At 65.2% G+C, this 56,773-nt stretch carries 52 protein-coding genes (1 of these 52 cut by a window edge); 37 read left to right on the top strand and 15 right to left on the bottom strand.

The annotated features are described in order from the left end of the window. The 14 genes from M9H71_RS08595 to M9H71_RS08530 all read left to right on the top strand — a co-directional run. Positions 1 to 689, top strand: the 3' end of a protein-coding gene (locus M9H71_RS08595; protein ID WP_455404626.1) for a flagellin. Its footprint begins 916 nt before the window's first position; the window shows 689 of its 1,605 coding nt (coding positions 917–1,605); its start codon lies beyond the left edge, outside the window; the stop codon is at positions 687 to 689. A 308-nt stretch (positions 690 to 997) separates the two neighbouring features. After that, positions 998 to 3,664 carry a DUF1522 domain-containing protein gene (locus M9H71_RS08590; RefSeq protein WP_455404625.1) on the top strand — a complete coding sequence of 889 codons (2,667 nt, stop codon included), beginning with the start codon at positions 998 to 1,000 and terminating at the stop codon, positions 3,662 to 3,664. A 153-nt stretch (positions 3,665 to 3,817) separates the two neighbouring features. After that, on the top strand, positions 3,818 to 4,750 hold the full coding sequence (locus M9H71_RS08585; RefSeq protein WP_455404624.1) for an FkbM family methyltransferase: 933 nt from the start codon (positions 3,818 to 3,820) through the stop codon (positions 4,748 to 4,750). Between the two features lie 123 nt (positions 4,751 to 4,873). Continuing rightward, a complete protein-coding gene (locus M9H71_RS08580; RefSeq protein WP_455404623.1) occupies positions 4,874 to 5,542 on the top strand; it encodes an SIS domain-containing protein in 669 nt (222 codons plus the stop codon). Positions 5,543 to 5,683: 141 nt separating this feature from the next. Further along, complete coding sequence (locus M9H71_RS08575) at positions 5,684 to 6,622, top strand: NAD-dependent epimerase/dehydratase family protein (protein WP_455404622.1); 939 nt, start codon at positions 5,684 to 5,686, stop codon at positions 6,620 to 6,622. Then, on the top strand, positions 6,619 to 7,656 hold the full coding sequence (locus tag M9H71_RS08570) for a GDP-mannose 4,6-dehydratase (RefSeq protein WP_455404621.1): 1,038 nt from the start codon (positions 6,619 to 6,621) through the stop codon (positions 7,654 to 7,656). Before M9H71_RS08575 ends, M9H71_RS08570 begins: the two co-directional genes overlap by 4 nt. A gap of 8 nt (positions 7,657 to 7,664) precedes the next feature. Beyond that, positions 7,665 to 8,324 carry a class I SAM-dependent methyltransferase gene (locus tag M9H71_RS08565; RefSeq protein ID WP_455404620.1) on the top strand — a complete coding sequence of 220 codons (660 nt, stop codon included), beginning with the start codon at positions 7,665 to 7,667 and terminating at the stop codon, positions 8,322 to 8,324. 13 nt (positions 8,325 to 8,337) lie between these two features. Beyond that, on the top strand, positions 8,338 to 9,312 hold the full coding sequence (locus M9H71_RS08560; RefSeq protein WP_455404619.1) for a thiamine pyrophosphate-dependent dehydrogenase E1 component subunit alpha: 975 nt from the start codon (positions 8,338 to 8,340) through the stop codon (positions 9,310 to 9,312). A 9-nt stretch (positions 9,313 to 9,321) separates the two neighbouring features. Next, complete coding sequence (locus tag M9H71_RS08555) at positions 9,322 to 10,374, top strand: alpha-ketoacid dehydrogenase subunit beta (RefSeq protein WP_455404618.1); 1,053 nt, start codon at positions 9,322 to 9,324, stop codon at positions 10,372 to 10,374. A 150-nt stretch (positions 10,375 to 10,524) separates the two neighbouring features. After that, positions 10,525 to 11,580 (top strand): zinc-binding dehydrogenase, encoded by a 1,056-nt coding sequence (locus M9H71_RS08550; RefSeq protein WP_455404617.1) that lies wholly within the window; start codon positions 10,525 to 10,527, stop codon positions 11,578 to 11,580. Positions 11,581 to 11,585: 5 nt separating this feature from the next. Further along, a complete protein-coding gene (locus M9H71_RS08545) occupies positions 11,586 to 13,070 on the top strand; it encodes a PfkB family carbohydrate kinase (RefSeq protein WP_455404736.1) in 1,485 nt (494 codons plus the stop codon). After that, the gene (locus tag M9H71_RS08540; RefSeq protein ID WP_455404616.1) at positions 13,067 to 14,044 is read left to right on the top strand and encodes a nucleotidyltransferase family protein; all 978 of its coding nucleotides are present in this window, start codon (positions 13,067 to 13,069) and stop codon (positions 14,042 to 14,044) included. Before M9H71_RS08545 ends, M9H71_RS08540 begins: the two co-directional genes overlap by 4 nt. Further along, a complete protein-coding gene (locus M9H71_RS08535) occupies positions 14,038 to 14,916 on the top strand; it encodes an NAD-dependent epimerase/dehydratase family protein (protein WP_455404615.1) in 879 nt (292 codons plus the stop codon). Before M9H71_RS08540 ends, M9H71_RS08535 begins: the two co-directional genes overlap by 7 nt. Before the next feature lie 12 nt (positions 14,917 to 14,928). Next, entirely contained in the window at positions 14,929 to 15,636 is a 708-nt protein-coding gene (locus M9H71_RS08530; RefSeq protein ID WP_455404614.1) for a class I SAM-dependent methyltransferase, read from the top strand. Between the two features lie 16 nt (positions 15,637 to 15,652). Here M9H71_RS08530 and M9H71_RS08525 read toward each other — a convergent pair whose 3' ends face one another. Then, on the bottom strand, positions 15,653 to 17,785 hold the full coding sequence (locus tag M9H71_RS08525) for an O-linked N-acetylglucosamine transferase, SPINDLY family protein (RefSeq protein ID WP_455404613.1): 2,133 nt from the start codon (positions 17,783 to 17,785) through the stop codon (positions 15,653 to 15,655). Positions 17,786 to 18,320: 535 nt separating this feature from the next. Here M9H71_RS08525 and M9H71_RS08520 point away from each other — a divergent pair. The 3 genes from M9H71_RS08520 to flaF all read left to right on the top strand — a co-directional run bounded on the left by M9H71_RS08520 (position 18,321) and on the right by flaF (position 21,951). After that, the gene (locus tag M9H71_RS08520) at positions 18,321 to 20,984 is read left to right on the top strand and encodes a DUF1522 domain-containing protein (RefSeq protein WP_455404612.1); all 2,664 of its coding nucleotides are present in this window, start codon (positions 18,321 to 18,323) and stop codon (positions 20,982 to 20,984) included. Between the two features lie 214 nt (positions 20,985 to 21,198). Then, positions 21,199 to 21,579 carry a flagellar biosynthesis repressor FlbT gene (gene flbT / locus M9H71_RS08515; RefSeq protein WP_164601618.1) on the top strand — a complete coding sequence of 127 codons (381 nt, stop codon included), beginning with the start codon at positions 21,199 to 21,201 and terminating at the stop codon, positions 21,577 to 21,579. A 3-nt stretch (positions 21,580 to 21,582) separates the two neighbouring features. Continuing rightward, positions 21,583 to 21,951, top strand: a complete 369-nt coding sequence (gene flaF, locus M9H71_RS08510) for a flagellar biosynthesis regulator FlaF (RefSeq protein WP_164601619.1) — start codon at positions 21,583 to 21,585, stop codon at positions 21,949 to 21,951. A 117-nt stretch (positions 21,952 to 22,068) separates the two neighbouring features. Here the strand turns inward: flaF and M9H71_RS08505 are convergent, their stop codons facing one another. The 4 genes from M9H71_RS08505 to M9H71_RS08490 form a co-directional block, all read right to left on the bottom strand. Beyond that, positions 22,069 to 22,437, bottom strand: a complete 369-nt coding sequence (locus M9H71_RS08505) for a hypothetical protein (RefSeq protein WP_455404611.1) — start codon at positions 22,435 to 22,437, stop codon at positions 22,069 to 22,071. A 183-nt stretch (positions 22,438 to 22,620) separates the two neighbouring features. Beyond that, positions 22,621 to 23,112, bottom strand: coding sequence for a hypothetical protein (locus M9H71_RS08500; protein ID WP_455404610.1), 492 nt, complete (start codon positions 23,110 to 23,112; stop codon positions 22,621 to 22,623). 19 nt (positions 23,113 to 23,131) lie between these two features. Continuing rightward, entirely contained in the window at positions 23,132 to 23,467 is a 336-nt protein-coding gene (flgJ, locus tag M9H71_RS08495; RefSeq protein ID WP_455404609.1) for a flagellar assembly peptidoglycan hydrolase FlgJ, read from the bottom strand. Next, entirely contained in the window at positions 23,467 to 24,588 is a 1,122-nt protein-coding gene (locus M9H71_RS08490; protein WP_455404608.1) for a flagellar basal body P-ring protein FlgI, read from the bottom strand. Before M9H71_RS08490 ends, flgJ begins: the two co-directional genes overlap by 1 nt. A gap of 299 nt (positions 24,589 to 24,887) precedes the next feature. Here M9H71_RS08490 and M9H71_RS08485 point away from each other — a divergent pair, with 299 nt between their 5' ends. Both M9H71_RS08485 and dksA read left to right on the top strand, forming a co-directional pair. Continuing rightward, positions 24,888 to 25,298 (top strand): flagellar assembly protein FliX, encoded by a 411-nt coding sequence (locus tag M9H71_RS08485; RefSeq protein WP_455404607.1) that lies wholly within the window; start codon positions 24,888 to 24,890, stop codon positions 25,296 to 25,298. A 139-nt stretch (positions 25,299 to 25,437) separates the two neighbouring features. Beyond that, positions 25,438 to 25,848 carry an RNA polymerase-binding protein DksA gene (dksA, locus tag M9H71_RS08480; protein WP_164601631.1) on the top strand — a complete coding sequence of 137 codons (411 nt, stop codon included), beginning with the start codon at positions 25,438 to 25,440 and terminating at the stop codon, positions 25,846 to 25,848. Between the two features lie 122 nt (positions 25,849 to 25,970). Here dksA and M9H71_RS08475 read toward each other — a convergent pair whose 3' ends face one another. Next, complete coding sequence (locus tag M9H71_RS08475; protein ID WP_164601633.1) at positions 25,971 to 26,252, bottom strand: DUF3551 domain-containing protein; 282 nt, start codon at positions 26,250 to 26,252, stop codon at positions 25,971 to 25,973. A gap of 196 nt (positions 26,253 to 26,448) precedes the next feature. Further along, positions 26,449 to 27,012, bottom strand: a complete 564-nt coding sequence (locus tag M9H71_RS08470) for a TetR family transcriptional regulator (protein WP_455404606.1) — start codon at positions 27,010 to 27,012, stop codon at positions 26,449 to 26,451. A gap of 141 nt (positions 27,013 to 27,153) precedes the next feature. Between M9H71_RS08470 and M9H71_RS08465 the strand changes: the two genes are divergently transcribed. After that, positions 27,154 to 28,350, top strand: a complete 1,197-nt coding sequence (locus M9H71_RS08465; RefSeq protein ID WP_455404605.1) for an efflux RND transporter periplasmic adaptor subunit — start codon at positions 27,154 to 27,156, stop codon at positions 28,348 to 28,350. Positions 28,351 to 28,362: 12 nt separating this feature from the next. Continuing rightward, complete coding sequence (locus M9H71_RS08460) at positions 28,363 to 31,458, top strand: multidrug efflux RND transporter permease subunit (protein WP_455404604.1); 3,096 nt, start codon at positions 28,363 to 28,365, stop codon at positions 31,456 to 31,458. A gap of 90 nt (positions 31,459 to 31,548) precedes the next feature. Here M9H71_RS08460 and M9H71_RS08455 read toward each other — a convergent pair whose 3' ends face one another. Further along, positions 31,549 to 32,358: an amidohydrolase family protein gene (locus M9H71_RS08455; protein WP_455404603.1), complete on the bottom strand. Its 810-nt coding sequence runs from the start codon at positions 32,356 to 32,358 to the stop codon at positions 31,549 to 31,551. Between the two features lie 128 nt (positions 32,359 to 32,486). On the opposite strand from M9H71_RS08455, the gene M9H71_RS08450 reads away from it, so the two are divergent. Next, the gene (locus M9H71_RS08450) at positions 32,487 to 32,873 is read left to right on the top strand and encodes a MarR family winged helix-turn-helix transcriptional regulator (RefSeq protein WP_455404602.1); all 387 of its coding nucleotides are present in this window, start codon (positions 32,487 to 32,489) and stop codon (positions 32,871 to 32,873) included. Between the two features lie 170 nt (positions 32,874 to 33,043). Here M9H71_RS08450 and flgH read toward each other — a convergent pair whose 3' ends face one another. From flgH to flgF, 4 genes are read right to left on the bottom strand one after another with little or no spacing between them, the layout of a single operon-like run. Continuing rightward, positions 33,044 to 33,802, bottom strand: coding sequence for a flagellar basal body L-ring protein FlgH (gene flgH, locus M9H71_RS08445; RefSeq protein WP_455404601.1), 759 nt, complete (start codon positions 33,800 to 33,802; stop codon positions 33,044 to 33,046). A 5-nt stretch (positions 33,803 to 33,807) separates the two neighbouring features. Further along, entirely contained in the window at positions 33,808 to 34,839 is a 1,032-nt protein-coding gene (flgA, locus tag M9H71_RS08440; RefSeq protein WP_455404600.1) for a flagellar basal body P-ring formation chaperone FlgA, read from the bottom strand. A gap of 12 nt (positions 34,840 to 34,851) precedes the next feature. Further along, complete coding sequence (gene flgG / locus M9H71_RS08435; RefSeq protein ID WP_110788611.1) at positions 34,852 to 35,640, bottom strand: flagellar basal-body rod protein FlgG; 789 nt, start codon at positions 35,638 to 35,640, stop codon at positions 34,852 to 34,854. 12 nt (positions 35,641 to 35,652) lie between these two features. After that, on the bottom strand, positions 35,653 to 36,414 hold the full coding sequence (flgF, locus tag M9H71_RS08430; protein ID WP_455404599.1) for a flagellar basal-body rod protein FlgF: 762 nt from the start codon (positions 36,412 to 36,414) through the stop codon (positions 35,653 to 35,655). A gap of 364 nt (positions 36,415 to 36,778) precedes the next feature. Between flgF and fliL the strand changes: the two genes are divergently transcribed. Genes fliL through M9H71_RS08410 form a run of 4 tightly spaced genes read left to right on the top strand, consistent with a single transcriptional unit; the run spans position 36,779 to position 39,672 of the window. Beyond that, positions 36,779 to 37,282 carry a flagellar basal body-associated protein FliL gene (gene fliL, locus M9H71_RS08425; RefSeq protein ID WP_455404598.1) on the top strand — a complete coding sequence of 168 codons (504 nt, stop codon included), beginning with the start codon at positions 36,779 to 36,781 and terminating at the stop codon, positions 37,280 to 37,282. Between the two features lie 7 nt (positions 37,283 to 37,289). Next, positions 37,290 to 38,492, top strand: coding sequence for a flagellar motor switch protein FliM (fliM, locus tag M9H71_RS08420; protein ID WP_110788609.1), 1,203 nt, complete (start codon positions 37,290 to 37,292; stop codon positions 38,490 to 38,492). Then, entirely contained in the window at positions 38,489 to 38,914 is a 426-nt protein-coding gene (locus M9H71_RS08415; protein WP_455404597.1) for a DUF6468 domain-containing protein, read from the top strand. The genes fliM and M9H71_RS08415 overlap by 4 nt, the downstream gene beginning before the upstream one ends. Next, complete coding sequence (locus M9H71_RS08410) at positions 38,911 to 39,672, top strand: MotE family protein (protein WP_455404596.1); 762 nt, start codon at positions 38,911 to 38,913, stop codon at positions 39,670 to 39,672. The genes M9H71_RS08415 and M9H71_RS08410 overlap by 4 nt, the downstream gene beginning before the upstream one ends. Positions 39,673 to 39,978: 306 nt before the next feature. Here the strand turns inward: M9H71_RS08410 and M9H71_RS08405 are convergent, their stop codons facing one another. After that, positions 39,979 to 40,308: a GrlR family regulatory protein gene (locus M9H71_RS08405; RefSeq protein WP_455404595.1), complete on the bottom strand. Its 330-nt coding sequence runs from the start codon at positions 40,306 to 40,308 to the stop codon at positions 39,979 to 39,981. Between the two features lie 470 nt (positions 40,309 to 40,778). Here M9H71_RS08405 and M9H71_RS08400 point away from each other — a divergent pair, with 470 nt between their 5' ends. Further along, positions 40,779 to 44,498, top strand: coding sequence for a tetratricopeptide repeat protein (locus M9H71_RS08400; protein WP_455404594.1), 3,720 nt, complete (start codon positions 40,779 to 40,781; stop codon positions 44,496 to 44,498). A 214-nt stretch (positions 44,499 to 44,712) separates the two neighbouring features. Here M9H71_RS08400 and fliP read toward each other — a convergent pair whose 3' ends face one another. Both fliP and M9H71_RS08390 read right to left on the bottom strand, forming a co-directional pair. Beyond that, on the bottom strand, positions 44,713 to 45,477 hold the full coding sequence (gene fliP, locus M9H71_RS08395) for a flagellar type III secretion system pore protein FliP (protein WP_455404593.1): 765 nt from the start codon (positions 45,475 to 45,477) through the stop codon (positions 44,713 to 44,715). Next, positions 45,474 to 46,589, bottom strand: a complete 1,116-nt coding sequence (locus M9H71_RS08390; RefSeq protein ID WP_455404592.1) for a flagellar biosynthetic protein FliO — start codon at positions 46,587 to 46,589, stop codon at positions 45,474 to 45,476. Before M9H71_RS08390 ends, fliP begins: the two co-directional genes overlap by 4 nt. Before the next feature lie 319 nt (positions 46,590 to 46,908). On the opposite strand from M9H71_RS08390, the gene flgB reads away from it, so the two are divergent. The 10 genes from flgB to M9H71_RS08340 all read left to right on the top strand — a co-directional run bounded on the left by flgB (position 46,909) and on the right by M9H71_RS08340 (position 56,711). Then, positions 46,909 to 47,316, top strand: a complete 408-nt coding sequence (flgB, locus tag M9H71_RS08385; protein ID WP_455404591.1) for a flagellar basal body rod protein FlgB — start codon at positions 46,909 to 46,911, stop codon at positions 47,314 to 47,316. Between the two features lie 23 nt (positions 47,317 to 47,339). Further along, the gene (gene flgC, locus M9H71_RS08380) at positions 47,340 to 47,765 is read left to right on the top strand and encodes a flagellar basal body rod protein FlgC (RefSeq protein ID WP_455404590.1); all 426 of its coding nucleotides are present in this window, start codon (positions 47,340 to 47,342) and stop codon (positions 47,763 to 47,765) included. Positions 47,766 to 47,801: 36 nt separating this feature from the next. After that, a complete protein-coding gene (fliE, locus tag M9H71_RS08375; RefSeq protein WP_455404589.1) occupies positions 47,802 to 48,107 on the top strand; it encodes a flagellar hook-basal body complex protein FliE in 306 nt (101 codons plus the stop codon). 163 nt (positions 48,108 to 48,270) lie between these two features. After that, entirely contained in the window at positions 48,271 to 48,534 is a 264-nt protein-coding gene (gene fliQ / locus M9H71_RS08370) for a flagellar biosynthesis protein FliQ (RefSeq protein WP_110788599.1), read from the top strand. A 100-nt stretch (positions 48,535 to 48,634) separates the two neighbouring features. Beyond that, entirely contained in the window at positions 48,635 to 49,402 is a 768-nt protein-coding gene (fliR, locus tag M9H71_RS08365; protein WP_455404588.1) for a flagellar biosynthetic protein FliR, read from the top strand. A gap of 26 nt (positions 49,403 to 49,428) precedes the next feature. Then, entirely contained in the window at positions 49,429 to 50,502 is a 1,074-nt protein-coding gene (flhB, locus tag M9H71_RS08360) for a flagellar biosynthesis protein FlhB (RefSeq protein WP_455404587.1), read from the top strand. 154 nt (positions 50,503 to 50,656) lie between these two features. Continuing rightward, the gene (cckA, locus tag M9H71_RS08355) at positions 50,657 to 53,227 is read left to right on the top strand and encodes a cell cycle histidine kinase CckA (protein ID WP_455404735.1); all 2,571 of its coding nucleotides are present in this window, start codon (positions 50,657 to 50,659) and stop codon (positions 53,225 to 53,227) included. A 181-nt stretch (positions 53,228 to 53,408) separates the two neighbouring features. Further along, on the top strand, positions 53,409 to 54,626 hold the full coding sequence (locus tag M9H71_RS08350; protein WP_455404586.1) for an alpha/beta hydrolase family protein: 1,218 nt from the start codon (positions 53,409 to 53,411) through the stop codon (positions 54,624 to 54,626). A gap of 225 nt (positions 54,627 to 54,851) precedes the next feature. After that, positions 54,852 to 55,874 carry a Tim44 domain-containing protein gene (locus M9H71_RS08345; RefSeq protein WP_455404585.1) on the top strand — a complete coding sequence of 341 codons (1,023 nt, stop codon included), beginning with the start codon at positions 54,852 to 54,854 and terminating at the stop codon, positions 55,872 to 55,874. Between the two features lie 126 nt (positions 55,875 to 56,000). Further along, complete coding sequence (locus tag M9H71_RS08340; RefSeq protein ID WP_455404584.1) at positions 56,001 to 56,711, top strand: glutathione S-transferase; 711 nt, start codon at positions 56,001 to 56,003, stop codon at positions 56,709 to 56,711. The last annotated feature ends 62 nt before the right edge of the window (positions 56,712 to 56,773 follow it).

Here is a 56,773-nt window from a genome sequence, read left to right as displayed (position 1 = left end):
CTGTGGCGCCGTCGTCGTCCGTCACTGCGGCCAACCTGCAGACCACGCTGACGGCCGCGGTGAAGAAACTGGCCAATGGCCCGCTGGCCGCGGCTTCGGCAATCAAGGCTGGCGACGACTTCTTCAACAACACGCCGCCGCTGCGGGTCGCCGGCTCGGCTCCGTTCGGCGCCGCCACCGCACAGGTGGCGGGCACCAAGGCCAATACGGTCTTCTGGTACAACGGCGAGCCGGACTCGGCGAGCGACCCGGCACGCGGCACTGCGGTCGCCAAGATCGACGACAACATCACCGTGCAATACGGCGCCCGCGCCGATGAACAGGCGCTGCGCAAGCAGTTGCAGACCGTAGCGGTGTTTGCTGCGGTAACGACCTCGGCCACGGATCCCTACGCGTCGGGCAAGATCGCCGGGCTGAACCAGCGCGTGGCCGCCAATCTGGCGGTAGTGCCGGGGGAGCAATCGATCCAGACCATCCAGGCCGACCTCGCCGGTGCTCAGGCGTCGATCAAGGCGACCACTAATCGTCAGGTGCAGGGCAAGGCATTGGCACAGACCATGCTGAGCTCGATCGAGGGCATCAACAACGACGAGGTGGCGACCAAGATCCTGGCGCTGCAGACGTCACTGCAGGCGTCGTATCAGACGACGGCAAAACTGTATCAGCTGAGCCTCGTCAAGTTTCTCTAGTTAATTATCTCTGAACGACGGGTCGCCGCTCCGGCGGCCCCGCGGCCTTGAAACTTGCGCCGCTTTGCCGCCCTTGATGCGGCCCAAGCCCTCCTAAACACTCACTGATCTTCACGAAACACGTAGTCTTGCGAGGCTGCGTGCGTCGTCACGTCGCTTGTCTCGTCTTGAACAAGGGCGTGATTTTACGGGCATTTCCTTCCGTTAAACCCGCTGAACTGGTTTTACGTATTTTTAGAGTCTGGCGGTCAAGGTTCCGCGGCCGATCAAGAAGATCGCGTTTTGCACACCAGGAAGGTAGCAACACAATGTCCGGTATCGTTCTATCCAACGCCGTTCGTCAGAACCTCTCGTCGCTCCAGGCCACGGCTGATCTGCTCGCCACCACCCAAAGCCGTCTGTCGTCCGGCAAGAAGGTGAACTCGGCGCTCGACAATCCGACCAACTTCTTCACTGCCACAGCGCTCGACAGCCGCGCCAGCGACATCAACAATCTGCTCGATGGCATCGGCAACGGCGTGCAGATCCTGCAGGCCGCCAACACCGGTATCACCTCGCTGAGCAAGCTGGTCGATAGCGCCAAGTCGATCGCCAACCAGGCTCTGCAGACCACGTCGGGTTATTCCACCAAGTCGAACGTGTCGGCGACCATCGCCGGTGCAACCGCGGACGACCTGCGCGGCACCCAGAGCTATTCGAATGGTGTTGCCACCGGCAACGTGATCTTCGACGGCACTGCCGGCGGCACCACTGCTGCGTCGGGCACCGATACGCTCGGCGGCGCAATCGTCAGCATCGCGGCTTCTGCGGCCGTCACCGTCGTCGGTGCCGCTGACAACACGGCGCTCGGCAGCGTCCTCAGCGTCGGCACCGCCGCCGCCACTGCGGCCGGTACCAACCTGATCAGCGAACTGACCAACGGTTCGACTACCACGGCGACCGGTCCTGCCGCGGGTGACTCGATCACTGTCAACGGCAAGACCATCACCTTCACCACCGCTGGAACCGCCAGCAAGGACAGCTCCGGCAACTACACGATCGGTCTCGACCAGACCATCAACTCGCTGCTCGACACCATCGACACCATCAACGGCAACACCGGCCTGTCGTCGGCCGTGACCGCCGGCAAGCTCGAGCTGCATTCGGGCACCAACAGCCCGCTGACGATCGCGGACAATGCCGGCGGCGCCGTTCTGGCCAAGCTCGGCCTGACCGCGCAGACCGTCGATACTGTCGCTGCGACGGCCTCGGCGAACATCTCGGCCAGCACCCAGTTGTTCAACACCAACGGGGGCCTGACCACCACGGCGATCGCCGACGGCACCACCCTGTCGGTGAACGGCAAGTCGATCACGTTCAAGACCTCCGACGCTCCGCAGGGGAACAACATCCCGTCGGGCACCGGCGTTCTGGGGCGTATCGGCACCGACGGCAATGGCAATTCGACGATCTATCTCGGCGACCAGAGCAAGTTCACCAACGCGACCGTCGGTGACCTGCTGACCGCGATCGATCTCGCCAACGGTGTCAAGGCTGCGTCGATCTCCAACGGCGTTGCCACGATCAGCACCAATTCCGGCCAGACTGCTTCGGACGTCTCCGGTGGTATCACCACTATCCGCAGCTCGACGGGTGCCGATCTCAACGTCACGGCCTTCACCGATCTGTTCAAGAACCTCGGCCTGACCACCTCGTCCGGCACCGGTCCGCTGACGCTGACAAAGCAGCGCACCACCAGCGGCACCACCATGGGCACGCTGATCGCCGACGGCTCGACGCTGAACGTGAACGGCAAGACCATCACCTTCAAGAACGCCGCGGTGCCGACCGCGTCGGCGAGCCATCAGGGCATCTCCGGCAACGTCGAAACCGACGGCCAGGGCAACTCGACCGTGTACCTGCAGAAGGGCACGATCGACGACGTCCTGAAGGCGGTCGACCTCGCCACCGGTGTCCGCACCGCTGCGCTCGGCGTCTCGGGAGCGACGATCTCGACCGCCAACGGGACCGCCAACTCGTCGATCACGAGCGGCTCGCTGAAGCTGTCGACCGGCCTTGCGTCGGACCTCAGCATCACCGGCACCGGCAATGCGCTGGCTGCCCTCGGCCTCACCGGCCCGAGCGGCAACTCCAGCTCGTTCACCGCGGCTCGCGGTGTTGCGGCCGGCAGCCTGAACGGCAAGACGTTGACCTTCTCGTCGTTCAACGGCGGCGCGGCGACCAACGTCACCTTCGGCGATGGCAGCAACGGCACGGTCAAGTCGCTGGCCCAGCTCAATGTCGCGCTGGCTGCCAACAACCTGACGGCCTCGATCGACAACGCTTCGGGCAAGCTGACGATCTCGGCGTCGAACGACTACGCTTCCCACACTCTGGGCGGCGCGGACGGCGGCGCGATCGGCGGCACCCTGGCTTCGACCCTCACCTTCTCGGTGCCGAACGCGCCGGTGGCTGACGTCAACGCCCAGAACACCCGTGCGGGCCTGGTCAAGCAGTTCAACGACGTGCTGAACCAGATCGCGACGACGGCTCAGGACTCCTCGTTCAACGGTGTCAACCTGCTGAACGGCGACAACCTGAAGCTGGTGTTCAACGAGACCGGCAAGTCGACGATCTCGATCCAGGGTGTCACCTTCAATCCGACCGGCCTCGGTCTGTCGAACCTGTCGTCGGGCGTCGACTTCATCGACAACAAGGCCACCAACGCGGTCCTCGACAAGCTGAGCGCCGCCTCGACGACGCTGCGCTCGCAGGCCTCCTCGTTTGGTTCGAACCTGTCGATCGTGCAGGCCCGTCAGGACTTCTCGAAGAGCCTGATCAACGTGCTGCAGACCGGCTCGTCGAACCTGACGCTGGCCGACACCAACGAGGAAGCGGCGAACAGCCAGGCGCTGACCACCCGCCAGTCGATCGCGGTGTCCGCGCTGTCGCTGGCCAACCAGTCGCAGCAGAGCGTGCTGCAGCTCCTCCGCTAATCGCGGCGTAGCTGATCGAACAATCGAGGGCGGCGGGGGTGACTCCGCCGCCTTCTCTTTTGCACCCACTGCTCCCGTCCCGAGGTTCGTGTTGCGCGCGGGGATGCAGTAAGGTGCAGGTGATTCGGGTTATCCTAGAAACGGCGCCGTTGCATGACCGATATCGCCCCGACGGCAGATTCCAGCCCTGCATTCTCTGGTGCGCCGATGCCGCATGCGCCGGGGCCCGACCGGATCCTTGCCGACATCATCGCTGCGCTGCCCGAGCTGGCGCGGCATCACGCGCCGGGCGGGGCCGCCTACACGGCGCTGGCATCGGCCGCGCGCAGCGCCGTGGTGGCGTTGTTTGCTCGCGGCGGCAGCGACGTGCCGTTCGGCCCGTTCGGGTCGATCAGCTTTCCCTATCACCGGATGGGGGCGGTGGACTCGCTCGACCTGTTCGGTCTCGACGAACTGATCCTGTTTTCGTTCTATTGGCAGAACCGCGGTCGCTACCGGCGGGTCGCCGATATCGGCGGCAATATCGGTCTGCACAGTCTGGTGATGGCGCGCTGCGGCTTCACGGTCGAAACCTACGAGCCGGACCCCGAGCATGTCGCGCTGTTTCAGGCCAACATGCGGGCCAACGGCGTTACCTCGGTTCACGTCAACGAAGCGGCCGTGTCGGCGCAAGCGGGAGAGGCGGAGTTCCTGCGGCTGCGCGGTAACACGACCGGCAGCCACATCGCCGGCGCGAAACTCGATCCCTATGGCGAGATCGATCGCTTCAAAGTGCGGCTCGCTGCCTTCGACGACATCGCCGCAAACGCCGACTTCGCCAAAATAGATGCCGAAGGCCATGAGGCGGTGATCATCACATCGCTGCCGCGCGAGCGCTGGGCCACGATCGACGTCATGCTCGAGATCGGCAGCGAAGCCAACGCCGCGGCGATCTTCGATTATGCGCGCGGCGCCGGCGTGCGTCTGTTCACCCAGAAGACCGGATGGCGCCGTGCGGAGACGCTGGCCGACCTGCCGACTTCCTACAAGCAGGGGAGCGCGTTCCTCACCGCCAAGGACGCGATTCCGGGGCTGCCGCCGTCATGATCCTTGGTGCCTGCCAGGTAATATCCCGAGGCGCTGGGCGCCGCGCGGCGGTCGCCGCTCATGATTTACACATTGCTAACGAATCACGCGCAACCGTGATGGCTCGGAATGCCGAGGACGCCGATGACGCAATCGCGTAACAGCACCGCCCCCGTGCCCGACGACGTTTCGGATGAAGTCGTCGCGACGCCGTTGCTGTCGAAGCGGCAGATGTTCGGCTATTACGATCATCTGCGCGCCACCCTCACCAACGCCGAAGTGTCGGATTGCGACGGCCGGCCGTTCGCGCAGGAGGTCGCTGCCTCGCTGGTGATCGCCTGGGCCCGCGAGGTCCATTCCGATGGCCGCAAGCTGATGTTCATCGGCAATGGCGGCAGCGCTGCGATCGCCAGCCACATGGCCACCGACTACTCCAAGAACGGTGGCATGCGGGCGCTGTGCCTCAACGACGGCGCGATGCTGACCTGCCTCGGCAACGATTACGGCTACGAGCAGGTGTTCGCCAAACAGATCGAGCTGTTTGCGCAGGAAGGCGACCTGTTGATCGCGATCTCCTCGTCCGGTCGCTCCGCGAACATTCTCAATGCGGTGGCGGTGGCGCGCGAGCGCGGCTGTCGTGTGATCACCTTGAGCGGATTTTCCGCGGACAATCCGCTGCGGCGCGAAGGTGACATCAATTTCTATCTGGCCTCCGACCAGTATGGTTTCGTTGAACTCGGCCATCTGACGATTTGTCATGCGATCCTCGACTTCGCCTGCGGTCAGAGCGTGCCGCTGTCGGCGGCGGGCTGACGGCTGGCCGCGACCGGCGGCCCGCGCAGTGCTATTCGGGGATGCGGGAATGCGTGTATCTCTTGCATTCAGAGTTGCAATTGATTCGCCGGGGCCGCGATGCGTCGTGCCGGGGGCGGGCTTATCTGTGGGAATCGCACGATGAAGATCCTGGTGACCGGCGCCTGCGGCTACGTCGGAACCACGCTCGTCCCGAAATTGCTGGCACGCGGTGACGACGTGGTGGCATTCGACATCATGTGGTTCGGCAACGATCTGCCGCCGCACCCCAGGCTGACGGTGGTGCGCGGCGATGTCCGCGATGCCAAGTCGATCGATCTTTCCGGCATCGACGCGATCGTGCACCTGGCTTCGGTCGCCAACGATCCGTGCGGCGATCTCGATCCAAAACTGACCTGGGAGATCAGCGCGCTCGCCACTATGCAGCTTGCTGATCGTGCCGCGCGCGCCGGGATCCAGCGCTTCATCTATGCGTCGTCCGGCAGCGTCTATGGCATCAAGGACGAAGAGCAGGTCACTGAAGACCTGACGCTGGAGCCGATCTCCGAATACAACAAGACCAAGATGGTCGCCGAGCGGGTGATGCTCAGCTACGGCAGCGACATGGCGGTGCAGATCGTGCGGCCGGCCACGGTGTGCGGGCCGTCGCCGCGGATGCGGCTCGACGTCTCGGTCAACATGCTGACGATGCAGGCGCTGACCAACGGCGAGATCACCGTGTTCGGCGGCAATCAGGTTCGTCCCAACATCCACATCGACGACATCACCGATCTGTATCTGATGCTGCTGGACCGCCCGGAGCTGCGCGGCATCTACAACGCCGGCTTCGAGAACATCTCGATCCTGGACATCGCCAAGATGGTCGACGCCCAGGTGCCGACCAAGATCACAGTGACCGCGTCGAACGATCCGCGCTCGTACAGGATCAATTCCGACAAGCTGCTGGCGACCGGCTTCAAACCGAAGAAGACGGTGAACGACGCGATCCGCGAGATCATCGTCAAGTTCCAGCGCGGCGAACTGAAGAACGAAGATCGTCATTACAATCTGCGCTGGATGCAGCGGAGCCTCCAGGCGTGACCGGGATCGTTCCCGCGTCCGCGCCGTGTGCGATGACCCGCGCGGGCTTCGACAAATATCTGGTGATCGGCTCCAATTCGTTCACCGGCGCCTCGATGGTCAGCTATCTGCTCGACCAGGGTGCCGAGGTCGTCGGCATCAGCCGTTCCGATGAGCCGCACCCGGCATTCCTGCCGTATCGCTGGAAGAAGGCCGACCGCTTCCGGTTTCAGAAGCTCGACCTCAACCACGATCTCGATGCGATCATGCAGTTGGTGACCGCCGAGCGGTTTCCCTGCATCATCAATTTTGCAGCCCAAAGCATGGTCGGCGAGAGCTGGGCCAATCCCGACCACTGGTTCATGACCAACGTGGTGTCGACGGTGCGGCTGCACGACCGACTGCGGACTTGCGATTTTCTCGAACGCTACGTTCACGTCACCACGCCGGAGGTCTACGGCAACGCCACCGGCTCGCTGACCGAGGATGCGGTGTTCGATCCGTCGACGCCCTATGCGGTGTCGCGAGCTGCGGGCGACATGAGCCTGCGTTCGTATTTCCGCGCCTACGGGTTTCCGGTGCTGTTCACTCGCGCCGCCAACGTCTACGGCCCGGGGCAGCGGCTGTACCGGATCGTGCCGCGCACCATTCTGTTCATCAAGCTCGGCCGCAAGTTGCAACTGCACGGCGGCGGAACCTCCGAACGCTCCTTCATCCACGCCGCCGACGTCGCCGATGCGACACGGCGGATCGCCTGCAATGGCAGGCTCGGTGACAGCTATCACATCTCCACCGATCGCATCGTCACCATCCGCGCCCTGGTCGAGATGATCTGCGCGACGATGGGCGTGCGGTTCGAGGACCACGTCGAGATCGTCGGCGAGCGGCTGGGCAAGGACGCCGCCTACAAGCTCGACAGCAGCAAGCTGCGCAGCGAACTCGGCTGGAGCGATCAGATCACGCTGGAGCAGGGCATCGAGCAGACGATCGCCTGGATCGATCGGTGGTTCGAGGAGCTGAAGAGCCAGCCATTCGACTACGCGCACAAGCCTTGAGGACCGCGATGGGGCAGGAAATCGATCTTCTCGTCAACTATCCGCGGACCAAGCGTAATGTCGACGAGCGCGGCCAGACCAAATCCGAAGAAGATCGCGCCATCGCGCGAAAGTTCGGCAAGGAATTTTTCGACGGCGACCGTCGCCACGGCTACGGCGGTTTCGGCTACATGCCGCGGTTCTGGCAGCCGGTGATCCCGACGTTCGCGCAGCATTTCGGCCTCGATGCCTCGTCGTCGGTGCTCGACGTCGGCTGCGCCAAGGGCTTCATGCTGCACGACATGGCCGAGCTGATCCCCGGTATCACCGTGAAGGGCGTCGATGTTTCGGACTACGCCATCGCGCATGCGATCGACGACATGAAGCCGCATGTCAGCGTCGCTAGCGCGACGAAGCTGCCGTTCGCCGACAAGTCGTTCGACGTAGTGATCTCGATCAACACCGTGCACAACCTCGTCCGTGACGACTGCGCAGAAGCGCTGCGCGAGATCGAGCGGGTGGCGCGCAAAGGTGCCTTCATCACCGTCGACGCCTATCGCGACGACGAGGAGAAGCGTCGGATGATGGCGTGGAATCTGACCGCGCAGACCATCATGCACGTCGACGAGTGGAAGGCGTTCTTCGCGCAAGTCGGCTACACCGGCGACTATTACTGGTTCATCCCATGACGTGGTTCGCTCCATGACTGCCGAGACGTCGCGCCGGCTGCTGTTCGACATGCTGCGGATCCGCAGCGTGGAAGAGACCATCGCGGCGCGCTACGGCGAGCAGAAGATGCGCTGCCCGACGCATCTGTCGGTCGGGCAGGAGGCGGTCGCCGCGGCGGCCGGCGCGGTGCTGAACAAGACCGATCTTGCGGTGAGCGGCCATCGCGCCCACGCGCATTATCTCGCCAAGGGCGGCAGCCTGAACGCGATGATCGCCGAGATCTACGGCAAGGTCACCGGCTGCGCCCGCGGCAAGGGCGGCTCGATGCATCTGGTCGATGAGAGCGTCGGCTTCATGGGCTCGACCGCGATCGTCGGCGGCACGGTGCCGGTCGGCGTCGGGTTGTCCTATCCGATGAAGCTGAACGGCACCGGGCAAATCGCCTGCGTGTTCCTCGGCGACGCGGTGCCTGAAACCGGTGTGTTCTTCGAGTCGGTGAACTTCGCGGTGGTGAAGCAACTCCCGGTGTTGTTCCTCTGCGAGAACAACGGCTACTCCGTGTATTCGCCGCTGAGCGTGCGGCAGCCGCCGGGCCGTAAGCTGTATGAACTGGTCGCCGGCTTCGGCCTCGAGACCCATCACGGCGACGGCAACGATGCCCGTGCGGTGGTTGCGGCGCTCAGCGAAGGCGTCGCGGCGATCCGGGCCGGCGAAGGCCCGCGGTTCTACGAGTTCGAGACCTATCGCTGGCGTGAGCATTGCGGCCCGATGTACGACAACGATCTCGGCTATCGTGCCGTCGCGGAGTTCGAGGCGTGGAAGCAGCGCGATCCAGTGCTGGCGTTGCAGCGCGCGTTGATCGCAGAAGCCATCGTGACCGAATCCGACATCGCCGAGATGCAGGCGGCGATCGATGCCGAGATCGACGCGGCGTTCGCCTTTGCCGAAGCCTCGCCGTTTCCGCCGGCCGAAGACGCCTTCACCGACGTCTATGCGTCGGCAGGCTGAGGAGCGCGCATGGCCACCAGCTTCGCTGCCGCCGTTCGGGATGGGCTCGCCACAGCGCTCGCTGCCGATCGGCGCGTGATCTGCTTCGGCCTCGGCACGGACGATCCCAAGGGCGTGTTCGGCACCACGCTCGATCTGCACAAGCAGTTCGGCCCGGATCGCGTGTTCGATATGCCGACGTCGGAAGCGGCGATGACCGGTTTTGCGATCGGCGCGGCGCTGAACGGGATGCGGCCGGTGATGACGCATCAGCGGCTGGACTTCGCGCTGCTGTCGCTCGATCAGCTCGTCAACAATGCCGCCAAATGGCGCTTCATGTTCGGCGGCAAACGGGGCGTGCCGATCACCATCCGGATGATCATCGGCCGCGGCTGGGGCCAGGGCCCGACGCATTCGCAGAGCCTGCAATCCTGGTTCGCGCATATTCCCGGGCTGAAGGTGGTGATGCCGACCACGGCGGAAGATGCCAAGGGCTTGCTGCTCGGAGCTATCTTCGACGACGACCCGGTGATCTTTCTCGAGCATCGCTGGCTGCACAACATGCAGGGCGAAGTGCCCGCTGGCGATGTCCGTACCCCGCTCGGCAAGGCCCGTATCGTGCGCCAGGGCGATGCGGTGACGATCGTGGCGATGAGCTACATGACGGTGGAGGCGCTGCACGCAGTCGACCATCTCGCCGCGCAGGGCATCGCCTGTGATCTGATCGACCTGCGCAGCCTCCGTCCGCTCGATTGGCCCACCGTGATCGCCTCGGTGCAGAAGACCGGCCGGCTGCTGGCGCTCGACAGCGGGCATCTGACCGGCGGCGTCGCCGGCGAGATCGTGGCGCGGATCGCGACCGATCACTTCGCAAGCTTGAAGGCTGCGCCGCAGCGCCTCGCCGCGCCGGACGTGCCGGAGGCGACCAGCCCGGCGCTGACGAAGAACTATCACGTCCGCGCCGAACATATCGCGCAAGCGGTCGGCCGCATGCTCGGCCGCGAGGTCGAAACCGCCTCGCTGGTCGCCCAGCGCACCTTCCCGCACGACGTGCCGGGCACCTGGTTCTCAGGACCGTTTTGAGGGCGCGATGATGGCATACCATTTCCACGTCATTGCGAGGAGGCGAAGCCGACGAGGCAATCCAGGGGCTCGGTGCACGGGGCTCCTGGATTGCTTCGCTTTGCTGGCAATGACGAGGAGAGTTTGGGACTTGAACACGCGGAGGCCGTCATGCCCGTGACTTTCCGCGCCGCGGTGCTGCACGGGCTCAATCAGCCGCTCTCGATCGAAACGGTCGAGGCGCCGCCGCTCGCTGCGGGGCAGGTGCTGGTCAAGCTGGCGTATTCCGGCGTCTGCCACAGCCAGGTGATGGAGGCCCGCGGCGGGCGCGGGGCCGATCGCTATCTGCCGCACATGCTCGGCCACGAAGGCTCGGGCGTCGTCGTCGAGATCGGCGCCGGCGTCAGCAAGGTCCGCAAGGGCGACCGAGTCATTCTCGGCTGGATCAAAGGCCAGGGCGCCGATACGCAGGGTGTGCGCTACGCGAGCGGCGAGCGGTTCATCAACGCCGGCGCCGTCACCACGTTCAACGAATATGCGGTGGTCGCCGAGAACCGGGTTACGCCGCTGCCGGCAGGGTTGCCGATGGACGTCGCGGTGCTGTTCGGCTGCGCGCTGCCGGTCGGCGCGGGCATCGTCATCAATATCGCCAAGCCGCAGGCCGGCAGCACGCTGGCGATCTTCGGCCTCGGCGGCATCGGTCTCGCCGCGCTGATGGCCTGCAAGCTGTTCGCCTGCAAGCAGGTGATCGCTGTCGACGTCGAAGCAGCCAAGCTTAAAATGGCGACCGACCTCGGCGCCACGACCGTGATCGATGCCTCGCAAGTCGATCCAGTCGAGGAGATCAGAAAGCTCACCGGAGGGCTCGGCGTCGATATCGCGATCGAATCCGCCGGCCTCACGCGCGTGATCGAGCAGGCGTTCGACGCCACACGGCGGTTCGGCGGGCTGTGCGTGTTCGCCTCGCACCCGAGAAGCGGCGAAAAGATCGCGCTCGATCCATTCGAACTGATCTGCGGCAAACGGATCCTCGGCACTTGGGGCGGCGATGCCAAGCCGGAGCGCGACATCGATTTGCTGGCCGGGCTTTATCGCGACGGCAAGCTGCCGCTCGATGCGATGTTCACCCGCCGCTACGCGCTCGACGACATCAACGAGGCGCTGGACGACCTCGCGCATCGCCGCAGTGTGCGCCCGCTGATCGAAATCGATTCGTCGCTGAGGTGACGATGATGCTGCATCCCGAGACCAGCACCACGCTCGCGGAGATCCGGAAAAAAGCCGGGCGCCGGCGCAGCATTGTGTTCGTCGCCGGCAATTTCAACATCGTCCATCCCGGCCATCTGCGGCTTTTGAAATTTGCCGCCGATTGCGGCGACTATCTGGTGGTCGGCGTCACCGCCGATACCGGTTACGACTGGATGCTGCCGGCCGAACTGCGGCTCGAAGGCGTGCGCGCGATCGGCGTGGTCGATCACGCCTTCCTGCTGCACGATGCGCCGGAGGACTTCGTCGCCGAGTTGCGGCCCGCCGTCGTGGTCAAGGGCAAGGAACACGAGGGCGCCGACAATCCGGAGAAGGCGGTGCTCGACGGCTATGGCGGCCGGCTGGTGTTCTCCTCCGGCGAAGTCGCGTTCTCGTCGCTCGATCTGATCAAGCGCGAGTTCCGCGAGTTCAATCCGTCGTCGATCGTCAAGCCGCTCGACTATCCGCGGCGGCATCGCTTCGAACCGCTCGACCTGAAGAACGTGCTGGCGGGCTTTCCCAAGCTGCGCGTGCTGGTGATCGGCGATCTGATCGTCGACGAATACATCGCCTGCGATCCGCTCGGCCTGTCGCAGGAAGATCCGACGATCGTCGTGACGCCGGTGCTCCGCGAGCTGTTCGTCGGCGGGGCCGGCATTGTCGCCGGCCATGCAGCCGGCATGGGGGCGCAAGTCGGCCTGCTCACGGTCGGTGGCGGTGACGCGATGACCGACTTCGCCAGCGAGCGGCTCGCGTCGTACAATGTCGACGCCACGATCCTCACCGACGAGAGCCGGCCGACCACTACCAAGCAGCGCTTCCGCGCCGGCAACAAGACGCTGCTGCGCGTCAGCCACCTCAAGCAGCACGATGTCGATGCCGATCTGCAGACGCGGATGCTGGAGACGATCGAGCATCGGCTCCCGAGCACTGACCTCGTGGTGTTCTCGGATTTCAACTATGGCTGCCTGCCGACCCGGCTGGTCGAGGCGGTCGGGCAGGCGTGCCGCGCCCGCGGCGTGCCGATGGTGGCCGACAGCCAGTCGTCGTCGCAGGTCGGCGATATCTCGCGCTTCACCGAGATGCTGCTGATCAAGCCGACCGAACGCGAAGCGCGGCTGGCGATGCGCGATTTCGACTCCGGTCTCGTCGTGCTGGTCGAAGCTCTGCGCGAGAAGGCGCGGGCGGAGAACGTCATTCTGACGCTCGCTGCCGAAGGACTGCTGATTCATGCCGCCAGCGATCCGGCCGACACGGTGCTGACCGATCGGTTGCCGGCATTCAACGTTGCGCCGAAAGACGCAGCGGGCGCCGGCGACTCGTTCTTCGTCTGCGCCGCGCTGGCGCTGGCAATCGGCACCGACATCTGGCGCAGTGCTTATCTGGCCTCGATCGCCGCCGCCTGTCAGGTCGGTCGGATCGGCAACATCCCGGTCACCGCGCGCGACATCATCCGGGAGCTCGAGACGTGAGCGGCGGCGCCAAGGCACTCTTGGTCGCGGCTGGTTTCGGTACGCGGCTTGCGCCGCTCACCGACGTGCTGCCGAAGTGCCTGATGCCGATCGCGGGGCGCCCGCTGCTCGGGTTGTGGTTACAGATGTTGAGCGAGGCTGGCTTCTCGGAGATCGTCGTCAATCTGCATCACCACGCCGAGCTGGTGAGCGAGTACATCCGCCGCAGTCCGTGGGCGGACGAGGTCGTGCTTGCACCGGAGGCCACACTGCTCGGCACCGCCGGCACCCTGCTGCGGCATCGCGAGCGCCTCATGGACGGCCCGACGCTGTTCGCCCATGCCGATAATCTCAGCCTGTTCGATCCGCGTGCCTTCCTCGCCGCTCATGCAACGCGACCACCGGCCACGGCGCTGACGATGATGAGCTTCGTCACCGATCATCCGCAGAGCTGCGGCATCCTCGCGCTCGATTCCGCAGGCCGCGTTCTGGAGATGGACGAAAAGCCGCAAGCGCCGAAGGGCAATCTCGCTAATGCTGCGGTCTATGTGGTCGAGCCAGGGGTGATCGAGTTCATCGCCTCGCTCGGCAAGCCGGTGGTCGATTTTTCGACGGAAGTGCTGCCGGTGTTCATGGGGCGGATCTTCTCGTTTCACAACAGCAATTATCACCGCGACATCGGCAATCCCGCCAGCCTGGCGCTGGCGCAGCTCGATTTTCCTCTGGCGGTCGCTTCGTGCGAAACGGCGCAACGTCATTGCGAGGTCCCGCCCGAGTCGACACTCTTTTGCTGTCCGGACCCGGGCTCCACGCCGAAGCAATCCAATCCATCGGTGCGTAGAGCCCCGGGATTGCGTCGCCTTCGGCTTACAATGACGGAAGAGGATCCCTGGTACGGGCTGATGAGGGAGAACGGAGGGGCGCTAGCGCACGCGTTTGCGCTGGCGGCGGCGAAGGCCTACCCTGCAGCACCGGCGGGACTGACACGGTGCTGACACATCACACCAGCGCATCGGAGAGGCCGGCACGCGTCGTCGTGCTTGGCGCCGGCGGGGTGATCGGCACGGCGCTGACCGCGCGGCTGCAAAGGGACAGCATTGCGACGCTGGCTCTGGGCTCGGCCGACGTCGATCTGCAGGCGGCGGGCGCAGCGGAGGCGCTGTCGTCGCGGCTGCGCGGCGACGACGCGCTGGTGTTTCTGGCCGCGCTGCCCCCGGACAAGCGCCACGATCTGGCGACGCTAATGGCTAATCTGCGCATGGCCCAGGCAGTCGCCTGCGCCGTTGCTTCCGCTGGCTGCCGGCATCTGTTGTATCTGAGTTCGGACGCGGTGTATCCGCTTGACGACGGGGTGATCGACGAGACCACCCCCGCGGATCCGGTTGACCTCTACGGCGTGATGCACAGGACTCGCGAGGTGATGTTGGCGCGGGCGCTCCCGGCGGTGCCGTTAGCAGTTCTGCGCGCGACGATGGTGTGCGCAGCCGGCGATACCCACCTGGCTTATGGGCCGAACCGTTTTCGCCGCGAGGCCGCGCGGAGCGGCACAATCACGCTGTTCGGCGAGGGTGACGAGACCCGCGACTATGTTTGCGCGGACGATGTCGCCGGGCTGATCATGCGTGTGCTGCTGCATCGCTCGACCGGGCTGCTCAACCTGGTTTCGGGCCGCTCCTATCGTTTCGAGTACGTGGCGCGGCGGGTTGCTGCGTGTTTCGCCCCGCCGCCGCGGATCGTGAACGCCGCGCCCGGCGGCCCCGTCACGCACCGGCGGTTCGACGCCTCGGCGGTGACGCACGCCTTCCCGGAGTTCCGGCTCCGGCCGCTCGAAGAGTTCATCGGCGAGATCGCCGCTCCTGGCCCGTGAGAGGAGACGTTGATGTCCAAGGATGCGATGCAGCCCGCTGACGCTGCGCAGCCCCGCGAGGAGCAGTACACGCGGCTTGGCGACGTTGCCGCGCGCTTCGGCCGCACCGAACTCGGGCTGATGATGAACCAGACTTGGCATGACGATCCGAAGCGGATGACCTTCACCTTCGCGCGCTACAAGTTCGCGGCGCGGATGCTGTCGGGGCGGCAGAACGTGCTGGAGATCGGCTGCGGCGACGCGTTCCCGAGCCGCATCGTGCAGCAGGAGGTCGAGCGGCTGACGGTGACCGATTTCGATCCAATCTTTATCGCTGAGGTGACGCGGCGTCCGGTGCCAGGCTGGGAGTTCGCCGGTGCATTCGTCCATGACATGATGTCTGGCCCACCGCCAGGCAATTATGACGGCATGTATGCGCTCGACGTGCTGGAGCACATCCAACCGTCCGATGAGGATCGCTTCCTGGGCAATGCCATCGGCGCGCTCGAGCCGCACGGTGCGATGTTGATCGGCATGCCGTCGTTGGAGAGCCAGATCTATGCCTCGCCGTTGAGCAAACAGGGCCACGTCAACTGCAAGACATCGCCCGATCTCAAGTCGACGATGCAGCGCCATTTCCACAACGTGTTCATGTTCGCCATGAACGACGAGGTGCTACACGTCGGATATCACAAGATGGCGCACTATCTGTTCGCGCTGTGCTGCGATAAGCGTGGCTGAATCACGATTGCGCGGCTCAGAAGCCCTTGTACTTTGCCGCCAGAAGTTTGGCCGGCGCCGCCGGCGAGGCGCACCAAGTCCTCCACATTGTGCGGTAGGCGTGCTCCACGGCGTGGGTGTAGATCTCCGGGCCGCAGTGCTGCAGAACGAAACTAGGCAGTCCGCTGCGGATCGAGCGCAGCCGATCGCGGTTGACGTTCAGCGCAATCTGGACGTATTGCGCGTCGTCGTGGGCGATGAAGTCCGGCAGGCCCGCGGCCGCGACAACCGCGGCGCCGACCCGGCTCGAGACGGCATGGCCGAGCCGGCACACCACCGGCACGCCCATGTAGAGCGCTTCCCAGGTCGAGACGCCGCCCGCCTGCGGGAACGGATCGAGGCATACGTCGATCTGCCGCAATGTGAGCAGGTGATCCTGGCGAGAAGTCGAGCCCAGCAAGGTGATGCGGTTGGCGCCGATGCCGTGTTCGGCGAATTTGCTGAGCAGATTCTGTTGCACAGAGTCGTCGTCGATCTGATGATCCTTGATGATCAGGCGGGAACCGGCGCTGCTGGCGAGAATCTTTGCCCACAGCTGGATCGCTCCGTCGGAGATTTTGCTGACGCGGTTGAGCGAGCCATAGGTGACGAAGCCGTTGTGATCACAGGGCAGTTCGGATGCGCGCCAAGATGCCTCCGGCGGCTCGATCGTGATCAGCGCCGGTAGGTCGTAGACTGTCTCAGCGAACAGATGGCGCACTTCCTTCGGCACGGCGACCGGATCGGAGAACAGATAGTCGATCGTCGGCAGGCCGGTGCCGGTGGCATGGCCCCAGGCCGTGACCTGCACTGGAGCGGGCTTGCGCGCAAAGACGCGCAGGCGGTTGCCGCCGGAGTGACCCGACAAGTCTACTAGAATGTCGACCTTGTCCTGCTGGATCGTGTCGGCTAGACGGTCGTCGGTCCAATGTGTCGCGTCGCGCCATTTATCGGCGACAGTCATGAATGATGTGGTGACTTCATCTGGAATTATGACGTTAGAATAACAGATGACTTGGAACTTCTGTTTGTCGTGATTGGTGATGACCGGGCGGAACGAGAACGCGGCCGAGTGAGCACGGAAGTCTGCCGATACGTAACCAATGACCAAGCGCCGGTCCGGATCGCGATCGTTTGCAGGCGGCGTGACACATGCGCGATAAATCGAGGCGCCAATCTGGCGCCACCAAGTCTTGCGCATCTCCTGTTGCGCTCCGAAATCGGACTTGGCGCTGAAATCCATCGCGAAGATCTTGCTGGAGATCGCCGCTTCGTAGTGGGGCGCCAGCTCCAGCGCGCGGCTGTGCAGCTTGATCGCGGTCTCGGCGTCGCCGAGCGCGGCCATGCAATTGCCGAGTAACGTCAGGGACGGCACCGAATTCGGCTCGACCTTCAGCACCGCGGTGCAGGTCGCCATCGCGTCCTTGACGTTCCTCATCGCAAGCAGCGTCTCGGCGCGGAAGATGCCGGCCTCGACCGGGCGCTTGCCGATCGACAGCGCACGGTCGTAGCTGGCAAGCGCCAGATCGTATTGCTTCAGTTCTTTGAAGGTGCTGGCGCGGTTCATGAAGGCGGCGTCGTTGAGAGGATCGATCTCGATCGCCTTGTCGTAGCTCGCCAGCGCTTCCTGATAGCGGCCGAGCTTGTGCAGCGCATTGCCGCGGTCGTTCCAGCTATCGGAACGGTCCGGCACCAGCTCGATCGCCTTGTCGTAACTGGCCACTGCTTCGTCGTAGCGGCCGAGGGCGGCCAGCGCGAGGCCGCGGTTGGCGTGCGCCAGAGCGAGGCTCGGGTCGAGCGCGATCGCTTTGTCGGACGAGGCGGCCGCCTCCGCGAATCGGCCGGAGGCGAGCATCAGGATGCTCATGTCGGAATGCGCCTGAGCGGAGTTCGGCTCGATCAGCAGCGCGCGCTTCAGCGATCGGATCGCAGGTTCGAGATTGCCGCTCTGATACTCGGCGAGCGCGTAGAAGTGCAGCGCGCCGAAATTGTCCGGGGCCTTCTTGAGCACCTTCTTGTAGGCGGAGCGCGCCTCGTCGAGCTGCCCGTTCTGATGCAGCAGCCGGGCGCGCATCAACAGCATCACCGGCTCGTAAGCCTTGTCGGTCTGGCTGCGGGGAGGAACGGCCATGCTGCGTCCGGGGTGCATCTGATGATCCGAATCTGGCGAGTGATCGTATCTCCTCGGGTCCTGTGACGCACCTGAGAGACGCTCGTAGGCGCGCCATCCTCGGCCAAGCGTGTAAATATTTCATAAACCATGATGGCCGCCGCGGCGGCAGGAGCGCCGGAAGTGGGAGAATCGGCCAGCGGCAATTTCCACCGGCTGAAAAGTTAGCGAATCACTCCTTGCGAAGCCCCGTGGCGGCGGTCCCAACCGCCTGCCAGCCGCTCCGACCTTTGATTCAATTCACTTTTTTCTCCTTAAGATGCTGTTAACCATATTTTAAATGGCCGCGGCCATAGTCCCCGGTGCTCAGGAAGAAGGTAGGTCGAGAATCGGCCGCGTTGATCCGGTGCGCACTTGTGTCGTGCAGCCGAGGTCCCTCTCCAGAACAGGCGTCTAAACACAACCGGCAAGCGTCGCAGCGGCAACGACCGTTCGGCGCGAGCAGCGACGTGCGACTGAAGGTCGACGTCCAGCGCGGATCAGGAAGGTTTGCACCATGTCTGATGTGGTTCTCTCAGCAGCGGTTCGCCAGAACTTGCTATCGCTGCAGTCGACTGCCGATTTGTTGGCGACGACGCAGAACCGTCTTGCTTCCGGCAGGAAGGTCAACACCGCGCTCGACAACCCGACCAACTTCTTCACCGCGGCCGGGCTCGACAGCCGCGCCAGCGACATCAACAACCTGCTCGACGGCATCGGCAACGGCGTCCAGATCCTGCAGGCCGCCAACACCGGCATCACCTCGCTGAACAAGCTGATCGACACCGCCAAGTCGATCGCCAACCAGGCGTTGCAGTCGAACGTCGGTTACAGCACCAAATCCAACGTTTCGACCACGATCGCCGGCGCCACGCCGAACGATCTGCGCGGCACTCAGACGTTCGTCAGCGCGGTCGCGACCAGCAACGTGATCTATGACGGTACCCCCGGCGGTACCAATGGGGCGTCGGCGACCGACACGCTGGGGGGCGGCATCGGCAGCGTGCCGTCGCTTGCTGCGGTCACCAAGAACGTCGCCACCGACGCGACCGCGACAGGTTCCGTGCTTCACACCGGCACCGCGACCGCGCTCGCCACCGGCACTGATCTGATTTCGTCGTTGACCAGCGGCACGACCCTGACCCCGACCGGCCCGCAGGCCGGCGACGTGCTGGTGGTCGACGGCAAGAGCATCACCTTCACCGCCACCGGCACGCAGACGGTCGACTCCAACGGCAACTACACGCTCGGCATCAACCAGCCGATCAATGCGCTGCTGGCGACCATCGACACCATCAACGGCAACACCTCGAACGCGTCGGTGGTCAACGCTGCCGGCCGGCTCGAGCTGCACACCGGCACCAACCGCGCGCTGTCGATTTCCGACACCACCGGTGGCACGGTGCTCGCCAAGCTGGGCCTGGGATCGTCGGTATCGGTGCCGCTCGGCAGCGCCGGTGCGACCGCGATCAATGCCAGCACCAAGCTGTTCAATTCCGTGGGTGGCCTCGGCTCGCCGATCGCGGACGGCACTACGCTGACGGTGAACGGCAAGAGCATCACCTTCAAGGCCTCCGATCCGCCGTCGCCGGCGGGTTTGCTGGCGGGTTCCGGCGTGCTCGGCAACATCGTCGCCGACTCCCAGGGCAATTCGACGATCTATCTCGGTACCAGCAACACCTTCACCAGCGCCACCGTCGGCGACGTGCTGACCGCGATTGACCTCGCCAGCGGCGTCAAGTCGGCGTCGGTCAACGCCGGCATCGCCACCTTCAGCGCCAACGGCACGCCGTCCTCGATCAGCACCGGCGGTGTGGTGACGCTGAACTCGTCGACGGGCGCCGATCTGCACATCACCGGCCCGGCCGACTTCCTGGCTTCCCTCAACCTGACCACCTCCAGCGGTCTTGGTCCGACCACGATCGACATTCCGCGCATCACCAGCGCCGGAACGGTGGGGACGTTGATCGAAGACGGCTCCAGCCTGACCGTCAACGGTAAGATCATCACCTTCAAGAACGCCCCGGTGCCGCTCGCCTCCGCGACCCACACCGGTGTCACCGGCAACGTCGAGACCGACGGTCTCGGCAATTCCACCGTGTACTTGCAGGGCGGCACCATCGCCGACGTGCTGAAGGCGATCGATCTGGCGACCGGCGTTCAGACGGCGAAGCTGTCGCAGACCGGCGCGACGCTGACGACGCAGATCGGTGCGGCGAACTCCTCGCTCTCGAGCGGCTCGCTCAAGATCTCGACCGGCAGCGCCTCCGACCTCACCATCAGCGGCACCGGCAACGCGATGCTGGCGCTCGGCCTGGCCGGCAACACCGGCACGTCGACCGAGTTTCAGGCGTCGCGCGCCTCCGGTGCCGGCGGTGTTTCCGGCAAGAGCCTGACCTTCACCTCGTTCAAGGGCGGCACCCCGGTCAACGTCACCTTCGGCGACGGCACCGGCGGCACGGTGAAGACCCTGGCCCAGCTCAATGCCAAGCTGGCGCCCAACAACATGATCGCGCAGATCGACGCCAACGGCGTGCTGACGATCTCGTCGAACAACGACTATGCCTCGTCGACGCTCGGTTCGGTCGCCGACGGTGGCGAGCTCGGCGGCACCATCACCTCGACGCTGACCTTCACCACGCCGAATCCGCCGGTCGCCGATATCACCTCGCAGACCGCGCGCGCCAAGCTGGTGGAGCAGTACAACAACGTGATCGCACAGATCACCACCACCTCGCAGGACGCCTCGTTCAACGGCGTCAACCTGCTCAACGGCGACACGCTGAAGCTGGTGTTCAACGAAACCGGCAAGTCGACGCTGACGATCGTCGGCACCGCGCTGTCGCCGGCGGCGCTCGGTCTGCCGACGCTGGTGGCCGGTACGGACTTCATCGACAACGCCGCGACCAACAAGACGCTGGCGGCGCTCAACACCGCCTCTACCACGCTGCGGTCGCAGGCGTCGTCCTACGGCTCCAACCTGTCGATCGTGCAGATCCGCCAGGAGTTCGCCAAGAACCTGATCAACGTGCTGCAGACCGGCTCGTCCAACCTGACGCTCGCCGATACCAACGAAGAAGCGGCCAACAGCCAGGCGCTGTCGACCCGGCAATCGATCGCGGTGTCGGCGCTGTCGCTGGCCAATCAGTCGCAGCAGAGCGTGCTGCAATTGCTGCGGTAAGCAAGTCGGCCCCGGCCTCACGCCGGGACGGCGGCCGCAGCGGCGCGTGGACGTCGGCGCGATTCGGCGCCGCGCAATCGGCCGTCGCGGTTATCCCCCTCAATCTACGGCGTGTTTGCACTGGATCGATTCGCAAAGCCTGCGCATAAGGAAAAACGGCTTGAGGATGAGTCGATTTTGGTCCGGTGACCGACCGTAAGGGAAGGGAGACACGATGCCTCTGCGAGTCGAATTGAAGCCGTTCGAGCGGATCGTGATCGGGCAGAGCGTGATCACCAACTCCGACACCCGCACGACATTCCTGATCGACGGTGATGCGCCGATCCTGCGCGAGAAGGACATTCTCACTGCGGAGACCGCCAACACGCCGGTCAAGCGCATCTATCTGTGCGTCCAGATGATGTATCTGCAGAACGACATTCCCGCGTATCAGGAATTGTACCTAGGCTTCATCAAGGAATTGCTCGAGGCGGTTCCGAGCTTTCGAGAGACGATCGAAGCGACCAGTAATCATATCTTAAGCGGCAATCTCTATAAGGCACTCAGAGAGCTGCGCCCCCTCATCAAGCGTGAAGAAGAACTGTTGTCGAGGTAGACGATGTCGAGTGCCGCGCAAGCCTACGCCCGAACCGCGCAGAGAACCGCGTCTCCTCGCGAAATCGAAGCGCAGGCGTTGTTGAAGGCGGCCAAACAGCTTCAAGACATCGTCACCAACTGGGAAGAGAAGGGCGCGATCGGACTTCAGGAAGCGCTGATGTTCAATCGCAAGCTCTGGTCGATCTTCGTCACCGAAGCGATGCGCGACGACAATCCGCAATCGATCGAGATCCGGCAGAACATCGCCAATATCGGGGTGTTCGTTCTCAGCCAGTCCAGCGCGTTGCAGATCAAGCCGGAAGTCGAACGCCTCCAGGCGCTGATCGACATCAATCGCAACATTGCGGCCGGACTCAGCGGTCGCGCCTGAGATTGGTCGCGTGATCGACCTCACGCTGTTTCGCCATCGAACCTTGCAGACAGCACGAAATCCCCGCGCCTGCGACCGGCAGGCCGGGAACATCCCGTCGAACGATCCGAGCGCGCGTCAGACGACGCGGTCGGTTGCGAGCGATCCGCTCCGGGCGGTCTTGGACTGATCCAGCTCGCGGAAGTAGGCGCGTGCCTTGAGCTGCCAAGTCTCCGGATATTGGCTGATCACCGCCTGCGTGTCCTGATCGACCGCGACGTAGACCATCTCTGCCGCCGCTTGATCGAAGATCACCTGACGGGCGACCGGCGAACGGTCGGATTGAGACCGGACTGGCGTCGAGCCGGATCCGCTCTCCGCCGCGGTCACGCTTTGTGGCGCGGGAAGATCGGTCGGTATCGCAGTTCGCGCCGCTTCAGGCTCCGGCCTGATGATCGGCGTAATCACCGGCGCCCCCACCGGTTTGACGTTGAAATCGATACTCATGTCAGCCTCCTGGCTTCCATCAGGTCAATCCCACACCTCCTCCATCATCGTGGCAAACAGTTCTGAAATTCCTCCTGCAAAGACTCCGATGATTTGAATCGAAAGCGACCAATGGCGCGGGCACGCGCACGCGCGCGGCAGGGCGTCAGCCGCGTCGGAGGCGCAGTGCTCGGAAAGGCGGTGCTACAGCGAGCGGCTGACGGCGATCGGCGTGAGCTGGCGCGGACTCGGAGCTGTGTGCCGGCCGTAGGCAGTGTACGTCTGCGGTCCGTTGCGCTTTTGCACTTCGGCATTGACGCCGCGAACGATGCCCTCCGACACCGCGTGCGCGGTGGCCAGCACGGTCAGATTGACCTGCAGCATGGCGCGGAAAACTTCATGATGCCGATGCAGCGTGGCGAGCAGATCCGGTGTCGCTTTGGCCATGAAGGGCTGGCTGGCGCGCACCAGCGTGATGGCGCTGATGTAGCGCTTGGTTCGCTCGGTCTTGTCGCTTTCGAGCTGCATTGCTTCGGCGATGTGGCCGGCGCGGACCAGTTCGGTCTCGCGCTCGATCAGCTTCAGCAGCCCGTCCATCACTGAGATCAGGGTTTCGGCGAGCTTGCGGGCGTCGGCCGGGGTGGACACCGGCTGGGCGGCGGCGGGCTGAACTTGCTGAGGGTGCGTGGTGATCATGGCGTCGTCCTTTGCTGGCTCAGGAGCGCGCGGCCTGTTGCAGGATCAGCGAGCGGTAAACGTCGCTGGCGATGCCGATGCCGCCGGCCTTGGCGATCATCTGCGAATGCTGTTCGGTCAACATCGAGCGCCAGACGCCGGTGCCTACGGTGTCGCCGAACGGTCCGTCGCCCTTCAGGCCGACCGTCATCTGCGAGAACATGGTGTTGATGAACATCGCCTCGAAGTCGCGGGCGTTGGCCTGGGCCTTTTGCTGGACCTTTGCCGGCACTTTCGACAGCGCTTCGGCAAGCTCGAAGTCGGGACGACCGTTGTAGGTCGGAAGAGTGGGGCCGTAAGTGGTGGCGGGTGTCATCACATCACCTCGATGTCGGCTTCGATGGCGCCGGCAGCCTTGATCGCTTGCAGGATGCCGATCAGGTCGCGCGGGCCGATGCCCAGGCTGTTGAGTCCGTCGACGAGCTGCTGCAACGACACCCCGTCCTTGACCACCGCGAGCTTCTTTCCGTCCTGCGTCACCGACACGCGGGTGTTGGGTGTGACGACGGTATTGCCGTTCGACAGCGGTCCGGGCTGGCTGACCTGCGGGCTTTCGGAGATCGACACTGTCAGGTTGCCTTGAGCGACCGCAACGGTCGCGACCCGGACGTCGCGCCCCATGACGATGATGCCGCTGCGCTCGTCGATCACGATCTTGGCGGCCTGATCGGGCTCGACCTGCAACTGCTCGATTTCGGTCAGCAGCGCCACGGCGTTGCCTTTGAACTCGGCCGGGATCGAGAGCTGTACGGTGGAAGGATCGAGCGGCTCGGCGCATTTGGTGCCGAGATAGTCGTTGACCGCGGCGGCGATCCGCTTGGCGGTGGTGAAGTCGGCATTGCGCAGCGCCAGCCGCACGTTCGGCAGCCGATTCAAGGCGAATTCGATCTCGCGCTCGATGATCGCGCCGTTCGCGATCCGGCCCACGGTGGGGACGCCTTGCGTGATGCTCGCCGCGGCGCCCGCGGCCTGGAAGCCGCCGATTGCCAATGAGCCCTGCGCGACCGCATAGACGTTGCCATCGGCGCCGAGCAGGGGAGTGACCAGCAGGGTACCGCCCTGCAGGTTTTTGGCGTCGCCGAGCGCCGACACGGTGACGTCCATCCGGGTGCCCTGGGTGGCGAACGGCGGCAGATTACCGGTCACCATCACAGCGGCGACGTTGCCGGTGCGGATGGTGGCGCCGCGGATATTGACGCCCATCCGCTCAAGCATCGCCTGGAGCGACTGTTTGGTGAAGGGGATGTTGTTGAGGGTGTCGCCGGTTCCGTTGAGGCCGACCACCAGGCCGTAGCCGATCAACTGGTTCTGGCGGATGCCTTCGATATTGGCGAGGTCCTTGATCCGCGAAGTCGCGTTCGCCGCCACGCCGGTCAGCAGCAGCGCACACAGCACCGCCGATGCCAGCTTCAGGATTCGGGTGGTGGGACGCGGCATTCACGGCTCCTGTCGATCCGCCGACGGCTGTCGCCGACGACGTGGGTCAGCCATTCCTTGCCAGTCCTGTGCCACTCCGCGAATCGGCGCAACTTGTTGATTGTACGGGGCTAAGTTCCGCTGACCGAAGCCGGCTCCGGGTTCCCGCCGCGCCGAAACTGCCGTCACCGGCAATTCTTGCCGGGCCGTTTACTCGCCGTTAACCATAAAACGGTTTGCTGCGGGTCGGGGGCCTCAGCCCTGTTGCCGCCCTGGGTGTAAGCTGTTTCGCGGCGAGCCTGGACACGGCGAGAGAGACGATGCGCATTTACGGTCCGAACGGCACCACCACATCGACCGGATCCGGCACTGTCCGGCGCTCCGGATCGAGCACGTTCTCGTTGCCCACCGCGCCGACGCCGCAGGAGGCCAAGCCGGTCAGCGCACCGCGCCCGCCGGCCGGCATCGATGCGCTGCTGGCGATGCAGGGCGTCGAGGATGCCACCGAACGGCGCAAGCGGTCGGTGAAGCGCGGCCGGACCGCCCTGGACGCGCTCGACGATCTGAAGATCGGGCTGTTGTCCGGCTCGCTTGACGCCGCCACGGTGGCGCGGCTGCGGGCCGCGGCCGCCGAGCTGAAGGACTCCTCCGGCGATCCGGGCCTCGACGCGGTGCTCGCGGAAATCGAGCTGCGGGTCGAGGTCGAACTGGCAAAAGCCGGCCAAGGCTGAGTCCTCCCTGTCCTGTTCCCCCGCTATTCCGCCGTTCCACTGCGAACGCTGCGGTCGATATTGTCTGTCACAACTCAGCGCTATATAAGCTGCCGCGCAGGCGGGGTGTTTACCGCCTGATGTGGATCATGGATTGCCCTTGGACAAGTTGAAAGACTATCGACCATCCGAGAAAGAGCCGTTCATGAACGAGCGGCAGCGCGAGTATTTTCGCGCCAAATTGTTAGCTTGGAAGGACGAGATCCTGCGTGAAGCCAAACTCACGCTCCAGGCACTACAGGAAGAGAACGTCAATCATCCCGACTTGGCCGATCGCGCCTCTTCCGAAACCGACCGCGCTATTGAGCTGCGCGCTCGCGACCGTCAACGCAAGCTGATCGCCAAGATCGACGCAGCGCTGCAGCGGATCGAAGACAACACCTACGGCTATTGCGAAGAAACCGGCGAGCCGATTTCTTTGAAGCGGCTCGAAGCGCGCCCGATCGCGACGCTCTCGGTCGAAGCCCAGGAGCGCCACGAGAAGCGCGAAAAGGTGTATCGCGACGAATAGGCGGGTCGCCTGATCGAAGTTTTACGGCGTCGTTTCCAACCGGAAGCGGCGCCGTCGTTTTTGGTAACTGCTGGGATGTCCTGTCCAGGCTCTGCAGCAGGATGGTCGCCTGGGGCGGTGCCTCAGTGCCGGCGATGCCGGAGCTTCCGCGTCGGAGGCGGAACGTCCTGCGGCTCGGAGAGCTGCTGACGCGCACTGAACGCGACGACGGGATTGATGTCGCAATACGCCCGGGTGCCGGAAGCCGTCACCATGCACTGCTGGTAGGAGTCGAACTGGCAGTTGCCGGGATACCCCCATTCGCCGCCCTGCAGGCAGTAAGGGAAATCACGGGCCGAGGCCGGAGCCGCCGCCAGGGTGAGAATGGTCGCTGCCGCGAATACCGCGGCGCCGGTCTTGGTCATCTGGTCTCTCCATTGGGCCCGACTGTCCGACGCAAGGAATCATCGAGCGCCGGCGAACGTAGCGTTCCCCGGTCGCGATACAACTACGATCGCGGGATGCCGTCGATGCGCCGGATCATGTCTGCCGATGTCTATGCAAGCGAGTTGTGATCGGCCGTGATGTGCCGTGTTCACAACCTGCGTCACGACCTGCGGCTCAGTCCTTTCGCGTCATCGCAACGAGACGCGCCAGCAGCTTCTTGCGGTCCATCCGCAGGTCGGGGGCGAGGTGGGTGAGATCGGCGAGCCAGGCGCCGTCGGCGGCGAGCCGGACGATCTCCAGTGCGGGCGCAGAGTCGGTCTTCTTGTGCTTGGTCAGCCGCGTCCGCATCCAGGTCGACCAGCGCGGTCGCAGTACTGGATCGGTCATCATCGATACCGCCAGCGCGCCACCGCACTGGTTGTCGTCCTGATCGCTGAGGTTGAAGGTCGCCCGGACATAGGCGCGGGTGAAGCAGCCGTAGCTGGAATGGTCGTCCTGCATCGCCTCGTCGATCGCGGAACCGAAGATGTCGAGCTGGGCGTCGAACACGGCCTCGATCAATCTCTCCTTGGTCGGGAAGTGATGGAACAGCCCTCCCTTGGTGACGCCGGCGGCCGCGGCGACGGCTTGGACCGTAACCGCCTGCAGGCCGCGCTCCAGCGCCAGATTGGCCGCGCAGTCGATCAGGGCGCGGCGGACGACTTCCGGTTGTTTCTTTCGCTCATAGGCGCTGCTCATCGCGGCGAGAGACTTTCGATGTGACGTTCGGATGAATCTACACGGGGGGAGGTTGTTATTGTCAATGATCTAATATACCAACCGGCCGGTATCTTTGAGCGGTTGCGATATGGCTGGGGGGGCGCGCGACCGCGCCGAGCGATGGTGATCTGCGTGATAACGAAGACAAGGGCCGCCCTCCGGGCCGCATGCGCGTTTGGTGTGGTGGTGAGTCTGGCCGGCTGTGGTGACGGTAAACAGGCCGGGGCCGACCAGCAAACACCGCCGGTGCCGGTGAGCGTGGTGACGGTTGCGCCGGAAACGTTGCGTATCGTCAGCGATCTGCCCGGCCGCATCGCGCCCACCCGCATCGCCGAAGTGCGACCGCGCGTTTCCGGCATCATCGTCGAGCGGGTGTTCAAGCAGGGGACTGTCGTCCAGCAGGGCGACGTGCTGTACCGGCTCGACCCGGCGCCGTTCCAGGTTCGCGTCGCCAGCGCCAAGGCGGCGCTGCAGCGGGCCGTGGCGACGCGCACGCTCGCGGCACAGCAGGCCGAGCGTCAGACCCGGCTGAAAGATCGCGACGTCACCACCGGCCAACTCTACGACAAGGCGGTCGCCGAACTGGCGCAGGCTGAAGCGGACGAGGCTTCGGCGCGCGCCGGTCTGCAGGCTGCCGAGCTTGATCTGCAATACACCGAGGTGCGTGCGCCGATTACCGGCCGGATCGGGCGCGCGCTGATCACCGAGGGCGCGCTGTTCACCGTCGGCGGCAGCGAGAGTCTGGCGACGATTCAGCAGCTCGATCCGGTCTATGCGGACTTCACCCAGTCGGCCAACGAATTGCTGGAGCTCAAACACGCCGCGCAGCGCTCGGCGAAGCCGGGCGATGCGATCGAAGCCGAGGTTCGCCTCCGCTTCGACAACGGGACGAACTACGCCCATCGCGGCCGGCTGCTGTTCTCCGAAGCCTCGGTCGACGCCACCACCGGGCAGGTGACGCTGCGCGGCGAGTTTCCCAATCCCGACGGCGATTTATTGCCGGGCATGTACGTGCGGGTGCTGCTCGTGCAGGGCGAGCAGGCCAATGTGCTGGCCGTGCCCGACCGCGCGCTGCGCCGCGATCCTGGCGGGCAGGCACAGCTCTATGTCGTTTCGGCTGACCGTAAGGCCGAATTGCGCCCGGTGACGCCGTCGCGACTAGTCGACGGCCGCTGGATCATCGCCAGCGGATTGAAGGCCGGCGATGCGGTGATCGTGCAGGGCTTCCAGGCGCTGTCGCCAGGTGCTTCGGTCGATCCGAAGCCGTGGCCGCACGCGGCGGCTGGCACGATCAGCGCCGCCTCGCAGGCAAAGTGAGGCTCTGCGGTCATGCCCGATTTCTTCATCGCGCGGCCGGTGTTCGCATGGGTCGTCGCCATCTTCATCATGATCGCCGGCGCGCTGGCGATTCCATTCCTGCCGGTCGCGCAATATCCCAACATCGCGCCAGCCAAGATCTCCGTCACCGCCAACTATCCGGGCGCTTCGTCGGAGGAGATCTATCAGGGCGTCGTCCGGCTGATCGAGGATCAGCTCGCGGGTATTCCTGGCCTGATGTATTTCGAGTCGACCACCGATGCGACCGGCCAGATCTCGATCGAGGTATCGTTTCAGCCCGGAACGTCGCTGGCCCAAGCCACGGTGGACGTGCAGAACCGCATCCGGCGCGTCGAGTCACGGCTGCCGAGCGCGGTGACTCAGCGTGGTATTCTGGTGGACGAAGCCTCCAGCACCTTCCTGATGTTCATCTCGTTGCAGACCACCGACGGCTCAATGGATAGCGTTGCGGTCGGCGACTACATCACCCGGCACATCATCAGTGACATCCGCCGGGTCGAGGGGGTCGGCAAGGCGCAGTTGTTCGGCACTCAGCGGTCGATGCGGGTGTGGATCGATCCGGACAAGCTGTTCGGTGTCGGCCTGACCGTCAGCGATGTGTCGGCGGCGATCGCCGCGCAAAACGCGCAGGTCGCGGCGGGACGAATTGGCGCGATGCCCAACCCGGTCTCGCAGGAGGTCACCGCGCCGGTGCTGGTCAAGGGCCAGCTCGGCACGCCGGAGGAATTCGGCGCCATCGTATTGCGCGCCAATCGCGATGGTTCGTCGGTGCGGCTGCGCGACGTCGCGCGGGTCGAGGTCGGCGGCGAGGACTACAATTCCGAGAGCCGGCTGAACGGTCAGCCGGCCGCTTCGATCGGCGTCCAACTCTCGGCGACCGCCAATGCGCTCGCCACCTCCCGGGCCGTCACCGCCAAGATGAAGGAGCTGTCGCAGTACTTTCCCAAGGGCATGACCTACGAGATTCCCTACGACACGACGCCGTTCATCAAGGCGTCGATCGAGAAGGTGCTGTACACGCTCGCCGAAGCGATCGCGCTGGTGTTCGTGGTGATGTTCCTGTTTCTGCAGAACATCCGCTACACCTTGATTCCGACCCTGGTGGTGCCGATCGCGTTGCTCGGCACCTGCGCGGTGATGTACGCCACCGGCTTCTCCATCAATGTGCTGACGATGTTCGCGATGGTGCTGGCGATCGGCATCCTGGTCGACGACGCCATCGTGGTGGTCGAAAACGTCGAACGCCTGATGGCGACCGAGGGGCTGTCGCCGCGCCAGGCGACCATCAAGGCGATGAAGCAGATCAAGGGCGCGATCGTCGGCATTACGCTGGTGTTGACGGCGGTGTTTCTGCCGATGGCGTTCTTCCCGGGTGCAGTCGGGATCATCTATCGCCAGTTCAGTCTGACGATGGTGGTCTCTATTCTATTCTCCAGCTTCCTGGCGCTGACTCTCACACCGGCGCTGTGCGCCACCTTCCTCAAGCCGGTGCCGGACGATCACCATGAGAAGGGCGGCTTCTTCGGCTGGTTCAACCGCAGTTTCGCGCGCGTCTCCGGCCGGTATCGCAATGGCGTCCGTTGGGCGACCGGGCGGACCGGGCGCTTGATGGCGGTGTATCTGGCGCTGCTCGCCGGCCTCGGCTGGGCTTACTTGCGGCTGCCGGCCGCGTTTCTGCCGACCGAGGATCAGGGCTATCTGATCGTCGATATGCAGGCGCCGACCGAAGCGACGCAGACCCGTGCGATGACCTCTGTCGAGCAGGCCGAGCGCGTCTTCCTCGCCGATCCCAGCGTGTCGCAGGTGTTCACCGTCGTCGGCTTCAGCTTCTCCGGCAATTCGCAAAGCGCCGCTGTGGCATTCGTCACGCTGAAGGATTGGAGCGAACGCCGCCACGACAGCGCGGCGGCAATCGCGCGGCGCGCCAATGTCGAACTGGCGAAGATCGGCGATGCCGCCGTGATGGCGTTCGAGCCGCCGCCGATCGACGGTCTCGGAAACTTCACCGGCTTCACTTTCCGGCTGCAAGATCGCGGCGGTCGCGGCAGCGCGGCGCTCGACGATGCGGCGACGCGGCTGACCGCTGCCGGTGCGGCCAGTCCGCTGCTCACCGGTGTGCGCGTCGAGGGCCTGGCCAATTCGGCTCAGCTTCATCTGGTGATCGACCGCGAGAAGGCCAACACACTCGGCGTATCCTTCGCCGACATCAACGCCACGATCACGGGCAGCCTCGGTTCGGCTTACGTCAACGACTTCCCCAACGCTGGCCGGATGCAGCGCGTGACGATCCAAGCGCAGGACGACCGCCGGATGCATGCGGACGATTTGCTCAAGCTGAACGTCCGCAACGCCGCAGGCGGCATGGTGCCGCTGTCGTCCTTCGCGCGCACCGAATGGTCGAAGGGGCCAATCCAGGTGATCGGCTTCAACGGCTATCCGTCGGTGCGCTTCGCAGGCGACGCGACACCGGGCCACTCGTCGGGGGAGGCGATCGCCGAGATGGAACGGCTCGCCAAGCAATTACCGCGTGGCTTCGGTTTCGAATGGGCCGGGCAGTCGCTGCAGGAAATCCAGTCCGGCAATCAGGCGCCGTTCCTGCTCGGGCTCAGTGTGCTGTTCGTGTTTCTGCTGCTGGCGGCGCTGTATGAGAGCTGGTCGATCCCGCTGTCGGTGATGCTGGTGGTGCCTCTCGGTATCATCGGTGCGCTGCTGGCGGTGATGCTGCGCGACATGCCGAACGACATCTACTTCAAGGTCGGCCTGATCGCGATCATCGGGCTGTCCGCCAAGAACGCGATCCTGATCGTCGAATTCGCCAAGGATCTGCACGCCGACGGCAGGTCGCTGCGGGAGGCGGCGATCGAGGCGTCGGCAGTGCGCTTCCGCCCGATCATCATGACGTCGCTCGCCTTCATCCTCGGCGTGACGCCGCTGGCGTTCGCCTCCGGCGTCAGCGCCGGCAGCCAGAACGCGATCGGCACCGGTGTGTTCGGCGGCATGCTGTCGGCCACCGTGCTGGCGGTGCTGTTCGTGCCGGTGTTCTATGTGTTCGTGCTGCGCCGGGTGGAGCGCCGCTCGTCGCGGTAGGCTGCTGTGCAGCAATCGACGCCAGGAGATCTGGCAACGCGGCCTTGAGCCGCGGGCCTCGGTCGCTGTCCTTGCATCGCCGGGACAGTGCTACAACCCGAAGACACGTTTGGCATTTCCCGACAGGAAGTCCGCGGATGCTTCGGGGGAAAGCGTCAGGCTTCCGAGCCCTTTGAGGCAGGTGGCTGGTGACAGCATCTGCCAGTTCGAGCCGAACATCACCCGGCGTTGGCCGATGCCCTTCATCCAATCGACGAATGCAGGCGGCAGGCGATGAAGCGCGTAGGCCGAGGTGTCGACATGGAAGTTCGGGAACTTGACCGTCATGGTCACCAGTTCGTCGATCCACGGGAAGCCTACGTGACCGCCCACCACAACGAGCTCGGGGAAATCCAGCATGACCTCTTCCAGATAGGGAATGAGGCGCCCGGTGTCCGAGCCTTTCAGCGGACCGGTGTGGCCAATCTGGGTGCAGAACGGGACGCCCGCTTCGATGCAGGCAGCATAGATCGGATAGTAAAGCCTATTGTTCGGCGGCAAGCCCCAGAGCCAGGGGACGACCCGCACGCCGACGAATCTCTTGCCGTCGACCCAGCGGCGGATCTCTCTCACGGCCTCCATCGGACGGGTGAGGTCGGCGCTGGCCAGGCCGCGGAAGCGCGCTGGCGCCGTGGCGATCTGCTCGGCCACCTCCTCGTTGCTGATCAGATCACCCTCGGGGCCGTACCAGGCGGACAGCAGCGAGATGTCGACGCCCGCCTTATCCATTTCCTGCAGCGTGGCATCCACGGATGAAACGAAGTTCTCGGTCTGCCCATTCCAACGCATCAGCGTCTGCAGCCAGGGGCGATTCCCCATGCGCGCTGTGGTAATCTGCGACCAGACATCGATCACGCTCATCATCGACCTTCATATACTTCACAGATGAAGTATATGGAGGTCGATGAGAAACCGCAAGCAGGGATGCAGGCTTCATGTCCGCTTCGAAGAACCGGCTGTATCATCGCCTCCAGACGACGGCGCACCGGATGCAGAAATCCGCAGACCGGGCGGTGATGGCGGCTGCCGACATCACCACCGCCCAGGCCGCGGTACTGATGCTGGTCGCGACCGAAGGAGCGGTCACCCAGCGTGAAGTTGCGCGGCGGCTGGGAGTGAACGAGTCGGCCATGACTGCGATGGTACGGCGGCTTCTCGCGCTGGGGTTGCTCGAGCGCAGCCGTGATCAGGAAGACGTCCGCGCCTGGCGATTGCAGTCGAACGAGGCGGGGCGAGCGGCGCTGAAACGCGTCCAGCAGCCGTTCAAGCATGTCAATGAAACGATTGAAGCGGTGCTTGGCGCCGACGACATCGCTCGGCTCTCCGAATACCTTGATCGGCTCGCCGCAGCATTCGCCTCAGATCCCGAGCCGTAATGCCGATGCGGATCGGCGGACGAGCCAATGCAGAGGGGCGAGCCCAGCATGGCCGCCGAAAAGGCCGCGGCCTCCGTCCGGAGGGAGAGCCGGACGGAGGCCGCGTTGGAACACCTGACCGCGCCTAGGTTCGCGGCCGGGTGTGGGAGCTCGTTGTCAGGTCATGACGATCAGAACGGGAGCAGCACGTCCATCACCTGCTGGCCGTAGCGCTGCTGCTGCACGTCGGTGATCTGGCCGCGGCCGCCATAGGCGATGCGGGCCTGTGCGATCTTGCTCGAGTCGATGGTGTTGTCGCTCTGGATGTCTTCTGGGCGGACGATGCCGGCCACGATCAGTTCGCGCACTTCGAAATTGACGCGGATCTCCTGCTTGCCTTCGACCACCAGGTTGCCGTTCGGCAGCACCTGCGTCACCACCGCGGCGACGCTGGTTTGCAACGCTTCCTGACGCTGCACCGAACCCTTGCCGTCGGACGACGAGGTGGAGTCGGTGGTCAGGATGCGGCCCGGCAGCACCGCGGTCGCGGGAGTCGTGATCGTCTTGCTGCCGATGAAGTCGGTGATGCCGGAGTCTTCCTTGCTGGTGCGGCTGCGCTGAGTCTCGTTGGCGATGTTGGCCTTATCGGTGAAGTTCACCGTCACGGTGAGAATGTCGCCGATCTTGGCGGCGCGCTGATCCTTGAAGAAGGCGCGGCTGCCGTTCCGCCACAGCGAGTTGGCGTTGTAGGATGCGACCTCCGGCTTCGGCATCGGCATCTGCACCGGCTTGTAGCCCGGCTGCGTGGTCGGGTTCTCGATCGGGGTGAGCGCCGGCCGCTCGCCAATCGCTGCGAGACGATCGATCGAGGAGCAGCCCCCGGCGAGTCCGCCGGTCGCCACCAGAGCGGCGATCAGAACGATGCGTTGCAGCGGCACAGACTTCAACATGAACTTTACTCGGGTTTCGTGGCGCTGGCGATGAGGCGCGGAGAGATGACGGTGATGGCGACCTGACCGCGGCCGACCACCGTGCCGGTGATGGTGCGCTTGGATTGCAGGTTGAGGACGCTGACGACGTCGCCCTCGGCGCCGGTGTCGAGCGCCTTGCCGCGCGCGGTGAGATACAAGCCGGCGGCACGGTAGATCAGGGTGACGCCCTGATCGCGTAGCACGAGGTCGGGCTTGGAGAGGTCGGCGCTGCGCAGCACCTGGCCGCCGCGCAGCGTTTGGCGCACCTGCATGCCGATCGCTGCATCGCGCGCGACGGCGTCGGAGGCGACCTCGCTCTTCGGCCGGCGCTCCGTTGCGATGTCGGACGCCTTGATCACGTCGTTGCGCTGAACCGGGCGCGTCAGCACCGTGGTCATCACGGTTTCGATCGCGGTGCCGGTGACCCGCAGCCGCGCCGGTGCTGCGCCTTGCCCGCCGGCGATCTCGTAACTGATGTCGAACCGACCGCTGCGCAGGTCGAACCGCTCGCTGACGAGCTGCAATGCGCCCGCATAGGCGGCCGGCAGCGTCTTGGTCTCGACGTCGCGGTCGAAGTTCACCGTGATGTCTTCGGCTTCACCGAGGCTGTGGCGCTGCTGCAGGGTGCGGATCACCTGCTGCTCGATTTCCTTAGCCGCCAGCGTGCGCGCCAGCCGGGTCACGGTGACTTCGGAAATGTCGCGGGTGTCGACGCCGATCACCCGGTGGGCGCGCAGCGCGGCGAGCACGGTCGCGGTCGGCAGCGCGCCGGTGGTGCCGAGATCGGGCGAGCGATAGATCGCGATGTCTGCGGCGGAGCCGGCATTGTCGATCACGTCGCCGATCCGCACCAGCTCGCCGGTGACTTCGACGTGAGGCCGCAGCACCGGTGTCTTCAGTACCTCGCTGGGCTGCATCTCGGCGGCCGGCTGCGGTTGCGGAGCGGCTGTCTGGCCGGAAGCGGTGGCGCTGGCAGCGGCGACGAAGCTGGCCGCAAGAAGAAGAGTCCGGATCATCTGACGTCTCCCTCAGCGGAACATGTTGGAGGTGGACTGCAGCATCTGGTCGGCGGCGCTGACCACCTTGGCGTTCATCTCGTAGGCGCGCTGCGCCGAGATCAGGTCCGAGATTTCCGTCACCGCTTCGACGTTGGCCTGTTCCAGCGTCTTCTGCAGGATGTCGCCGAGGCCGTCGGCGGTGGCGATGCCGTCCTGCGGCGTGCCCGAGGCCGGCGTTTCGACGAACAGGTTGTCGCCCTGCGGCTGCAGGCCGGCCTTGTTGATGAACCGCGTCAGGCCGATCTGGCCGAGCACGGTCGGCGTGGTCGAACCGGAGACTGTCACCGACACCTGACCGTTGGTGGCGACGGTGATGCTGGTCGCGCCGTTTGGAATCGTGATGGTGGGCTGCACCGGGTTGCCGCCGGCGGTGACGATGCGGCCGGTGTTGTCGGTGGTGAACGAACCGTCGCGGGTATAGGCGAAGGTGCCGTCCGGCATCTGAATCTTGAAGAAGCCTTCGCCGCGCACCGCCATGTCGAGGTCGTTGCCGGTCGGCGACAGCGTGCCCTGGGTCATCAGCCGCGGCGTGCCCACGGTCTTGACGCCGCCGCCGATGTCGACACCGACCGGCAGGATCGTGCCCTGGTCCGAAGCCTGTGCGCCGACGCGGCGGACGTGATCGTAGATCAGGTCCTGAAACTGCGCCGTCTGCTTCTTGAAGCCGGTGGTCCGCATGTTGGCGATGTTGTTGGAGATCACCTGAACGTTGAGCTCCTGGGCCGCCATCCCGGTCGCCGCGGTGTAGAGTGCGCGCATCGTCAGTCTCCGTTAGGCCGGCACTTCGGCGAGCCGCTCGATCGCAGTCTTCCGCAGCTCGCTCTCTTGCTGCAGCATCGCCGAGATCTGGGTGTAGGTGCGGGTGACGTCGATCATTCGCGTCATTTCCATCACGGAGTTGACGTTCGACTTCTCGACGTAGCCCTGGCGCAGTACCGACTTGATGTCCGGCGTGCCCTGATCGGAGGTCGCCGCGAACAGGTTACCGCCTTCCTTCATCAGGCTCTGCGGCCTGTCGAACGACACCACCCGCAGCTTGCCGCGCAGCGAGTCGATGATCGAGGTGCCTTCCAGCACGCTGACGCGGCCGTCCGGCGAGATCGATACTTCCTTGTCGGTCGGCTGCAGCACGATCGGGCCGCCGGTGCCGAGCACCGGAAAGCCGGACCCGTTAACGAGCTGGCCCCGGGCATTGATCTTCAGCGAACCGTCGCGGGTGAAGCGCTCGCCTTGCGGTGTCTGCACCACCAGGAAGCCCTTGCCGTCGACCGCGACGTCGAGCGGGTTCTTGGTCTGCTCCAGCGGACCAGTCGACAGGTCGTGGTAGGTGGCGCGGTCCTGCACGAAGCTGACACGCCGGTCCGGCCGCGCGAAATTGTCTTCGTGCGCGCCGGTATTGAGAAATTCCTGAAACATCGACCGCTCGGCCTTGAAGCCGGTGGTGCTGATGTTGGCGAGGTTGTTCGCGACGACATCCATCTGTCGTTCGAGCACGACCTGCCGTGACAGTCCGACGAGAAGTGCATTCTCCATCGGTGGTTCTCCCTTCAATGACCCGCCGCCAAGCCCTCCCAGACCGGTGGCGGATCGTGCGAACCGCAGATGCTCTCCCAAGCGAGCGGTTCACCAGAGACCCTGCGAACCTCGTGCCAAACTAGAAAATCATTGTATTACAGAGGCTTGATCATTTTCGAAGGATCGCCAGGGCGGCAATAAAGGACTTGTTGACCATACCGGCCGGCAAATTCTTCCTAGCTGCGGCCGCTTGGAAAGGTTCCGTTAACCATTGCGCCATAGCGTCGTGTGATCAGAGCCTTGGGCGCTGGCGGCGTTAGTCTCGCGTTTACGGTTCGCCCCGGTTGCGGCTCGCTTTTTTAGGACATGGGCGATTCGGCCGATGGCGGACGCAGAGAAACCGGAAGAAGGCGCGGAAGCCGGTGAAGGCGGGGCGCCGAAGAGCAAGAAGAAGCTCATCATCATCATCGCTGCCGCGGCGCTGCTGTTGGTCGGCGGCGGGGGCGGCGCGTGGTTTTTCATGAAGAAGGGCCACGGCGACGCCGAGCACCACGCCGAGGCTGCCAAGGAAGTGAAGCCGCCGTCCTTCGTCGAAGTGCCCGAGATCATGGTCAACCTCGCAGGCCAGCCGGGCGAGCGGGTGCAGTATCTGAAGGCGAAGATCGTGCTCGAGGTGAAGGACGCCAAGCAGGCCGAGCAGATCAAACCGACGATGCCGCGGATCACCGACCTGTTTCAGACCTATCTCCGCGAATTGCGGTCCGGCGATCTCAACGGTTCGGTCGGAATGTTTCGGATGAAGGAGGAACTGACCCGGCGCGTGAATCTGGCAGTCGCACCCGCGCAGGTGTCGGCGGTGTTGTTCAAGGAAGTACTGGTGCAGTGAGCTGAGCATGGCCGGCCAGGACCAACTCGACCAGGACGCAATTGCCGCCCAATGGGAAGCCTCCATGGCCTCGGAGGATCCCGAGGCCGCGGCAAAAGCGGCAGCGGAGAACGAACTCACCGGGACGATGGCGGAGCAATGGGCCGCCATGGTCGAGGATGGCGGCCGCGATCTCGGCGGCGGCAAGAACGGCGGCGAGCGGGTGCTGTCGCAGGAGGAGATCGACAATCTCCTCGGCTTCAGCGTCGGCGAGGTGCATCTCGACGAGAACTCCGGCATCCGCGCGATCATCGACTCGGCGATGGTCTCCTACGAGCGTCTGCCGATGCTCGAAATCGTGTTCGACCGCCTGGTGCGGTTGATGACGACGAGCTTGCGCAATTTCACCTCCGACAACGTCGAAGTTTCGCTCGACCGCATCACCTCGGTCCGGTTCGGCGACTACATGAACTCGATCCCGCTGCCGGCGGTGCTGTGCGTGTTCAAGGCCGAGGAGTGGCAGAACTTCGGGCTCGCCACCGTCGACTCCAGCCTGATCTATTCGATGATCGACGTGCTGCTCGGCGGCCGTCGCGGCCAGGCGGCGCTGCGCATCGAGGGCCGGCCCTACACCACCATCGAAACCAATCTGGTGAAGCGGCTGCTGGAAGTGGTACTGGCCGACGCCGAGCAGGCGTTCCGGCCGCTGTCGCCGGTGTCGTTCTCGATCGACCGGCTCGAAACCAATCCGCGCTTCGCCGCGATCAGCCGTCCCGCCAACGCCGCGATTCTGGTCCGCCTGCACATCGACATGGAAGACCGCGGCGGCAACATCGAGCTGCTGCTGCCTTACGCCACGATCGAGCCGATCCGCGGCGTGTTGATGCAGATGTTCATGGGCGAAAAATTCGGCCGTGATCAGGTCTGGGAAGGTCATCTCGCCACCGAGATCGTGCAGGCCGATATTTCGGTCGATGCGGTGCTGTACGAAGCGGAGCTGCCGCTGCGGCAATTGATGGCGCTGCAGGTCGGCGACACCCTGCCGCTCGAACTCAGTGCCGACGCCACCGTGGCGGTTCGTTGCGGCAACGTGACGTTGACCGAGGGCCGGATGGGCCGGGTCGGCGACCGCGTCGCGATCCGCGTCACCAAACCGTTGCGTAGGCCGCTGACGACCTACGCGATGTTCGAGCGCACCGACGAGCAGAGCAAAATGATGGAGGCACAATGAGCCATACCTTCGCAATCGTAATCGAAAGCCTGGTCGCCGTGCTGCTGCTCGTCACCGTCGGCTATTGCTGGCTGCTCAACAAGCGGCTGCTGCGGCTGAAGGCCGACGAAGCCTCCCTGAAGGCGACGATCGGCGAACTGATCACCGTTACCGAGATCGCCGAGCGCGCGATCGGCGGGCTCAAGCTCACGGTGCGCGAGGTCAACGAGAATCTCGGCCGCGACATCGCCGCGGCGTCGGCGCTGTCCGAGCAGTTGAAGAAGCAGCTCGGCGAGGGCGACAACGTGTTGCGGCGGCTGTCGAAGATCGTCGCGGCGGCACGGCCGGGCGGCGAACAGCAGCCGGTGTCGGCGGCGCAGGCCAATGCTGCGGCGGCGCAGGCTTTTGCGGAACGTAGGCGACAAAGCGGTTTGGCTGCATGAATGCATTCCGGGACATTCGCATCCTGCCGGTCGTGCTGGTCGCGATCTTCGGCCTTGCTGTGCTGAAGATCGCCGGACTGGTGCTCGATGGCGGCTACGTGTTCGATTACGATCCGAACGCGACCAAGCCGTCATGGGCCCAGGAGAACCTGAACTTCCCCGGACGGAAGCCGATCGATCCCGACATCACCGGCTCGGTGCATAGCGAGCCGAAGAAGAAGGAAGAATCCAAGCCCGAGGTTGCGCCGCCGGACCAGACCAAGCCGGCCGACGTCGAGCCGGAGACGCCGCCGATCTCGGCAGCCGAACGCGCCATTCTGGAACGGCTGCAGGCACGTCGCCAGGAGCTCGACGCCCGCGCGCGCGAAGTCGAAATTCGCGAGAGCCTGCTCAAGGCCGCCGAGAAGCGGATCGAATCCAAGGTCCAGGAGATGAAGGAGACCGAGGGCCAGATCGGCAAGGCGACCGAGGAAAAGTCGGAAGCCGAGTCGGCGCGCTTCAAGGGCATCGTCACGATGTACGAGGCGATGAAGCCGAAGGACGCCGCGAAGATCTTCGACCGGCTGGAAATGCCGGTGCTGATCGAGATCGCCACCCAGATCGCGCCCCGTAAGATGTCCGACATCCTCGGCCTGATGTCCGCCGAGGCTGCCGAGAAGCTCACCGTCGAAATGGCCCGCCGCGCCACCGGCAAGGCCGCCGTCGCTTCGACCGTGGTACTGCCGAAGATCGAAGGCCGTCCGACGCCAATCCGGTAGTCGGCTATCTGCCTCGATCCTCAACCCGATCCTTCGCGGCCACTCGCATAACCGGGCTGAATGCTGTGCTGAAAGCGCCGGTCAGAAGAAGTGGCCGCGCTCGCAGAGCGTCTCGGCAGAAAACTGTTCCAATAAATGGAAGTTGTGCGGCCTCGCGCGATGAGCCGGCTTGATGCCGTACTGCCCTCGATCGGGCCGACCGCGACGTTGATGCGCATATCCTCTGGGATTTGGTGGTCGGCCCCCGCATGCGTGGGGCGAATTCGTTGTGACCTGACGAGCTGAGTACGGTCACGTCTTCTGGCGTTATTCGCTGATCCGCGTCAGCACCGCCTTGAAGCCGAGCGACGGCGCCTCGGCGGCGATGCCCTCGACCTGCGCGAAGTCGCCGATCGAGGAGCCGTGGAAGTCGACGCGGACGTCGTCCACGCCGAACACCGATTGGATCGCCGGATCGACGGTATGTCTGCGCGCCGTGATGGTACCGTGGATCGTCTGGCCGCTCTGTTCGAACGCACCGATATAGGCGAATGCCGAACTGCCGCCGTGAAGCCGGCTGTCGGACGCGAATACCACGCCCACCCCCTTACGTCGCGGTGTCTCGAATTCGACCTTGTAGAGACCCTTCAGCAGCATGATGTAGTCGGACCGGTTGGAGATTGCAGGGCGCGTCTCTCGGTTCGCTGAACGTCGGCGGATGGCGATCCGAAGCGTCGACGCGCGGCGTCGCCGCTGGGGCGATAGACGGGGGCATCACGGCAGCAGAACGCGGCAATCGCGGTCATGGCGCAGGACAGTCCAGATGGTTGTATTCATCGCCCAGGTAATACTACCAAGAGCGTGTCCGTTCCGACAATCTAAATCTCTGATTGAAGATCGCACGGTGATGCGACCGCGTTGCGACTGAACCTCGATCGCGGCGGTCCGCTGCAGCTTCCTGCGAAGGTTAAACCACCGTTAACAGCTTCTATGTCCTAGTGCGTCAGGCTGCGGTTCTGCGCGCTTCCGCCGCGCCCGATCGCATGCTCGGAGTGTGTATGGATGACGGGCGGCGAAGCCGCTCAGGATCGGCCGACGGCAGGGTCGTCGACCGAAAGACACGACGGATGGCGCGAATGGCTGCCGCTGGAGTTTGGTCACAGGCGCTGGTCGGGCGCGTCGCAAGGCTCTGCCTTGCGCTCGCGTTGCTGATCGCGGCCGCGCTGACCGCTCAGCCGGCCGCCGCACAGGTCCGCGGCGAGGCCAGCTTCGAAGCCAAAGGCGGTTACGGTCGTCTGCTGCTCAAACTTGCCGAAGACGTCGAATCCGACGTTGCGACCGCCGGCCTGATCGTAGTGATCCGCTTCAAGCGACCAGTCGATATCCCGGTCGACAAGCTGGCCGACTCCGCGCCCGGCTATATCGGCTCGGCGCGCATCGATCCGGACGGCTACGCAATCCGTCTGGCGCTGACGCGCAAACTCACCGTCAACGCGATGGCGGCGGGCGAGCGGCTGTTCGTCGATCTGCTGCCGGAGGCCTGGACCGGTGCACCGCCGGGGTTGCCGGCCGATGTGGTGAAGGAACTCGCCGAGCGCGCCCGGGCCGCCGAGCGCGCGTTGCGGGCCCAGCGCGCCGCCGCCGAAGTGAGGAAGCGTCCGCCGATCCGGGTGCGGACCTCGGTGCAGCCGACCTTCGTGCGCTACGTGTTCGAAGTGCCGTCCGATGTGCGCGTGTCGTCGACACTGACCGATCGCAAGCTCAGTGTGCAGTTCAACACGCCGCTCACCTTCGATCTCGCCGATGCCCAGCTCGCATCGCCCCCGAGCGTTGCCTCGATCTCCCAGGCCATCAACGGCGGCAACTCCTCGGTCGACTTCTCGCTGATCGGCGGCGCCGACGTGCACTCGTTCCGCGAGGAAAAGAACTTCATCATCGACGTCGGCTTTCAACCGACCGGTTCCGATGGACCGCAGACCATGGGACCGTCGGCGCTCAAACTGCCGGAGATCGCCAAGCTCGATCCGAAAGCGCTGCAAGCCGAGATCCTGAAGCAGGACGCCAAGCCGGAGAGCGGCGACAAGTCGGACAGCAAGGACGCCAATGATCAGGCGGCCACCCAGCGGGCGCCGGCGGTAGCTGAGGCCAAGGCGATGAAGCCGGCGAGCCCCGCCGGGCCGCAGCCTTTGCCGGCTCCGCCCGCTGCCGCGCCGTCGCCGTCAGCGGCAGGATCTGCAGCGACGCCGTCGCCGGCCGGGCCGCCGGCCAAGGACAGCCAAGTCGCCGCTACGCCAGGACCCGCTACGCCAGTCCCCGCGGCGCCGAGCATCGCTCCGCCACAGACCGCTCCCGCTACGCCTCCGCCCGCAGCCGCCGAACCGGCAGCGACGGTCAAGCCTGTTGCGTCGAGTGTCGCCCGTCCGGTCGACGTGCAGATGCGCAACGATGGTCTGCATCTGAACTTTGCCTTCGCCGCGCCGACGCCGGCGGCGCTATTCCGCCGCGGCGACATCCTGTGGCTGGTGCTCGACAACACCGCGCCGTTCGATCTGTCGGCGATCCGCCGCGAGGGCAGCGCTGTGGTCGCCGATGCCAGCAGAGTGCCGCTGGCGAACGGGCAGGCGATCCGCATTCGGCTCAACCGGCCGCAGATCGCCACGCTCAGCGAAGAGGACGGCTCCGGTCGGAGCTGGTCGGTCACGCTCGCCGATGCCGGCCGCTCCGCGTCTCGTCCGCTGGCCGCGGTGCGCAACATCTCCGATCCGGGGCGCGCCAGCGTATCGGTGGCGCTGCCGGCGCTCGGCCAGGTGCAGCAACTCGTCGATCCGGACGCAGGCGATACGCTGACGGTGGTGACGGCGCTGCCGCCGCCGCGCGGCTTCATCAAGCGGCAGAACTTCGTCGAGTTCAGCCTGCTGGAATCGATCCATGGCGTGGTGATCGATCTGAAGTCCGACGATGTCCGCGTCGAGACCACCGCCGATGCGGTGGTGCTGACGCGGCCCGGTGGTCTCACGCTGTCGTCGGCGCCGGAGAGCAACGGCGATGCGACCGCCGAACGGCCGTTCTTCGACGTCCGGCAGTGGGAGAAGGATCAGACCGGCAGCTTCAACGAAGCGCTCGATGCCCATCTGACGGCGTCCTCTGTCGCCGACGGTGACGACAAGCTGCCGGCCCGGCTCGATCTGGCGCGGTTCTACATGGCCCGCGGGCTGTATCAGGAGGCCAAGGGTGTGCTCGATCTGGCGCTGTCGGCCAGCAAGCCGGGGCAAGAGGACCCCGCGGCGATGATGGGACATGCCGCTGCCAGCGCGCTGATGTGGCGGCCCGATCAGACGTTCAAGGACGTCGCCAATCCGGCGATCGCCTCGACCTACGACGCGCAGATGTGGAAGGGCGTGGCGCTGGCGCGGCAGGGCAAGTGGCCGGAAGCGCGCGAGAAGCTGAAGAGTGTGCAGTTCGCCGTCACTGCGCTGCCGCTCGATATCCAGCGCGAGGTGCTCGCCGCCGCGATGCGCGCATCGCTCGAGGTGCGGGACTACGCCGGGGCCGCCAAGCTGAGCAGCGATTTCGATCTGGTCGGCGTATCGCCGGAGATCAAGCCGCAGGTCACGTTCATGCGCGGCTGGCTCGACGAGGCGCTCGGCCGCGAACCGGACGCGCTGAAGAAGTACAAGGACGCGATGGCCTCGACCGATCGGCAGGCCGCCGCCGAAGCGCGATTCCGCGACATCCTGCTGCGGATGAAACGCGACGAACTGACACCGGCCGAGGCGTTGCCCGAGCTGGAGCGGTTGTCGGTCAACTGGCGCGGCGACCTGCTCGAAGTGAAGACCCAGCAATTGCTGTCGAAGATGTACGCCGACGTCGGGCGCTATCAGGATTCGCTGCAGGCGGCGCGGGTCGCGACCCAGCTCGCGCCGAACTCGGACGCAGCCCGCAAGGCCCAGGACGATTCCCGCGCGCTGTTCTCGGAGATATTCCTCGGTACCAAGGGCGATGGCCTGCCGCCGATCGAGGCGCTGGCGGTGTTCTACGAGTATCGCGAACTGACTCCGATCGGGCGCCGCGGCGACGAGATGATCCGCCGGCTCGCGGACCGGTTGGTCGCCGTCGATCTGCTCGATCAGGCCAGCGAGCTGTTGCAGTATCAGGTCGACAAGCGGCTCGAAGGCGCGGCGCGAGCGCAGGTCGCAGCCAAGCTGGCGATGATCTATCTGATGAACCGCAAGCCGGACCGCGCGATCGCGGCGCTGCATTCGTCGCGGATCGCCGATCTGGCCGGCGAGCTGCGTCAGCAGCGGCTATTGATCGAGGCGCGCGCACAGAGCGACATCGGCCGCCACGATCTGGCGCTCGACATCATCAGCAACATCGGCGGACGTGAGGCGATCCGGCTGCGCTCCGACATCTATTGGGCGGCGCGGCGCTGGCGCGAATCCTCCGAGCAGATCGAATTGTATCTCGGCGATCGTTGGAAGGACTTCACGCCGCTGTCGGCAGGCGAGAAGAGCGATGTGATCCGCGCCGTGGTCGGCTATGCGCTGGCCGAAGATTCGCTCGGGCTCGATCGCTTCCGCGAGAAATTCTCGCCGTTGATGACCGATCCGGCCGACCGCGCCGCCTTCGATATCGCCAGCAAGCCGACCGCCGGCAACAGCGCCGCGTTCGCCGCGATCGCCAAGATGGCCGCCAGCGTCGATACGCTGGACGGCTTCCTGCGCGAGATGAAGCAACGCTTCCCCGACGCCTCCGCCCGCGCCACCCCGCCCGGCGCCGACATGACCTCGACCGGCTCGCTGCCTCGGGTCCCGCCGAAAATCCGCGTCATCCAGACGACGCGGTAGTCATTACTTCGCCGGTCCCACCATCATCCTGAAGCGCGAGCGGTAGCTCGCGAAGTCCGGAATTCATACGCCGTGTGCTCTCGGTCGCGACCATGCGCGGAACGAGCGGATCGGCTCACCCCCAGCGCGGGGGATATGGATTGCTGGCTCGCGCTCCGCGCGCTCCGAATGACTCGTGGAGCGGGCGGGCAACAGGACCTTCGGAACGCCCGAACTACCCGCCGCCGGTGTAGCTCTGCACCAGACTGCCCGCGACCAGCGACCAGCCGTCGACCAGCACGAAGAAGATCAGCTTGAACGGCAGTGACACCACCACCGGCGGCAGCATCATCATGCCCATCGACATCAGGATCGAGGCGACCACGAGGTCGATGATCAGGAACGGCAGGAACAGCAGAAAGCCGATCTCGAAGGCGCGCTTCAGCTCGGAGATCAGGAACGCCGGCATCAGAATGCGCAGCGACAGATCTTCCGGCGTCGCCGGTGGTGGTTCGCCCGACAGGTCGAGGAACAGCTTCAGGTCCTTCTCGCGCACGTTCTTCTGCATGAAGATCCGCAGCGGCCCGGACGCGCGCACCAGCGCGTCGTCGACGCTGATCTCGTTGGCAATCAACGGTTTGATGCCGTCGTCGTAGGACTTCTGCAGCGTCGGTCCCATCACGAAGGCGGTGAGGAACAGCGCCAGCGCGATGATCACGGAGTTTGGTGGCGCAGAGGTCGTGCCGAGCGCGGTGCGCAGCAGCGACAGCACCACGACGATCCGGGTGAACGACGTCATCATGATCAGGACCGACGGCGCGATCGAGAGCACGGTCAGCAGCGCGATCAACTGGATTGCGCGCTCGGTGACGCCGGGGCTGTTGCCGCCGAGATTGATGCTGATGTCTTGCGCCTGCGCAGGCGCGATTATCGCGAGCACCGCGACGATCAGGACCGAGAAACTGATTAGAACTCTACGCGGGCCGGACGAGGCAATCACGTAGGCGACTTCGGGCGGCCGAGGAGTGCGGCCATCTCGTCTTCGAGGCTCTCGAAGCCGGTCTTGCCGGCGGCCGGAGCGCTGGCCCCTGCGCCGGGCTCGTCCTCGGCCGGTTCGGCACTGCGCGGTGCAGGCTGCGTCGGCCGGGCCGGAGGCTCGGGCGCGACCGGCAATGCCGGCTCGCCCGGAGCGTTCGGCGGACGGCGCAGCGCGGCTTCGAGCCGGGTCGCCATCTCAGCGAGATTCTGATCCGCCGAGGACAGCGCAGGTGCGGTGGGGGCGGCCGGCGCAGCGGCGGGTGCGGGCGGCGGAGCAGGGGGCATCGGCGGCGCGGGCGGCAGCGGGGCCGGGCGTTCGGCACGCGGGGCGGGGGCCGGCTTCGGCTCGGGGCGCGGCGGCCGCGGCATCGCCGGCTCGGCGCGCGGACGCGGGGCAGGATCCATTCGGGGCTCAGGGCGCGGCTCCGGCCGGGGCGGCTCGGGGCGCATGATCGGAGGGTCGGCCCGCATCATCGGCGGCTCTGCTCGCTGCAAAGGCGGCAGCGGCGGTTCGGCGCGCGGCATGGGCGGCATCGGCGGTTCGGGCCGTGCGACCGGCTCCGGCACCAGCCCGGCGAACGGATCAGCCGGACGGCGCTCCGGCATCCGTTCCGGCATTGGCGGCGGCGGTGCGCGGCGTGGCTCCTCGGCGAAAGCCGGACGGGACGGGCGCGTCGGGATCGGGGGCAGTTCCGGTTCCTGCGGCTCAGCGGCGGGCTCGTCCCACGGTGTCGGCTCGGGGGCGGTCATGCGGGGCTCCAGGCCGCCCCGGGTCGGCAACTGGTCGCGCGCGGCGCTAGCGCGGACGATATTGGGCTCGATGACGATGTCGCTCGGTCCGCCGATCATCAGCAGATGTTCGACATTGTCGCGGCGGACCAGCACCAGGCGGCGGCGGCCGTCGACCGCGGCGGCGTCGATCACCGCGAGCCTCGGCATGCGGCCGCGGCTGGCGTTGGCGCCGAGACGGTTACCGGCAAAGTGACGGACCAGCCAGGCGGCGACGCCGATCAGCGCCAGAACGGCGAGAAACGCGAGAAAGAACATCCAAATCGACGAGTTCTGCGAGCCCATGCTGTATCCCCGGCAAAAAAGCAGGCGCCCCGGCACTTCCCGGAAGCGCCGACCCCGGACGGCGAACGCGACCGGTCCCGGTGATGCGCGGCGGTCCCACCCCGTCCCTTCTTAATAATCCACGGCAAGAACTGCCATCCGTTTCTTCTCATAATCCACCAATGATGCCGCCCCAACCAGGTTTTCTGCGGTTTTTGCGACACTTCCGGCGCCGCCGCGGTGTCGGCGTGCGGCTCTTAACCAGTCGTTAACCATAGGGGCGGCAAATTCTGCCTACCCGGCGGAATCGCGTGGCGGCAAGACCGGGGCGGAGGCGGCTATGCCGATCAACGATCTCCCCGAGCTGAACGCGTTGCGCACCAAGATGCAGTGGCATCAGGAGCGCCAGAAAGTCTTGGCCGAAAACATCTCCAATTCCGACACGCCGAATTATCGGCCGCGGGATCTGGTGGCACCGAAATTCACCACCGAGGGTACTGTCGCCGGCGGTCCGGGCGGCTCGCTGCCGCTGCTGCGCACCAGCGCGGCGCATCTGAAGCCGCCGGGCGGCTCGCCCAGCTTCTCGACCGACAACAAAGGCGGCTTCCAGACCCGCCCCGCCGGCAACGCCGTCAACCTCGAGGACGAGATGCTCAAGGTTTCGGCCAACCAGATGGACTACGCCGCGGTGACCTCGCTCTACAGCCGCAGTCTCGGACTGCTCAAAACCGCGATCGGCAAGCGCTGACGACAGCGCCGGGAGGCTGAACCATGGCAGACGACGGCAACGATTTCGCCCGCTCGATGGGCATCGCCACTTCCGGCCTGCGCGCCCAGGCCGGCCGGATGCGGGTGATTTCGGAGAACATCGCCAACGCCGATTCCACTGCGCAGACTGCGGGCGGCGACCCGTATCGCCGCAAGGTGCCGACCTTCACGTCGGCGCTCGATCGCTCGCTCGATGCCCGCGTGGTGGCGCTCGGCCGGGTCAAGCCGGATACCTCGGCATTCCGGGTCAAATACGAGCCGACCAATCCGGCCGCCGACGCCGCGGGCAACGTCAAATACCCCAACGTCAATCCGGTGATCGAGATGACCGACATGCGCGACGCGCAGCGGTCCTACGAGGCCAACCTCAACGTCATCAGCGCCACCCGCCGGATGATCCAACGCACGCTCGACATCCTCAAAGCCTGATCCGCTCACCAAAGCATCGCACCAGGATACTGACCCATGGCCTCCCCGATTTCCGCAGCGAACGCCTATGCGAGCCTCGCCCGTCTGGCCAAGCCGGCCGGCACCGACAAAGGCACCGAAGACGCTCCCTCGTTCGGCAACCTCGTCAAGCAGGCGATGGGCAGCGTGCTCGACGCCGGCCGCAAATCCGATGCCCAGTCGATCGCGATGGCGTCCGGCAAATCCAACGTGATGGACGTTGTGACCGCGGTCGCCGAGACCGACGTCGCCGTGTCGACCCTGGTGTCGGTGCGCGACCGGGTGATCCAGTCCTACGAAGAAATCATGCGGATGCAGATCTGACGATCGCATGCCGATTGAATAGGTACCGTCATTGCGTGCGAAGCGAAGCAATCCAGGGCCCCCGCACCGAGCTCGTGGATTGCTTCGTCGCTTCGCTCGCGATGACGATGGCGAGATTGAAGTTCGGACCACCGCAGCAAGCGCTCCACACAAGGATTCTCTCATGACCGGCCCCGAAACCCTCGACGTTGCCCGCGACGCGATCTGGACTATCGTGGTGGTGTCGGCGCCGCTGATGGTGGTCGGCCTGGTGGTCGGCGTCGCGGTGTCGCTGGTCCAGGCGCTGACCCAGATCCAGGAGCAGACCCTGGTGTTCGTGCCGAAGATCCTCGCGATGTTCGTCACCTTGGTGCTGGCGCTGCCGTTCATGGCCGACGCACTGCACGCGCAGATGATCCGGATCTCGTCGCGAATCATTGGCGGTTGACGCATGATCGAAACCCGCGCCGCTGTGCTGGTCGCGTCCGCCGCAATGTGCGGCCGGATCCTGCCGCCGGTTTGCGCGCGCTTCGAGTCAGATTGCCGCGATGACCATCGACCTGACCTTTCTGCCGGCGCTCGCCGCCGCCTTCATGCTGGTGTTCGCCCGCATCGGCTCGATGGTGATGCTGATGCCGGCGCTCGGCGAGAGAAATATCCCGGTGCGGGTGAAGCTCTCGGTCGCGCTGCTGCTGACGCTGATCATGCTGCCGCTGCATCGCTCGGCCTATCAGGTCGACATGTCGTCACTGACGCCACTGTTGGTGCTGATGCTGCAGGAGATCGCGGTCGGTATCGTACTCGGCGCCACCGCGCGGGTGACGCTGTCGGCGCTGCAGGTCGCCGGCGCGGTGATCGCCCAGCAGCTCGGGCTGGGCTTCGCCTCGGCGGTCGATCCGACCCAGGGCCAGCAGGGCGTGGTGGTCGGCAATTTTCTGACGCTGCTCGGCGTGACGATGCTGTTCGCCACCGATATGCACTATCTGGTGATCGAGGCGCTGAGCGAGAGCTACAAGGTGTTCGCGCCGGGCGAATTGCTGAACTCCGGCGACGTTGCGGCGCTGGCGACCAGAGCATTCGCCACCGCGTTCAAGATCGGCCTGCAATTGTCGGCGCCGTTTCTGGTATTCGGCCTGGTGTTCAACATCGGGCTCGGCGTGCTGGCGCGGCTGATGCCGCAGATGCAGGTGTATTTCGTCGGCGTGCCGCTTTCGATCGTGATCGGCTTCGTCGTGCTCGCGGTGGTGCTGACCACGATGATGGGCGCGTTCCTCGGCTATTTCGGCGGCGTGATGCACGATCTCACGCCGGGCTGATCTTCGGCGTCGGTCGGAGCTGAGCGATGTCCGACGACAGCGACGAGAAAACAGAAGAGCCGACACAGAAGAAGCTCGACGATGCGCTCAAGCGCGGCGACGTGGTCAAGAGCCAGGAGGTCAATACCTGGTTCCTGATCGCTGGCGCGACGCTGGTGCTGTCGTCGTTCCACGAGTCGATCGGGATCGGCATCCTCGTGCCGCTGCGCAACCTGATCGAGAAGTCGTGGATGCTGCCGGTCGACGGCGACGGGCTGATCGCGCTGGTCAAGAGCCTGTCCTACGCGACGCTGGCGGCGGTCGGCATCCCGCTGCTGATGCTGATGCTGGTGGCGATCGCCTCCAACCTGATCCAGCACCGGCTGGTGTTCTCCGCCGAAGGGCTGACGCCGAAACTCAGCAAGCTGTCACCGCTCGAAGGCGCCAAGCGGCTGTTCGGCAAACAGGCGCTGGCGAACTTCCTCAAGGGTCTGTTCAAGATTATAGCGCTCGGCATCGTGATGGTCGCGGTGCTGTATCCGGAGCACGACCGTCTCGACGGGCTGCTCAAGATGGACGTGGCCTCGCTACTCGGCGTCACCGTCGCGCTGACGCTGAAGCTGTTCGGCGCGGTCGTGGCGATGCTCGCCTTCGTGGCGGTCGGCGATTACTTCTTCCAGTATCGGCAGTGGCACGAGAAGCAGAAGATGTCGCTGCAGGAGATCAAGGAAGAGTACAAGCAGTCCGAGGGCGATCCGCACATCAAGGGCAAGCTGCGGCAGCTCCGCTATCAGCGGATGAAGAAGCGGATGATGGCCGAAGTGCCGAACGCTTCGGTGGTGATCACCAACCCGACCCACTTCTCGGTGGCGCTGAAATACGAGCGCGGCATGCCGGCGCCGATCTGCGTCGCCAAGGGCGTCGATGCGGTGGCGTTCAAGATCCGGGAAGTGGCCAAGGAAAACGACGTGCCGATCGTCGAGAACGTGCCGCTGGCGCGGGCGCTGTACGCCAACGTCGAGGTCGACCAGGAAATTCCGGTCGAGCACTATCAGGCGGTCGCCGAGGTGATCGGCTACGTGATGAACCTGAAACGCAATCTGTTCGGGCGGCGGACCTGACAGCGGACCGTGCGCCAGAGCGTCGCCGAATCGCTCGTCACGGCGTTTCAGGAGTAGCGTTGAGCGATAGATTCGCTTGCGCGAACGGCCGCGATTCAGGCAGTTGGAGCCGCGCCGCTGTGTGCCCGGCGGGCAAGGGACCGGTTCGGTGACCATGACCATCAACGATCAACAGGCTTCGCCCGAGCAGCGTCCGTCGTCGCCGGAGCCGGCCCGCCGCGGCGGCAGTATCGCGCTGGTGCTGCTACTGGCCGGCGCCATCGTCGTCGCCGCCGTGGCGTTCATGACGCTCGGCCGCGCCGGCGCCCAACCCTACATTCTCGGCCTGCTGGCGCTGCTGGCGATGGTCGGACTGTTCATGCTGTTCGCCTTCGCGGCCGGAATTATCGGCTTTGCCGACCGTGCCGCCGAAGATCCGATCCTGCGGGCGATCCCCGAGAATGCCTTCGACGGCATCGCGGTGACCGACGCCGGCGGCCACGTCGTCTATGCCAATTCGACCTATCTGGCGCTGACCGGCGCCGCGACGATGCAGGACGTCCGCCCGGTGGAGCGGGTGTTCATCGGCAATCCGGACGTCTCCGAGGCCGTGTTCCGGCTGCTCAAGGCCGCGCGCGAAGGCCGGCGGCTGCAGGAGGAGGTGCGGGTCGCTGGCGCCGACGGCAGCCAGGGCCGCTGGATGCGGCTGCGGGTGCGCCCGCTCGGCGCCGGAAAGCGTGAGGCGCGGCAGACGGTATGGTCGATCGCCGACATCACCCGCGACCGCGAGCGTCAGGAGGACGTGTTCCAGACCCTTCAGCACGCGATCGAATATCTCGACCACGCCCCTTGCGGGTTCTTCTCGGTCAATCCCGCCGGCAATCTGGTCTATGTCAACGCCACGCTGGCGAACTGGCTCGACCACGACCTTGCCGAGATCGGCTCCGGCGGCCTCAAGCTGTCGGACGTGGTGTCGGGCGACGGCGCCGCGCTGCTCACCTCGATCGTGCCCGAGCCGGGCGAGGTGAAGACCGAAGTGTTCGACATCGACCTGAAGAAGCGCGGCGGCCAGACCGTGCCGGTGCGGCTGTATCACAAGCTGGCGTTCGGCGCCGACGGCACGCCCGGCCCGTCGCGCACGCTGGTGATCAGCCGCGCTCGTGACGACCGGCTCGATCCGCAGCGTGCCGCCGAGATCCGCTTCATGCGGTTCTTCGACCAGACCCCGATGGCGATTGCCACCGTCGACAAAACCGGGGCGGTGGTGCGCGCCAACGCCCGGCTGGCCAAGCTGGCGCAGAGCCTCGATCCGGCCGGTTCGGCAGGATCGAAGTCGATCCTCGCCGCGGTCAGCGCTCGCGATCGCGCCGTGCTGGCGGGCACGATCGAGCAGGCGGCCAAGGGGCAGGCGGATATCGCCCCGGTGGAAGTGATGCTCGACAGCGCCAAGGAGCGCTGGGGCCAGTTCTTCGTCACCGCGGTCGCCGACGACGGCGACAGCGAGGTGGCGATCGTCTACATGCTCGAGACCACCGAGCGCCGCGCGCTGGAGAACCAGGTCAACCAGGCGCAGAAGATGGACACCATCGGCCAGCTCGCCGGTGGCATCGCGCACGACTTCAACAACGTGCTGTCGGCCATCATGATGGCCAACGACTTCCTGCTGAACGCGCACAAGCCGACCGATCCGTCGTTCCAGGACATCATGCAGATCAAGCAGAACGCCACCCGCGCCGCGACCTTGGTGCGGCAGCTCCTGGCGTTCTCGCGCAAGCAGACGCTGCGCCCGCAGGTGCTCGATCTCGGCGAGGCGCTGACCGACATCGACCGGCTCTTGAAGCGGCTGATCGGCGAGAAGATCTCGCTGGAGATGCAGCACGGCCGCGATCTATGGCGGACCAAGGCCGACGTCTCGCAATTCGAGCAGGTAATCGTGAATCTCGCCGTCAACGCCCGCGACGCCATGCCCGACGGCGGCAAGCTGACGATCCGCACCGCCAATGTCGGCGCGTCCGCGGCCTCGCAGCTCGGCCACAACGGCATGCCGGCGGCGGACTATGTCTGTGTCGAAGTCTCCGATACCGGCACCGGCATCCCGCCGGAAATCCTCGACAAGATCTTCGAGCCGTTCTTCTCGACCAAGGAGGTCGGCAAAGGCACCGGTCTCGGACTGTCGACGGTGTACGGCATCATCAAGCAGACCGGCGGCTTCGTCTACGTCGATTCGGAAATCGGCAAGGGCACCACCTTCCGGATCTATCTGCCGCGCCACGAGCAGGCCGCCGAGCCGCAGGTCGAGGCGCCTGCCGTCGCGACTGGCGGCGCTGCGTCCGAGTCGGCGCCGGTAGCGCCCAAGCCTCGCGCCGACATGACCGGGCAGGGCACTATCCTCCTGGTCGAGGACGAAGAAGGCCTGCGCTCACTGAACGCCCGCGGTCTGCGTTCGCGCGGCTATGAGGTGATCGAGGCCTCGAATGGCATCGAGGCGTTGGAAGAATTCGACGCGCACGGCGGCGAAGTCGATCTCGTCGTTTCCGACGTGGTCATGCCAGAGATGGACGGCCCGACACTGCTCAAAGCGATGCGCGGCCGTAACTCGGAGCTGAAGATCATCTTTGTCTCCGGCTACGCGGAGGACGCGTTCGAAAAGAGCCTGCCGGAAAACGAACAGTTCGCCTTCCTCGCCAAGCCGTTCGCGCTGAGCGCACTGGTCGCCAAGGTGAAGGAGACGATGGCGCCGAATTGAGGCGCTACGCCGCCGGTTCGCAGGCCCGCGGCGCAGCGGCATCGTCGCCGGACGCGCCGGCGGTCGATGCTGTGATCGCCGTGATGCGCCCGCAACACAATCTTCACAGTCGAGACCTAGGAGTGCATGTCATTACTGCTGATCCGCGCGCTCCCGAGGGGGGCGCCAACCCGGGAGAACGATGGTGAGTGCATGGCGGACGGTCATCATTGCCTTCGTGCTGCTGGTGAGCGCGGGATTTGAAGCTGCCCTCGCGGCCCAGCCGGGCGATCCGATCACGGTGACCTCCGGCGTCAGCTACGTCTATCTCGATCGCTGGGATGTCGATCGGCTGAACCGGATCCTGCAGGTCGACACTCCGAAATTTTCCGGCGTGTCGGTGACCTACAGCCCGCCGCGCAACGCGGTCCGGCTCTATCGCGTCACCTACTCGTCGGTCGTTCCGGAACGCGGCAACAAGCCGATCGTCGCGACCGGGCTGCTCGCCGTGCCGGAAACCGGCGGGACGTCGCTGCCGATGATTTCGTATCAGCACGGCACCGTATACGGGAAGAAGGAGGTTCCTTCGTTTCCCGAACAATCGCCTGAGACCGAGCTGATGATCGCCCAGTTCGCCGGGCAGGGATACATCCTGATCGGCGCCGATTATTTCGGCATGGGCACCTCCGACGAGCCCGAAGGCTACATGGTCAAGCGCAGCCATCAGCAGGCCACCTACGACATGCTGCTGGCGAGCCGGGCGGTGCTCGCGCAGATGAAGCTTGCCGACAGCAAGCTGTTCCTGGCGGGCTGGTCGCAGGGCGGGTTCGTCACGATGGCGATGCTGGAGAAGCTGGAAGCCTCGGGCGTTCCGGTTCAGGCCGCCGCGACCGCGAGCGCACCGGTCGATGTGTTCGTTGCGTTGAACGGCTTTCTCAGCTTTCCGCGCAAGAACGACGCCTCGTGGGTGACGACATTGTTCATCCTGTCGTCGTTTTCGTTCGAAAACTACTATGGTGTGCCGGGGCTCGCCCGGTCGCTGATCAACGATGCGTATTACGACCTATCCCGCAAGGCCTACGAGCGGCAGCCGTTCGACGCCGCCGACGTGCCGACCGACCTGCACAAGCTGATCCGCCCCGAATATTTCGATTCGCAATACTTCGCCGCGTCGGCCTACGGCCGGCTGGTCGCCGAAACCACGGCCTATCGCTGGATCATCAAGACCCCGGTGCGCAACTATTACGGCGAGAGCGACGAGGCGATCAGCGTCGGCCTGGGACAGTTGGCGGCGACCTATCAGCACGCGATCGGAAACGGAAACCGGCTGGTTCAGGCGGTTTCCACCGGGCCGACCAGTCACCGCGGCACCTTCGCCACCGCGGTGCCGCAGTGGAAATCCTGGTTCGACGGCCGCTGAACGCCTCGTTGCGGCCGCGTTGGCGGGCTACCGATCGTGATGCTTGAGACTTCTGCGGCGGTTGCTCGCGGCGACGCGCAAGAGGCTGGCCGCCGATCGGCGCTCCCGTACCGCGACCGAGAGCCGCAGGTCCGGAGGCTGCCTGCGGCGTCAGGACCGCTTCCCTTTTGTCAGCCGCTGCCCATTTTAACAGCGCTTCCCCCTGCCGGGGATCGAGGGAGACCCATGAACTTCTTGCATCGCACGCGCGGCATTGCCGCTGCTCTGGCCTTGACGCTCGCTTTGGCGCTGCCGGTGGCCATGGTGCTGTCGTCGGCCGCCGACGCGCGCGCCGGTCGTGGCAGCAGCATGGGTTCGCGCGGCTCGCGGACCTTTTCGGCGCCGCAGTCGACGCCGACGGCGCCGGGTGCCGCACAGCCTTTCAATCGCACCTACAGCCAGCCGGGTAGCCCCGGCATGAACGCGCCGGCTGCGGGCGCTGCCAGCAAGGGCGGTTTCTTCAACCGTCCGGGCATGGGCATGCTCGGCGGCCTCGCCGCGGGCTTCCTCGGCGCCGGCCTGCTCGGCATGCTGTTCGGCGGCGGCTTCCTGTCGGGTCTCGGCAGCTTTGCCTCGATCATCGGGCTTGTGCTGCAGGTCGCGCTGGTCGTGATCCTGGCCCGTCTGGCCTGGGGTTGGTGGCAGCGCCGCAATAATCCGCAGGCGGCCTACGCAGCCGGTCCGGCCGCAGGCCAGGGGCCGCGGCCCGACGGCGCTCACGCCATGGACCAGACCGCCAATCCGGGGCCGCAGCCGGCCTATCGTACCGGCTTCGGGCTTGGTGGCGGTGCGCGCAACGATGCGCCTGTCGAGATCAAGCCGGACGACTACGAGGCGTTCGAGCGGCTGCTGGGCGACGTCCAGGCTGCCTGGTCGAACGAGGACATCGACCGGCTGCGCCAGCTCGCCACTCCGGAAATGGCGTCGTATTTCGCCAAGGACCTGGAGGAGAACAAGGCCGCCAACGACATCAACAAGGTGTCGGACGTGAAGCTGCTGCAGGGCGATCTCGCCGAAGCCTGGCGCGAGGGTGAAACCGAATTCGCCACCGTGGCGATGCGGTTCTCGCTGGTCGACAAGACCCTGGAGCGCGGCACCAACCGTCTGGTCGCCGGTAGCGAGACTCCGATCGAGGCTACCGAGATCTGGACCTTCGCCCGTCGCCCCGGCGAGAGCTGGGAACTGGCGGCGATCCAGCAGACCAACTGACGCTTCGCTCCCGAGCGATCCCCATCGAAAGCGCCGCGGGCATTTCGCGGCGCTTTTTTGTTAGGCTCTGGGCAGGCAGCCGGTCCGATCGCGGGCCGTGCGGTGATCACCATGGGGGCCGAACCAATGGCTTACGAACTGTACTACTGGCCGACTATTCAGGGCCGCGGCGAATTCGTGCGGCTGGCGCTGGAGGAGGCTGGCGCCGACTATGTCGACGCTGCCCGCCGCAACAAGGCCGGGATGGCGACGATGATGAAGCTGATGCAGGCCGAGCAGGGCACGCCGCCATTCGCGCCGCCGTTTCTCAAGGCGGGCAAGCTGACCATCGGCCAGACCGCCAACATCCTGCTGTATCTCGGCAGCCGCCACGGCCTCGCGCCCGCCACCGAGGTGGGCCGGATGTGGGTGCATCAGCTCCAGCTCACCATCGCCGATCTGGTGCAAGAGGTGCACGACACCCATCACCCGATCGGCACCATGCTGTACTACGACGACCAGCGGAAGCCGGCGAAGAAGCGCACCGCTCAGTTCTGGGACAACCGCGCGCCGAAATTCCTCGGCTATTTTGAACGTCTGATTGCCGGCGGTGGCGGCGTGTATCTGACGGGGCGCAAGCTCAGCTACGCGGATCTGTCGCTGTTTCAGATCGTCGAGGGTCTGCGCTACGCTTTTCCGAAGCACATGAAGAAGTTTGAGCGTGACATCCCCAAGCTGGTCGCGCTGCACGACCGCGTCGCCGATCGCCCGAACATCGCCGCGTACCTGGCCAGCGACCGCCGAATCCCGTTCAATCAAGACGGCATCTTCCGGCACTATAAGGAGCTGGATAAGTAGTCGTCCGTGAAGTTTGCTGAACTGGATTGATTTAGGGGTGTCGGGCGGCTTCGAGTCGGAGT

This window comes from Rhodopseudomonas parapalustris (assembly GCF_053772255.1).
This window is presented reverse-complemented; position numbering and strand designations above follow the sequence as displayed.

What these genes read in the sequence shown, in the direction of transcription:
- M9H71_RS08590 (WP_455404625.1), top strand. Translation starts at nt 998, where the DNA reads ATGTCCGGTATCGTTCTATCCAACGCCGTTCGTCAGAACCTCTCGTCG.
- M9H71_RS08585 (WP_455404624.1), top strand. Translation starts at nt 3,818, where the DNA reads ATGACCGATATCGCCCCGACGGCAGATTCCAGCCCTGCATTCTCTGGT.
- M9H71_RS08580 (WP_455404623.1), top strand. Translation starts at nt 4,874, where the DNA reads ATGACGCAATCGCGTAACAGCACCGCCCCCGTGCCCGACGACGTTTCG.
- M9H71_RS08575 (WP_455404622.1), top strand. Translation starts at nt 5,684, where the DNA reads ATGAAGATCCTGGTGACCGGCGCCTGCGGCTACGTCGGAACCACGCTC.
- M9H71_RS08565 (WP_455404620.1), top strand. Translation starts at nt 7,665, where the DNA reads ATGGGGCAGGAAATCGATCTTCTCGTCAACTATCCGCGGACCAAGCGT.
- M9H71_RS08560 (WP_455404619.1), top strand. Translation starts at nt 8,338, where the DNA reads ATGACTGCCGAGACGTCGCGCCGGCTGCTGTTCGACATGCTGCGGATC.
- M9H71_RS08555 (WP_455404618.1), top strand. Translation starts at nt 9,322, where the DNA reads ATGGCCACCAGCTTCGCTGCCGCCGTTCGGGATGGGCTCGCCACAGCG.
- M9H71_RS08550 (WP_455404617.1), top strand. Translation starts at nt 10,525, where the DNA reads ATGCCCGTGACTTTCCGCGCCGCGGTGCTGCACGGGCTCAATCAGCCG.
- M9H71_RS08545 (WP_455404736.1), top strand. Translation starts at nt 11,586, where the DNA reads ATGCTGCATCCCGAGACCAGCACCACGCTCGCGGAGATCCGGAAAAAA.
- M9H71_RS08530 (WP_455404614.1), top strand. Translation starts at nt 14,929, where the DNA reads ATGTCCAAGGATGCGATGCAGCCCGCTGACGCTGCGCAGCCCCGCGAG.
- M9H71_RS08525 (WP_455404613.1), bottom strand. Translation starts at nt 17,785, where the DNA reads ATGGCCGTTCCTCCCCGCAGCCAGACCGACAAGGCTTACGAGCCGGTG.
- M9H71_RS08520 (WP_455404612.1), top strand. Translation starts at nt 18,321, where the DNA reads ATGTCTGATGTGGTTCTCTCAGCAGCGGTTCGCCAGAACTTGCTATCG.
- flbT (WP_164601618.1), top strand. Translation starts at nt 21,199, where the DNA reads ATGCCTCTGCGAGTCGAATTGAAGCCGTTCGAGCGGATCGTGATCGGG.
- flaF (WP_164601619.1), top strand. Translation starts at nt 21,583, where the DNA reads ATGTCGAGTGCCGCGCAAGCCTACGCCCGAACCGCGCAGAGAACCGCG.
- M9H71_RS08505 (WP_455404611.1), bottom strand. Translation starts at nt 22,437, where the DNA reads ATGAGTATCGATTTCAACGTCAAACCGGTGGGGGCGCCGGTGATTACG.
- M9H71_RS08500 (WP_455404610.1), bottom strand. Translation starts at nt 23,112, where the DNA reads ATGATCACCACGCACCCTCAGCAAGTTCAGCCCGCCGCCGCCCAGCCG.
- flgJ (WP_455404609.1), bottom strand. Translation starts at nt 23,467, where the DNA reads ATGACACCCGCCACCACTTACGGCCCCACTCTTCCGACCTACAACGGT.
- M9H71_RS08490 (WP_455404608.1), bottom strand. Translation starts at nt 24,588, where the DNA reads ATGCCGCGTCCCACCACCCGAATCCTGAAGCTGGCATCGGCGGTGCTG.
- M9H71_RS08485 (WP_455404607.1), top strand. Translation starts at nt 24,888, where the DNA reads ATGCGCATTTACGGTCCGAACGGCACCACCACATCGACCGGATCCGGC.
- M9H71_RS08475 (WP_164601633.1), bottom strand. Translation starts at nt 26,252, where the DNA reads ATGACCAAGACCGGCGCCGCGGTATTCGCGGCAGCGACCATTCTCACC.
- M9H71_RS08470 (WP_455404606.1), bottom strand. Translation starts at nt 27,012, where the DNA reads ATGAGCAGCGCCTATGAGCGAAAGAAACAACCGGAAGTCGTCCGCCGC.
- M9H71_RS08465 (WP_455404605.1), top strand. Translation starts at nt 27,154, where the DNA reads ATGGTGATCTGCGTGATAACGAAGACAAGGGCCGCCCTCCGGGCCGCA.
- M9H71_RS08460 (WP_455404604.1), top strand. Translation starts at nt 28,363, where the DNA reads ATGCCCGATTTCTTCATCGCGCGGCCGGTGTTCGCATGGGTCGTCGCC.
- M9H71_RS08455 (WP_455404603.1), bottom strand. Translation starts at nt 32,358, where the DNA reads ATGAGCGTGATCGATGTCTGGTCGCAGATTACCACAGCGCGCATGGGG.
- M9H71_RS08450 (WP_455404602.1), top strand. Translation starts at nt 32,487, where the DNA reads ATGCAGAAATCCGCAGACCGGGCGGTGATGGCGGCTGCCGACATCACC.
- flgH (WP_455404601.1), bottom strand. Translation starts at nt 33,802, where the DNA reads ATGTTGAAGTCTGTGCCGCTGCAACGCATCGTTCTGATCGCCGCTCTG.
- flgA (WP_455404600.1), bottom strand. Translation starts at nt 34,839, where the DNA reads ATGATCCGGACTCTTCTTCTTGCGGCCAGCTTCGTCGCCGCTGCCAGC.
- flgG (WP_110788611.1), bottom strand. Translation starts at nt 35,640, where the DNA reads ATGCGCGCACTCTACACCGCGGCGACCGGGATGGCGGCCCAGGAGCTC.
- flgF (WP_455404599.1), bottom strand. Translation starts at nt 36,414, where the DNA reads ATGGAGAATGCACTTCTCGTCGGACTGTCACGGCAGGTCGTGCTCGAA.
- fliL (WP_455404598.1), top strand. Translation starts at nt 36,779, where the DNA reads ATGGCGGACGCAGAGAAACCGGAAGAAGGCGCGGAAGCCGGTGAAGGC.
- fliM (WP_110788609.1), top strand. Translation starts at nt 37,290, where the DNA reads ATGGCCGGCCAGGACCAACTCGACCAGGACGCAATTGCCGCCCAATGG.
- M9H71_RS08415 (WP_455404597.1), top strand. Translation starts at nt 38,489, where the DNA reads ATGAGCCATACCTTCGCAATCGTAATCGAAAGCCTGGTCGCCGTGCTG.
- M9H71_RS08410 (WP_455404596.1), top strand. Translation starts at nt 38,911, where the DNA reads ATGAATGCATTCCGGGACATTCGCATCCTGCCGGTCGTGCTGGTCGCG.
- M9H71_RS08405 (WP_455404595.1), bottom strand. Translation starts at nt 40,308, where the DNA reads ATGCTGCTGAAGGGTCTCTACAAGGTCGAATTCGAGACACCGCGACGT.
- M9H71_RS08400 (WP_455404594.1), top strand. Translation starts at nt 40,779, where the DNA reads ATGGCGCGAATGGCTGCCGCTGGAGTTTGGTCACAGGCGCTGGTCGGG.
- M9H71_RS08390 (WP_455404592.1), bottom strand. Translation starts at nt 46,589, where the DNA reads ATGGGCTCGCAGAACTCGTCGATTTGGATGTTCTTTCTCGCGTTTCTC.
- flgB (WP_455404591.1), top strand. Translation starts at nt 46,909, where the DNA reads ATGCCGATCAACGATCTCCCCGAGCTGAACGCGTTGCGCACCAAGATG.
- flgC (WP_455404590.1), top strand. Translation starts at nt 47,340, where the DNA reads ATGGCAGACGACGGCAACGATTTCGCCCGCTCGATGGGCATCGCCACT.
- fliE (WP_455404589.1), top strand. Translation starts at nt 47,802, where the DNA reads ATGGCCTCCCCGATTTCCGCAGCGAACGCCTATGCGAGCCTCGCCCGT.
- fliQ (WP_110788599.1), top strand. Translation starts at nt 48,271, where the DNA reads ATGACCGGCCCCGAAACCCTCGACGTTGCCCGCGACGCGATCTGGACT.
- fliR (WP_455404588.1), top strand. Translation starts at nt 48,635, where the DNA reads ATGACCATCGACCTGACCTTTCTGCCGGCGCTCGCCGCCGCCTTCATG.
- flhB (WP_455404587.1), top strand. Translation starts at nt 49,429, where the DNA reads ATGTCCGACGACAGCGACGAGAAAACAGAAGAGCCGACACAGAAGAAG.
- cckA (WP_455404735.1), top strand. Translation starts at nt 50,657, where the DNA reads ATGACCATCAACGATCAACAGGCTTCGCCCGAGCAGCGTCCGTCGTCG.
- M9H71_RS08350 (WP_455404586.1), top strand. Translation starts at nt 53,409, where the DNA reads ATGGTGAGTGCATGGCGGACGGTCATCATTGCCTTCGTGCTGCTGGTG.
- M9H71_RS08345 (WP_455404585.1), top strand. Translation starts at nt 54,852, where the DNA reads ATGAACTTCTTGCATCGCACGCGCGGCATTGCCGCTGCTCTGGCCTTG.
- M9H71_RS08340 (WP_455404584.1), top strand. Translation starts at nt 56,001, where the DNA reads ATGGCTTACGAACTGTACTACTGGCCGACTATTCAGGGCCGCGGCGAA.